This window comes from Brucella oryzae (assembly GCF_041929965.1).
GTDB lineage: Bacteria > Pseudomonadota > Alphaproteobacteria > Rhizobiales > Rhizobiaceae > Brucella > Brucella oryzae.
This window is the reverse complement of record NZ_JBHEEO010000004.1, coordinates 113322-170433: the sequence shown is the minus strand read 5'-3', so window position 1 is coordinate 170433 and position 57112 is coordinate 113322. Positions and strand designations below refer to the sequence as shown.

The window sequence follows — 57112 nt, the reverse complement described above, 5'->3', positions numbered from 1 at the left end:
AAGCGGCGCCATCTGCGCGACGATTCGATCCGCTTCTGCGAAACAGTGCGTTCTCTGCGTCCCGACATCGTCTTCGGCGCGGACATCATCGCCGGTTTCCCGACCGAAACCGAAGATATGTTCCAGAATTCGCTGAAAATCGTTGAGGAATGCGGCCTGTCGCACCTGCACGTCTTCCCCTATAGCGCACGCGAAGGCACGCCCGCCGCGCGGATGCCGCAGGTGCGGCGCGAGATCGTCAAGGAACGTGCAGCGCGTTTGCGTGCCGAAGGCGACCGTGCCTATGAAAAGCACCTCGCTTCTCTCAAGGGTACAGGCCAGCGCCTTCTGGTCGAAAAAGAAGGCATTGCGCGCACCGAAGGCTTTACGCTGGCATCGGTGGACGGCGGCGCACCGGGCGAGATCATCGAACGTATCGTGACAGGTCATGACGGTGAAAAACTGCTGACCCGTCAGGCAGAGCCGCAAGCGGCTTAAAGCTTAAGGGCATCAGATTTCATGGCAATGGGTTTCATCAAGAAAATGTTCTCCTTCGGCAAGAAGGAGGTCGAAGAAAAGCCGGTCGAACAACCGGCTCCCGACGTGATTGAAGCGCCGATCGCAGAAGAGCCTGTTGTTGTCGGCGAGCCTGAGCCGATTGAAGAGCCTGCGTCTGAAACAATTGAGGAAGAAAAGGCAGAACCGGCGCATCCGGTTGCCGAGATTGAAATCCCGATTGAACAGCCTCCGGTGATGGAACCAATCGCGGTTGAAGCGCCTGCGCCTGTTATTGAACCCGTTGTCGAGCCTGTTGTTGAGCCCGCTGTCGAGCCAGAACCAGAACCTGCTGCCGAACCTGAACAGCCTGAAGTCGCGAAAACTCCAGATGAGCCAGTGGTAGAGGAAGCGGTCGAACCCGCGCCTCAGCCAGAGCCGGTGAAGCCCAAAAAGGTCAAGGTCGCCAAGGCCGTTGAGGAACATCAGGAAGAAGCGCCGGTTGAGGCAGCGCCTGAGCCAAAGCTGTCCTGGTTCGAGCGGCTGCGTCGCGGCCTGCTCCGTTCATCGAATTCATTAAGCGAATCCATCGGCGGCATTTTCACCAAGCGCAAGCTCGATGATGACACGCTGCAGGATCTCGAAGACGTACTCATTCAGGCCGATCTCGGGCTTGAAACCGCCATGCGCGTGACCGATGCACTTGCGTCGGGTCGCTACGGCAAGGACGTGACGGGCGAGGAAGTGCGCACCATCATGGGTGCAGAAATCGAAAAGGTTTTAGGCCCTGTGGCAAAGCCGCTGGAGCTTGATCTGTCGCACAAGCCGCATGTGATCCTGGTCGTCGGCGTCAACGGCACCGGCAAGACCACCACAATCGGCAAGCTTGCCGCGAAACTCACCGCAGGCGGCCTCAAGGTCATGCTGGCGGCAGGCGACACATTCCGCGCCGCAGCCATCGAGCAGTTGCATATCTGGGGCGAGCGCACCGGCTCGCCGGTCGTCTCGTCAAAGCTCGGCGCCGATGCGGCGGGGCTTGCCTATGACGCATGGGAAAAGGCCAAGGAAGCGGGCAGCGATGTTCTCATCATCGACACGGCAGGCCGGTTGCAGAACAAGGCCGAACTGATGGACGAGCTTGCAAAGATCGTGCGCGTGCTGGGCAAGCACGACCCGGAAGCGCCGCATACGGTGCTCCAGACGCTCGACGCCACCACCGGCCAGAACGCCCTTAATCAGGTCGAAATTTTCAAGAATATTGCCGGTGTCAACGGACTGGTCATGACCAAGCTTGACGGAACTGCCCGCGGCGGCATTCTTGTCGCCATCTCGGCCAAGCATAAATTGCCGATCTATTTCATCGGCGTCGGCGAAGGTGTCGACGATCTGGAACCCTTTGCGGCCAAGGATTTTGCCCGCGCCATCGCAGGAGTTGCCTGATGGAGCATCCCGTTTTCGAACGCGATCCGTCTGAGAAAAGCGAAGCCGAACGCCGGGAAGTCCCGCCGCTGCTCAAGCTGGTGCTGGAGCTGGGGCCGCTTCTCGTCTTCTTCTTTGCCAATGCGCGCGGCGAAATGCTGATCGAGCGTTTTCCGGTGCTGGCCTCCATCGGCGCACCGATCTTTCTGGCGACAGCCCTTTTCATGGCGGCAACCGTGATCGCGCTTGCCATTTCATGGTCGATGACGCGCACGCTCCCCATCATGCCGCTTGTCTCCGGCATTGTCGTGCTGGTGTTCGGCGCGCTGACGCTCTGGCTGCACAACGACACCTTCATCAAGATGAAGCCCACCATCGTCAACACGCTGTTCGGCGCGATCCTTCTCGGTGGACTCTTCTTCGGCAAGTCCCTGCTCGGCTATGTGTTTGATTCGGCCTTTCGTCTCGATGCCGAAGGCTGGCGAAAACTGACGCTGCGCTGGGGTCTGTTTTTCATCTTCCTCGCCGTGGTCAACGAGGTTGTCTGGCGGAATTTCTCGACCGATGCATGGGTATCGTTCAAGGTGTGGGGCATTATGCCCATCACCATTGTCTTCACGCTTTTACAAATGCCGCTTATCCAGAAGCATTCACTGACGGAAGACAACAAGTCCGCATCGTAATCAAGCATTTCCAGCAAAACTGTGAAACGGTTTTGCGTCGGATAATGCGTCACGCTTTAGGAGGAAGGACGCCATGAACGGGATCGCACCACGGCTTGAAATCGAACAGTTCATCTGCCGCAGCGACAATTACGGCGTCCTCATCCACGATCCCCAAAGTGCACTGACAGCATCCGTCGATGCGCCCGATGCAGCGGCAATCGAGGCCGCGCTGAAACGGCGCGGCTGGACGCTCGATTTCATCTTCACAACGCATCACCATCTCGATCACGTCGAGGGCAATGATGCGCTGAAAGCGAAGTTTGGGGTCAGCATCATCGGCCCCAAGGCCGAAGAAGCAAAGATTCCCGGCATCGACCGCACGGTAAAGGACGGCGACGAATTCACCTTCGGTCTCTTCCGGGTGAAGGTCATCGCAACGCCCGGCCATACGGCGGGCGAAGTGTCCTATTATCTTCCCGATGCGAAAGCCGTCTTCACGGGCGATACGCTGTTCGCGCTGGGCTGCGGACGGCTTTTCGAGGGAACGCCGCTCACCATGTTCCAGTCATTGCGGAAGCTGGTTGCGCTTCCCGGCGACACGGCGGTCTATTGCGGCCATGAATATACTGAAAGCAATGCCCGCTTTGCGCTGACCATCGATCCGGCCAATTCCGCACTCAAGGAACGCGCTGCCGAGATCGCACGGCTTCGTGCCGCTGATCGCATGACATTGCCGTCAAGCATCGCGCTTGAAATGGCGACAAATCCCTTCCTGCGCTGGCATGATGCCGGCATTCGCAGCCGCCTTGGCCTGCAAGATGCACCCGACGAAGCCGTGTTTGCCGAAATCCGCAAGCGCAAGGATATGTTCTGACATATGCTATTGCTATTTGAGAGCGCGAATCGTTCCACAGTTCGAGGATAGAAGAATGACGGTGTTTTCCCGTTTCAAGATTGCAGGCTGCGCCGTTTTCCTCGGCCTTTCACTTGCCGCCCTGCCCGTTTCCACCCATGTCGCATTTGCCGACGATCTGCTCGATGTTGCCCCGAAGCAGACGCCAGCCGAAATCAACAATTTCAAGCTGAGCGAAGATTTCCTGTCACGCATGGAAAAAGTGCAGGAGCAACTGGGTGCGATGGAACTTTCCGCGACCGAAGAGGAAGGTCAGGACGCCACGCCTTCCTTTGACAAGATGGTGAAGAGCATCGAAACCCGCCCACAGGTGGTGGAAGTACTCAAGGCCCAGAACATCACGCCCAGCGATTATATTCTTGGCTATTTTGCCCTGATGAGCAGCCTTGCCGCCGCTGACGCCGAGAACGAGCCGCAGCTGGTGGACGAATTGAAGGATATCAATCCTGAACACCTCGCCTTCGGCAAGCAATATAGCGAGCGCATCCGCGTATTGATCGGCGAGTAATACCTCGCGAAGAAGGAGAGAGGCGAACCGGCGATTTCGCCGGTTCTTTTGTTTTATCGCGCCGGTTGTCTCAAAAGCCGCAACGCATTGATCGTCACAAGAACGGTTGCGCCTGTATCGGCAAGAATTGCAGGCCAGAGGCCGGTAACGCCCAGCACGGTGGTTACCAGAAAGACAGCCTTCAAGCCGAGCGCGATGGTAATGTTCTGATGGATATTGCGCATGGTCCGCTTGGAAAGGTCGACCATTTCAGCGACATCGCCAACCCGGCCATGCAGAACCGCAGCGTCGGCCGTTTCCAGCGCCACGTCGGTGCCGCCACCCATGGCGATGCCGACATCGGCAGCTGCAAGAGCGGGCGCGTCGTTGATACCGTCACCGACCTTGGCGACAATCAGCCCCTCTTTGCGCAACTCGCCGACAATACGCTGCTTGTCTTCCGGCAGAAGCTCTGCCCGCACTTCGATCCCGAGATCGCGTCCAATGGCTTGCGCAGTGCGACGATTGTCACCGGTCAGCATGACCGTGCGGATATTGGCACTTTTCAACTCCTGCAGACCAGTAATGGCATCGGCGCGCGGTTCATCACGCATGGCGATTGCACCGGCAATCTTGCCATTGGCCACGAGGACAGAAACGGTCTTGCCTTCATCGTTGCAGGCAGCAATACGACCGGCCAGCGCATCCGGAATGGCCGCAATATCATTGGCGGCCCGACGCGAACCCAGAAACAGGTCCATTTTACCAACCGTACCTGACACACCCTTCCCGCCATGGGCCTTGCCCTTTGTGATGGCAGACAGTTTCAGGCTGCGCTGCTCTGCGGCGCCGACAATCGCCAGCGCCAGCGGATGGCTTGAGCCCGCATCCAGGGACGCCGCAAGACGCAAAACTTCATCCTCGGGCAGATCGCCTGCAAGAATATCGGTCACCTTCGGCTTGCCTTCGGTCAGCGTTCCGGTCTTGTCAAAGCAGGCCGCCGTGATCTTGCCGATGGTTTCCAGCACAGCGCCCCCCTTCATCAGAAGGCCGCGTCGCGCACCCGACGAGAGAGCCGCTGCAATTGCAGCAGGCGTGGAAATGACCAGCGCACAGGGACAACCGATCAAAAGGATCGCAAGACCCTTGTAGATCCACTCATCCCAGTTAGCACCCGCAACAAGCGGCGGCAGAATGGCGACGAGTGCGGCCACGACCACAACGCCCGGCGTGTAATAAGTCGAGAAACGATTGATGAAACGTTCAGTCGGCGCCTTGGCTTCCTGTGCTTCTTCCACCAATCGCACGACGCGGGCGATGGTGTTGTCCTGCGCGGCAGCCGTGACCCGGACCCGCAGCACGCCATCGCCGTTGATCGTGCCGGCAAAAACCGTGTCGCCTTCAGCCTTCCCGACCGGTGTGCTTTCACCGGTGACCGGCGCTTCATCGACAGCGCTTTCTCCCGTCAGGATTTCACCGTCGGCAGGCATACGGTCGCCGGGACGCACGGAAATCACATCACCAACCGCCAAACTATCGGCAGCAACTTCAGTAGTTGTCCCGTTTTTCTCAAGGAATGCAGTCTTCGGCACCAGCGCGGTCAAGGATTGGATGCTGGCGCGCGCCTTACCCGCAGCAACACCTTCCAGAAGCTCACCGACCAGAAACAGGAACACGACGGCTGCCGCTTCTTCGGTCGCGCCAATGAACATCGCGCCCACAGCAGCAATCGTCATCAGCATCTCGATGGAAAATGGCGTACCGTTGATCGCCGCCATATAGGCGCGTCTGGCAATCGGCACGAGGCCGATCAGCATCGCAGCCGTGAAGGCCCATAGCTCGATTGCCGGATAGAGATGTCCGATAATATACGCGGCGACCAGTCCCCCGCCGCAGGCCAGCATCATCTGGCCTTTCTTCGAACGCCACCAGGGCAGCGGCTTTGTTGGCGCGGCTGCCTTTGGCGCAGAACCGGTACCGTTGGTGGCCGTTGCGGCAAGCGTGGTCTTGTAGCCCAGCGTTGTCACCTTGCCGGCAATTTCATCGCTTTTTGCCGATCCGTCATGATTGACGGTCATCGCACCATTGGTAACCGAGACGGATACATCCGTCACGCCCGGCACCCGCCGCACGGCAGTATCGATTTTGGCCGCGCAGGATGCGCAATCCATGCCATCGACCTGAAAGCGGAAACTGTTGGCCGTTACCGTAATGACCTTGTCATGGGCTTCATGATCATGATCATGGTGGTCATGATGGCCACCGCACGCCCCGTGATCATGGTCATGGTCATGGTCATGGTCATGGTCATGGTGAGAATGATCATGCGAATGCTCATGCTTCGCCAGCGCTTTTTCCTGGACGGGCGTTTCCGAGGCAATCGGTTCCACGCCATAGCCGAGGCTGCGTACCTTGCTTGCGACCTTGTCGAGATCACTCGTTCCATCATGGCTCACCGTCATCGTGCCCGCCGTGACAGAAACGGATACATCCTCGATACCACGCACACGCCGCACGGCAGTATCGATCTTTGCTGCGCAGGATGCGCAATCCATACCGTCGATACGAAAGCGAATCTTATTCAACGTTTCATTCATGATCTGCTCTTTTCAGGACCGCTCTTGAATTGTCTCAAGCAAGGTCTACATCCTCTAGTGACTAGAGGAGCAAGCGGAAAATGATCACAAACGTACCGATCGGTGAAGCATCGAAAGCAAGCGGCGTCAAAGTGCCGACGATCCGTTATTATGAGCAAATCGGCCTTTTGCCCTCACCGCCACGCAGTGATGGCAATCGCCGCCTTTATGACCAGAACGATGTCCAGCGGCTGCTTTTCATTCGCCATGCACGTGATCTGGGTTTCGAGGTGGATGCTATCCGCACCCTTCTCGATCTTCAGGATAATCCTGACCAATCCTGTGCGGCAGCCGATGCCATTGCCCGCGCACGCCTGAGCGATGTGGAACACCGCATCACAAAACTGCTGTCGCTTAAAACGGAATTGCAGCGCATGCTGGAATGCACCGCCCATGGCCGCATCGACCAGTGCCGCGTGATCGAGATCCTCGGCAACCATGAGGAATGCGTGCATCCGAAGCACTGATTGGGATCGACTGCCGGTCAGTTCACCTTGGAAAAACGGGTGGCTTCGATCTTGAGCGTGCCGATCCGCGTGCCGATCCGCGCCACAACAGGCGCATAAATGCCCGAATTGCCGAGCGACGCGAAGGATATCGTCATCCGGCTGCGATTGCTCAGATAATCGATAGCCTTCTTGCCCTTCTGATATCCGGAAATCGGAACGAACTTTGCAGAGCAGATGACCGATTCGCCGGTAAAGCCGTCGGTCGTAAACGATTCGGTGCCATTGAAGGAAAGCTTGATCTCCGCGCGGGTCTGTCCGTCGAACACGCTCAGCGACCGGTCGCACACCGCCCGGCCGTTCTTTGCAGGTATCATGAGCGCACTCAGCGGATCGCTGACATTGAGAAGATCTTGCGGCGACGTTTCCACCCAGGGATCGCGCTTTTTCACCGGAGGCTGGTTTTCCGCCGAGACAACATTGCCATTGGCGAAGCGGATTGTGGTGCTCTTGTTCTTGCGGCCATGCTTATAGGCCAGATCGAAGCTCTTCGGCACGACCTTGCCACTGACGGCGCTGCCGGTGACATGCACCGTTCCATCCGTATCGTCGAATACCCGCGCCAGACCGGAAGTCAGAAAACGGCCATTGAGGTTGTAATTCGCGCCATTGACCGTGGTTTCTATGGCGGACTTTGCAATCGAAAGTCCGAAAATGGAGATATCATATTCAGTCCGATAAAGATCGTTGGTTCTGGCCGGTTCGCTCGCAATCATCGATGCCGCAAAAACCAGGCCCGCAAAGGCCAGCGCGCCATAATGGGCCTGCCGGTGCCAGATGGGCTTCAACATATGCGACGGTTCGATCATGCGCGCATTCCTTCCGCTAAAGCACATCTCGGAAAAGTGGAGCCGGTTTCCGATAAAGACATGCGTAAAGACAAAAACTCAAAACAAATCCGCTTTATCCTATCTTGCGACCTGTTTTTCATCCGGCAGCTCCGTGATGGTTTTCAACCACATTGGGACGCCACAAAGTTGCGTGAGATTCTTCGATACAGTATCTGTGCAACAGGCAAAACGGGCGAAGTTATGATCGCAAGCTTTCGTGAAGACCGTGCGAAAGCCGGAAAACCGCGTCTTTGCGCGATGGATACGGAATCTCACTTGACTGCAACCGCTGCTGTCACTATAGAAACGCGACTTTCCCAATAGGCCGCCTGTCCGAGATCGCGCGCCAGCAGCATCAAACTGCGTTGATTGCTTGAATTCGGACATTCGGGTCGGGGCCTGAAAAGAACGTAATTGAAGGTGAGACCAAAATGTCCCGCGCTTGTGAATTGACCGGCAAGTCGGTCCAGTACGGCAACAATGTCAGCCACGCGAACAACAAGACGCGTCGCCGCTTTCTGCCGAACCTCTGCAATGTTACGCTGATGTCCGAAACGCTCGGCCAGAGCTATCGCCTGCGCGTTTCCGCCAACGCTCTGCGTTCGGTTGAACATCGCGGCGGTCTCGATGCGTTCCTCGTCAAGTCTGACGACAAGGAACTGTCGCAGCGCGCTCGCCTGCTGAAGCGTCAGATCGCAAAGAAGCAGGCTGAAGCAGCAGTCGCTGCCTAAGCTTACGGCCAAAAATTTCGACAAAAAAGGCCGGCTTCTGTCGGCCTTTTTTGCTGGTTCCATCACCCAGGATAAAAAAATGTCAATTGAGACACCTTCTTATTCCCGGCTTATGCCTGCCATATTGGCCATGTGCGTGGCGGTTGCTGCGTCGAACATACTTGTCCAATATCCGTTCCAGCATTTCGGCCTCGGTGAAGTGCTGACCTACGGCGCCTTTACCTATCCCATTGCCTTTCTGGTCAATGACCTGACGAATCGCCGCTACGGCCCTGCCGCCGCGCGCAAGGTCGTTTATGCCGGTTTCGTGCTTGGCGTCGTCATGTCGATCTGGCTCGCGACCCCGCGTATCGCAATTGCCTCCGGCTCGGCTTTCCTTTTCGCACAGCTCATGGACATCACCGTCTTCGATCACCTGCGGCGCAAGACCTGGTGGAAGGCTCCCTTTGCTGCCGCCATGTTCGGCTCTGTGCTCGATACGATCCTGTTCTTCTCGATTGCCTTCGCAGCCGGTTTTGCCTGGATCGACAGGCTGACCGGGATGCCCGATTCGTCACTTGCCGAACCGGCATCCTTCCTGGGCCTCGGCGTACCGCTCTGGGCGTCGCTTGCTTTCGGTGACTTCTTCGTGAAGGTTATCATGGGAACGCTGATGCTGATCCCCTATGGCGCTATTCTCGCCGTCTTCGCGCCGACGCTTTACGCGCCAAACCGGACAACGGCGGAAAAGGCATGAAAAAGGGCGCTTAGCGCATTTCCAGCAAAAGTGTGAAACGATTTTGCGTTCGGAAATGCGTAAAAAATAAACTTAGAGCGCCCTTTTCTTTGACCGATAATCTATCGCCGACCAGCGCGCCGTCTGCCTTTGCCGGAGGCCGCAGCACCCTGCTCCTCGAACAGCGAAGCAAGCTGCTCCGTCATGGCGCCAGCCAGCTCTTCCGCGTCGACGATGGTGACGGCACGCTGATAATAGCGCGTGACATCATGGCCGATACCGATTGCAATCAGTTCTACCGGAGAACGCGTTTCGATCTCTTCGATCACGGCGCGCAGGTGACGTTCGAGATAATTGCCCGGATTGACGGAAAGCGTCGAGTCGTCCACCGGCGCGCCATCCGAAATCATCATCAGGATCTTGCGCTGCTCGGGCCGACCCAGCAGACGCTGATGCGCCCAGATCAGCGCCTCGCCGTCGATATTTTCCTTGAGCAAGCCTTCGCGCATCATCAAGCCAAGATTGCGCCGTGCACGCCGCCATGGGGCGTCAGCGCTCTTGTAAACGATGTGGCGCAGATCATTGAGACGGCCCGGATTGGCAGGCTTGCCGCGTCCAAGCCACGCTTCGCGTGACTGGCCGCCCTTCCACGCCTTGGTCGTGAAGCCCAGAATTTCCACCTTCACGCCGCAACGCTCCAGCGTACGGGCCAGAATATCCGCGCAGGTCGCGGCAACCGTGATCGGACGGCCGCGCATGGAACCGGAATTGTCCAGCACCAGCGTCACCACCGTATCGCGGAAATCCGTATCGCGCTCCTGCTTGTAGGAAAGCGGCTGCGTCGGATCGATGACGATGCGCACCAGACGCGCCGAATCGAGATAGCCTTCTTCCAGATCGAAATCCCAGGAGCGGTTCTGCTGCGCCATCAGGCGGCGCTGCAGGCGGTTGGCCAGACGCCCCACCACACCCTGCAGATTGGCAAGCTGCTTGTCGAGGAAACCGCGCAGACGATCAAGTTCCGCCTCGTCGCAAAGATCGGTCGCCTCGACCTCTTCGTCGAATTCGCGCGTGAAGACCTTGTAGTCGACATGCTCGGCAAAATTGGCGAAGGGCTGGTTCGGACGGCGCGTATCGCCCGGCGTTTCCGCGTCGATATCGTCACTGTCGTCCATGTCGTCGGCGGAAGCATCGGCGGCATCCATCTCGCCCTGCTCGCCTTCATCGCTCGAACTGTCGGATTCCTCGCTTTCAGCGGAATCGGAGCCTTCCTGGCTTTCGTCGCCGCCTTCCTCGTTCTCGTCGGAATCCGGCGTCTGCTCGTCGTTCTGCTCTTCTTCGTCGCTCGGCTCTTCCTGCGACAGCTCTTCCGCCATGTCCATGGAAGCGAGCATGTCGCGCACCGTGCGCGCAAAGGCCTGCTGGTCTTCGAGATTGTCACCGAGCCGCGCAATGTCAGCGGCGGCCTTCTGCTCGATCCAGTCGCGCCACAGTTCCAGCACCTGTCCGGCTTCCGCAGGCGCGGCCCGTCCGGTCAGCTTTTCACGCAGCAGAAGCGATACGGCTTCCTCAAGCGGAGCATCTTCCTTGGCATTGATGGCGGAGAAATTGGCTTTCGAATATTTGTCGGCCAGCATGGTGGAAAGATTATCCGCCATGCCTGCCATGGCGCGGGCGCCGATGGCTTCCACACGCGCCTGCTCCACCGCATCGTAGATCGCGCGCGCCTGCTTTCCCTCCGGGGCAAGTGCGGCGTGAATGCGCGGATTGTGACGCGCCTGACGCAGTGCCATGGAATCGCCAAGGCCGCGCGTGACGGCGATATCGTGTGCGGTCGGGCGCTTCGGCAGGTCGGGAAGACGGGCGCGATTGGCGCTCAAGGCCGGGCGGTCATTGGTGAACGCCACTTCCAGCTCATGCTCGCCGGAAATGGCGCGGACGCAAGCCGTTAGAGCACGCTTGAACGGTTCGGAATCCACCGGTCCCGGTTTACGCTCGCGCGAATTATCGCCTATTCCTGACTTCTGGCCCGACATATGCCTATCCTGACTTCGCTTTCAAGCAAGGGCGAAGCTGACCGCCCCCGCATCAGACAGTGCGCTGCCGCCGGACATGATCAGGCGGCAGGCTTCTTCCGCATCAAGCGAGAACGATATTGGCTGCCGATTCCGGCAGTTCAACGCCGAAAGCGCGCTGATAGAACTCGGCCACAATCGGGCGTTCCAGCTCGTCGCACTTGTTGAGGAAGGTCAGGCGGAAGGCAAAGCCGACATCGTTGAAGATCGCGGCATTTTCGGACCATGTGATGACCGTACGCGGGCTCATGACGGTCGAAAGATCGCCATTGATGAAGGCCTGACGGGTCATGTCGGCCACGCGCACCATCTTGTTCACGATCTCGCGGCCTTCGGCATTCTGATAATGCTTGGCCTTGGCGAGAACGATGTTCACTTCATTGTCGTGCGGCAAATAGTTCAGCGTCGTCACGATGGACCAGCGGTCCATCTGCGCCTGGTTGATCTGCTGGGTGCCGTGATAGAGGCCGGTCGTGTCGCCGAGGCCGACGGTGTTGGCGGTCGCGAACAGGCGGAAAGCCGGATGCGGACGGATGACACGGCTCTGGTCGAGGAGCGTCAGGCGGCCCGAGGACTCCAGAACGCGCTGGATGACGAACATCACGTCCGGACGACCGGCATCATATTCGTCGAACACGAGCGCGACATTGTGCTGATAGGCCCAGGGCAGGATGCCGTCCTTGAATTCGGTGACCTGCACACCGTCCTTGACGACGATGGCGTCCTTGCCGACGAGATCGATACGGCTGACATGGCTGTCGAGGTTGACGCGAACGCAAGGCCAGTTGAGACGGGCTGCGACCTGCTCGATATGGGTCGACTTGCCGGTGCCGTGATAGCCGGAAACCATCACGCGACGATTATAGGCAAAGCCTGCAAGGATCGCGAGCGTCGTCTGACGGTCGAAAAGATAATCCGGATCAAGCTCCGGTACATAGGAATCGCCTGCCGCATAGGCTGGCACCGTCATGTCGGAATCGATTCCGAACACGTCACGCACCGAAACCGTTGTATCCGGCAAATTGGCTATATCCCGCTCAACCTTGTTCATCATGCCTCCAGAGCGGCAGGCAGCGACCGCCGCGAATTAATACCGGCAAGCTGCCGACCGGCAACTTTCACCCGTGGGCATGTTTTTCCGGCGAGCCGGACGGTATGCCCCTTCCGTAATTTGTTGCGGGCATCCGTGCTTGCGCCCGCGCAATCGCGCGGCAGAAGAATGTCCGTCGGAGCCATCGAGGACAGCTCCATAGTCGGCCTGTCAAGCCCAAACAGGCTTTAGCAAAAACCTGCCTGCTTGAGCAATTGATAAGCCTGAATAACATCGCGAAATCTTTCTTCCGATCCGCGATCACCACCATTCGCATCCGGATGGTGTTGCTTTACCAGCTCTTTATAGCGCGCCTTGATCTTATCGCCAGTCGAATTTGGTTCAAGACCGAGCGTCGCCAGCGCCTTGATTTCGAGCGTACGCGGTTTGCGCTGCGCTTTCTGGCCCGGCGCGTGTCCCTTGGCTTCCTTGAAAAGGTTGAAGGGATCGCGGATGCGGTTGTGATAGGAGGCCGAACCGGAACGCATCTTCGCCATATCCGGCGAGGTGCGCGCCTTGGCGGTAGAATTCGCAGCCGTCGACCATGTCGGGCGATGACCCGTGATCGCATCCTTCTGGAATTTCGCGATATCGCCATCGGAAAGACCAGAGAAGTAATTGAAATTCTTGTTATATTCCCGCACGTGATCAACACAGAAGCGGAAATATTCGCCTTCGCGCATGCGTCCGACAGGCGCGCGATGCGTGCCTGGCTTGTCGCATCCGTCCCACTGGCAGCAAGGACCCGAAGCCTTCGCTTCCGCGGTCTTCTTGGGCTTGATACGGATACTGTCGAAAAATTTTGAGTTCGTTGTCATCGAATCGAATTATGCGGATTATCAGTTGCTGAACAAGAATTGACATTTCGTCCGGTCTGGCGTTGAGCCATTTCAACTGGGCGAAATTTTGAAGCAGGTTGCTTTCCTGTGCGGATTTGCCCCACCTTTTGCCGCCGAAGCAACGTTATATGAGGCACAGCGTCTATATGGGGAGAAGTGGTCCAAATGTCCATTCAAAATAGCAAACAAAGCGCGATGGAAGCGAAACTGACCACGGCTTTCGCTCCCGAACGGCTTGAAGTCATTAATGAAAGTCACCTCCATGCCGGACATCATCACGAAGAGCGCGGCCATCATGAGGTCTATGACGGCACCGGCGAAACCCATTTCCGCATCCGCATCGTTGCTGACGCCTTTGCCGGAATGAGTCGCATCGAGCGCCATCGCGCCATCAACGCGCTGTTGAAGGAAGAACTCGATAGCGGTGTCCACGCATTGGCGCTTGAACCTTCTGCGCCCGGGGAAGCAGCGCGCCGCTAGGGGGGGGCTATCACGGCAGATCGCAAATTGAATGCGAGCACGTGCTCAGTGCATATAGCGATATTACTCGATCTATAGCGTGAAGGTGTCGATGCCGGAACAGACCACAGCGCACCGGCCTTTATGAATCAGACTGGCGCTCAAACGACTTATAACAACGTCTCTTTTAAAGCCGTTTCAGATTGCCGAGCATCAGCTTTTAGGGCGCTTTTCGATCTGATTGAATCAGATCGGCGCCCCAACATTTTTTATGAAACATAATCTTATCGGCCCTCATTTCACTCCGGTCGGATTATGCTCTATTTGGACAGCCACGCCAGCGCCTTCGGCAACCGCTCCCTCAACCAATTGTCGAGAGAATAACGACCACCGCCCGTCAAGACGTAGGTGAGGCAAATGAACGCCCATAATGCTGGATATTCCCACCCACCGCCGGGATTGGCCCAGGTGAAGCCCATTGTATCGTGATGCCCCATGAACAGGGCAATCACCAGATATAAAGCCGTTCCAACCGCCGCTACGCGGGTAAACAAGCCAAAGGTAAAACCAACAAACGCACCGAACTCACATAAACCCGCAAGCAACACCATTTCCGCAGGCGCAGAAGTAACCGTTGAGAAATAATGCAGAACCCCCTGATAGGCATCGCTGCCAAGCAGACCGAACTTTTCGGAGAAATGATGAATAAAATCAATCCCTATATAAGTACGTATGAATAAAAGATGTATATCTTTATTATTAAATAATATAATTCTGGATTCTTTCTCCGGAGTATTCGTGAAAGGTAATAAATTCTTGTTATGCAAATCATCATATGATTGAGACATAACCAAGTCTTCTCTATGAACAACAACATTAAAACCGATATTATAGAGAAAAGCAAATATTTATTGCCGAAAATCCGATATGGTTAATCGAAAATATTTAACCAATAATTATAACTACTTATAATATTACTTAATAATAAAGTATAGAATAATGGATTATTCTATACTTTAACGAGAAAGATTTACCGCAATCGGGGCCGGTTTACCATCGGCATCAAGCGGTACGATGCGCAACCGTGTCAGACGATTCTTTTCTTTCTTCAGCACGGAAAAGCGTTTCCCGTAAAATGTGAAAGCCTGCTTTACTTCCGGAATGGTCTGGGTCTCATGAATGACCAGACCGGCAATCGTCGTTGCCTCTTCATCCGGCAAAGACCAGTCGAGCGCACGGTTGATATCGCGAATCGGCAATGAGCCGTCGACGATCACCGAGCCGTCCGGCTGCAAGCGAACGCCCTGGATGTCGATATCGTGCTCGTCGGCAATATCGCCGACAATCTCTTCCAGAATATCCTCAAGTGTCACCAGGCCCTGCACGTCGCCATATTCATCGACAACGATGGCGATATGCGCCTTGCGGCGGAGAAAGGCGTCGAGCTGGTCCTGCAATGTCGTCGTATCGGGCACAAACCACGGCTTGCGGGCGACTTTCATGATGTCGATGCGCGTAAAATCATTGTCGACATCGTAAAGCGCACGCAAAAGGTCCTTGGTGTGAATAATGCCGACAATATTGTCGATATCATCGCGCCAGAGCGGCATGCGGGTATGCGGACTGGCCAGAATATCGCGCACGATCTCATCTGCCGGCGCATCGGCATTGACAGTGCCCATCGAAGTCCGGTGCACCATCACGTCGCTCACTTCCAGTTCCTTGAGGTCGAGCAAACCGCCCAGCTGATCGCGGTCTTCCTTGATCACAGAACCGTCGCGATGCAGCACTTCCACCGCGCCGCGCAATTCCTCATGCGCCGAAAGCATCGAGCGGCCCGCCGCCAGATTGACGCCGCAGAGCTTCAGAATCGCCCGCACGATCCAGTTCACCGCACTGGAAATCGGACCAAGAATCAGGACGACCAGCGACACGCCACGCGCAACCGCAAGCGAAAACCGGTCCGGACCGGAAATCGCCCAGGATTTGGGCAGCACTTCCGCGAAGATGACCAGAATGACCGTCATTGCCAGCGTGGCATAGGCAACGCCCGCATCGCCGAACAGGTTCAAAAAGATACTGGTTGCAATTGAGGACGCCAGAATATTGGCGAGGTTGTTGCCGATCAGCAGCGCACCGATCAGCCGATCCCGACGGCTGATGAGACGCTGGACCACACCTGCGCGCTCATCACCATTATGTTCAAGCGTATGCATCCGGGCGCGCGACGCCGCCGTCAGCGCCGTTTCGGACCCGGAAAAGAATGCCGAGAGAATGACGCAGAGCAGGATGATGCCGCACATAACCCAAAGCCCGAAAGCCATTCGCTTGTCCTCTTATTTGGTTTCTAGTGCATCTCATTCAGTCGGGATTCAAACGTCGAATTCAATCCACCAGACGTTCTTTCAGAAATTCCAGCACAGCTGTTGGCGGCACGTCCTTTGCAATGAACGACTGGCCGATGCCGCGCGTCAGGATGAAGGTGAGCGCGCCGCGCGCCACTTTCTTGTCCTGCGCAATATAATCCATCAATTTTTCCGCCGGTGGCAATCCGCCCGGTACATCCGACAGCCGGTAAGGCAGGCCGACGGCCTTCAGATGCGCTTCGACACGCTCCGCATCCTCGATACCGCAGAGATTCATCTTGACCGAAAACCGATGCGCCAGCGCCATGCCGATGGCAACACCTTCGCCATGCACGAGACGGCTCGAATCATAGCCGGTCGCAGTTTCCAGCGCATGGCCGAACGTATGACCGAGATTGAGAAGCGCACGGTCGCCGGTTTCGCGCTCGTCGCGCGCAACGACAGCCGCCTTGCAGCGGCAGGATTCGGCAATGGCTTGCGTCCGCGCAGCACCGCCGGAGAAAACGTCCTGCCAGTTCCGTTCCAGCCATTCAAAGAAGTCGGGGCGGTCAATCAGCCCATATTTTGCAACTTCGGCATAACCGGCCCGGAATTCACGCGGGCTCAGCGTGTCGAGAACTTCCGTATCCGCCAGAACCAGCTGCGGCTGGTAGAAGACGCCGACGAGATTCTTGCCATGGGCGGTATTGATCCCGGTCTTGCCGCCGACCGAGGAATCGACCTGCGACAGGAGCGAGGTCGGCATCTGCACGAAGTTCATCCCGCGCCGCACGATACCGGCAACAAAGCCCGAAAGATCGCCAACTACGCCGCCGCCGAATGCCACCACGGCATCGCCGCGTTCCAGACGCGCCGCCAGAACGGCATTGGTGACGGTTTCCAGCGTGGAAAAGGATTTGGATTTTTCGCCCGGCGCAACGATCACCGGCGTCGCATCGATACCGGCGCTGGCAAAGCTTGCCGTCAGGCGCTCCAGATGAGCCTTGGCGACATTTTCATCCGTCACCACCGCCACGCGCACGCCTTTCAGACGCTTCACCACTTCCTCGCCCGCGCGATCCACCAGCCCCTTGCCGATCAGAATCTCGTAGGAACGGTCGCCGAGCGACACGGGAACGGTGGTGATACCGGGAATGGAAGGCGCGTTCATGCATAGTCTCCAATATCAGGCAGCGAGAACATCAGCGGCTTTTACTGCCGGTCATGCCTCTGATCTTTCGAGGTGATCGGCCAGAACATCGATCAGTTCAGCGGCAATCACTTCCTTCTTGTCGTCACGGGACATCAATTCCAGATCGGCCAGCGCATAGACGGGATAACGCTCATTCATCAGCCGCTTCATGACGCCGCGCGGATCGCTGTTTTTCAGAAGCGGGCGGTTCTGGCGGCGCGATACGCGTTCCATCAGAATATCGATTTCCGCATTGAGCCAGATGGAAACACCTGCACGACCGATTGCCGCGCGCGTTTCGGCGTTCATATAGGCCCCACCGCCGGTTGCGAGAACCATCGGCCCATCTTCGAGCAGGCGCATGATGACGCGACGTTCGAGATCGCGGAATTCGACCTCGCCATAGGCCTCGAACAATTCGGGAATGGTCATGCGGGAAACCGCTTCAATCTCCGTATCGGCATCGCGAAACGGCAGTCCGAGCAAGGCCGCCGCCTTGCGTCCGACAGTGGATTTGCCTGCGCCCATCAACCCCACAAGCACCACGACTTTCGAGCCGAGCAGATCGCGGATCAGCGCCGCTTTCTCATGTGGATTGTTTTGTTTTGCCGTACTGCTCATTGACCTCGTCCATTTGTCCCGGTTCCACATGAAAAACGGGGCGACGTCAATTGCTTTGATTGGTTTTCGGGGCATGCAGGACCGGATCCATGGGTTTTTTATACGATTGCACACTTGCTCCCTCTTTCGCCGCCCTCCTTGCTTTCGTCCAAATGCCACAGCATAAAAGATGAATGCCTACGCTGACGCGCCTCGTCCTCTTTATCGCTCTTGTTGCCGCCATCGTTTATGGCGCGATGTATGCGCTTGCCAATTTCGTCAAACCGGACACGCGCGAGATCACCGTCGACATACCGGCTTCCAAGCTGAAACCGGTCGCGATTGCCCCTCCGCCAGCCCCTACGGTCTCGGCAGAAACTGCCGATACCGGCTCCCAATTGCCCCAATCGCCACAGGCACCGCAGGAGTGACAATGCGCGCATCACTGGCGATCGAGAACTTTCTGGAAATGATGAGCGCCGAACGCGGCGCAGCGCAAAACACGCTTGAATCCTACCGGCGCGATCTTGAGGCGGTGGCGGAGGCAATGGCGGCCCGCGGCGTCAATCTTGCCGAAGCCGGGCCGGACCATATTCGCAGCGCTATCGATGCAATGGCAGCGCAAGGTTTTGCCGCGACATCGCAGGCAAGGCGCCTGTCGGCGCTACGCCAGTTCTTTCGCTTTCTCTATTCGGAGGGCTATCGGCAGGACGATCCGACCGGCACGGTCGATGCGCCCAAAAAGCAAAAGCCGCTGCCGAAGATCATGAGTGTCGAAAACGTCACGCGGCTTCTCGACCGCGCAGCACTTGAAGCCGGTGAAGCTGCCGAACCATCTGATCGGATCAAGGCCCTGCGCCTTCACGCGCTTCTCGAAACGCTCTATGCGACAGGGCTTCGCGTCTCGGAACTTGTCGGCCTGCCTGTCACAGTCGCGCGCACCGATCACCGCTTTCTGCTGGTCCGCGGCAAAGGTTCCAAGGAACGCATGGTTCCGCTTTCACCCAAGGCACGCGACGCTTTGCAGCGCTTTCTCGCCTTGCGCGATTCCTTGGCCCACAGCGATGACAATCCCTGGCTGTTTCCGGCTTTTTCGGAAAGCGGCCATCTGGCGCGCCAGGTTTTTGCCCGCGAATTGAAGGGGCTTGCCGCGCGGGCAGGATTATCGGCAGCCGCTATTTCACCGCATGTCCTTCGTCACGCCTTTGCCAGCCATCTGCTGCAAAACGGGGCCGATCTGCGCACCGTGCAGCAATTGCTTGGCCATGCCGACATATCCACGACGCAAATCTATACGCATGTGCTGGAGGAAAGACTGCATAAACTTGTCAGCGAGCATCATCCGCTTGCCGATTAGCCTCCGTCCAGCTATGAGAAAATCGAAAATTTGCAAGATGAGCCAGTAGTGAATATGTAAGGCGCCGTAAAACAGCCTTTTTCAGGCTCGCAATAGCGCCAATCCCTTTGGAAAACGCACGAACAGTCAGGCCCGATGTACAACTATCTCGACTTTGAAAAACCCGTCGCCGACCTTGAAGGCCAGATTCTTGAGCTGAAAAAGCTCGCGCAGGAACAAGGCAGCGTCGAGATGAGCGACGAGATTCGTCGCCTCGAGAAGCGTTCGGCCGATGCACTGAAGGACATCTATCGCAAGCTGACACCGTGGCAGAAGACACAGATCGCCCGCCATCCGGACCGTCCGCACTGCCTGGAATATATCGAGCGGCTGTTCACGGAATTCACCCCGCTTGCCGGCGACCGCAAATTCGCCAATGACGAAGCCATCCAGGCCGGTTTCGGTCGCTTCAACGGTCAGGCCGTCGCCATCATCGGACAGGAAAAAGGTTCCGACACCAAAACGCGCCTGAAGCACAATTTCGGCTCGGCCCGTCCGGAAGGCTATCGCAAGGCTGTCCGCATCATGGAAATGGCCGACCGTTTCCAGCTGCCGCTCATCACCTTCGTCGATACGGCAGGCGCCTATCCGGGTGTCAGTGCCGAAGAGCGTGGCCAGGCGGAAGCCATCGCCCGCTCAACGGCAGAAAGTCTCAGACTGCGCGTTCCGGTCATCTCGATCATCATCGGTGAAGGCGGATCCGGCGGCGCCATCGCCATCGCCGTCGCCAATCGGGTCTACATGCTCGAACATTCGATCTATTCGGTCATTTCGCCAGAGGGTGCAGCCTCGATCCTCTGGCATGATTCGACCCGCGCCAAGGATGCCGCCTCAAGCATGCGTATCACCGCGCAGGACCTGTTCGATCTCAAGGTCATCGACGGTGTCATTCCTGAACCCATGGGCGGCGCACATCGCGGCAAGGAAGCCGTCATCGATGCTACCGGCGATATCATCACAGCGTCGCTGCGCTCGATGAAGGACATCGACGGCGAAACGCTGAAGCAGGAACGCCGCCAGAAGTTCCTCGCTATCGGCCGCACCCTCTGATTTTCACCACGAATTAGAGCACATCCCGAAAAGTGTAATGCGGTTTTCGGAATAAGATGCGCGCTTCAAAACAAAGAGAAACCCGTCCGGGAGGCCTCGCGCCTCCCGGATTTGCATCATGCTGCAAATTCGGCCATATTGCCGACGCGCTGGTTTTTAGCTATCTGAGCAAGGATTTATAAACGATACCGTAAGGTTTCAGTTATAGAGTCCAACCTTCAGGAAATTGGCTTTTGCTCATAAAGTCTCTGGCGTAGCTCTAACAGACTCGATGCGACATGAAGATCAGAACCGCAATTCTAGGCTCCGTAATGGCAACCGCGCTCCTCGCGGGCTGTCAGGGTTCGTCCGTATCCGATCTTGCATTGAAGGCTGAAAAGCCTCTTCCTGCAAAAATCGTTGCCAAGATGAAGGCAAAGGGTATGACCCGTACCTCGCCGATCATGGTGCGCCTTTTTAAGGAAGAAGGTGTTCTTGAGGTCTGGAAACAGAAAAATAACGGCAAGTACGACCAGATTGCATCCTACGAAATCTGCAAATGGTCAGGGAAGCTCGGCCCCAAATACATTGAAGGCGATCGCCAGGCACCAGAAGGTTTCTATAACGTCCGTCCGACGCAAATGAATCCCAATTCGAGTTATTATCTCTCTTTCGATATGGGATTCCCCAACGCTTATGATCGCGCCAATGGCCGCTCCGGCCAAAATCTGATGGTGCATGGCGCCTGTTCTTCATCGGGTTGTTATTCGATGACGGATGAAAGCGTCAGCGAAATCTATGCCTTCGGACGCGACGCTTTCAAGGGCGGACAGCGTGACTTCCAGGTTCAGGCATTTCCGTTCCGCATGACCGCCGCCAATATGGCGCGTTACAAGAACGATCAAAACTATCCCTTCTGGAAGATGCTGAAACAGGGATATGACTATTTCGAGGCCAATAAGGTGCCGCCGAAGGTCGATGTCTGCGAAAAACGCTACGTGTTCAACGTCGCGACGGCGGACGGCCAGCCGCTGTCCCCGACAGGGGCTTGCCCGCCATCGGTCGGCGGCGAGGCCATGTCCTATGCGTCTTACGAAAAGACCTTCCAGTCGGCTTTCAGCGCCAGCCAGAAGGCACCGGCACCTTCCATTCAGGGCATCGCCGAAGCCAAGCTCGTCTCCGCCTGGAGCGCAGCGCGCGCACGCGGCGAGAAAGTAACGCGCGAACCGCCGTCACTTTCGCCTTCCTCTGCCGAAAAAGCAGGCGCGCCGGATATTCGCCCGGCAATGCAGTCCCCACAGCCGACAGCCATTGCGGCGACGCCGCAACCGGCAGCCGTGCCCGCACCGCAGCCTAACCCGGTTGCGGCACAGGCTGTACCGTCCCAGATCTCGCCTATGACCACCGCCAGTACGGTGGCGCAGAATGTCGAGCAACCGGCACCTGTCGCAGCTCCCGAACCGAAAAAGCCATGGTGGAAGATCATCGGGAACTGACGACTTTGCAGGATGACGTTCCTGTCTACGACCTGAGGGGGCTTAAATGCCCCCTTCCGGTTTTAAAAACCCGCAATCGGCTTGAGAAGATGGCAAGCGGCGCGCTTCTGTGGGTCGAAGCGACCGACCCGCTGTCAGGCATCGACGTCCCGCATTTCTGCACGCAGGAAGGACACACCCTCATCGCGCAGGAGCGTCAAGAGACGTTGCATCGCTTCCTTATTCGCAGGAAATAAATATCAATTCCGGGGCGAGAAGCCCGGAATAGCTAACGGGTTTTCGGTCAGCGCGGCACGGTCGGGCCTATCCAGCGCCGGTCGCCCGAGGAATGCATCGAAAAGCTCGCGCACATAGGTTTCCGGCAAGTCCTTCACGATCATCACCAGAAGCGTCTGCCGTTTATCCTGCGGCCACTGCGGCAGGCGTGCAGGCGGATGGAAAATCTTCTGCACGCCGTGAATGACCACTGGTCGATCCGGGTCTTCGGCAATCTGCACAATGCCCTTCACGCGCAAAAGCTTCTCCCCATGCGTCGAACGCAGAAGATCGAGGAACATGTCGAAGGTCGATAGCGGGATCGGCGCATCGTGACGAAGCGAAAAGGACCGGATTGCATCGTCATGGTGGTGATGATGCGCGTGACCATGATCGTGGTCGTGGTGATGATGGTCGTGATCGCAATCCGGCCCGCATACATGGTCATGATGGGAATGACCGTGATGCTCATCCTCATAGGCTTCCGCCTTGAGCCAGCGCTGCACATCCGCCGATTTCGTTTCCGGATTATAAAGCCCGCATTCAAAAAGGGCGGCATAGCCTGTGCGCTGTTCACCGGCTTCCAGAATATTGGCACCGGGATTGAGCGCATGGAGACGCGCCTTCAGTGCCGCCAGTCCCGCCTGCGCTTCCGGCAGGTCGGTTTTGGTCAGCACGATACGATCAGCCATAGCTGCTTGCTTGACGGCTTCCTCGTGGTTGTCGAGTGTCGCCATGCCGTTCACGGCATCAACGGTCGCCAGAACCCCATCGAGCCGAAAAGCCTGCATGAGCACCGGATGCCCCATGATCGAATGCAGCACCGGCGCCGGATCGGCAAGCCCGGTGGTTTCGATGATCACGCGCTTCAGTGCCTTGATGCGCCCGGTCTGGAGCCGGTCGATCAGATCGGCCAGCGTATCCACCAGTTCGCCCCGCACCGTGCAGCACAGGCAGCCATCGGAAAGCTCGATCACGCCTTCGCTCGCCTGCTCGACCAGCAGGTGATCGATGCCGACTTCGCCGAACTCATTGATAATGACCGCTGTATCACTCAGCGCCGGATCTTTCAGAAGCCGGTTGAGAAGCGTCGTCTTACCTGAACCGAGAAAGCCGGTCAGCACGGAAACGGGAATGGGATTTCGCATATCAGTTGATGGCCGTTGTCTTCACGCCCGCCGCCCGTTGCGGACGCGGCATAGGCAGCGGAACCTGCGAAATATCGAGCTGGCTCGGGCGGGTGATCGGGCCCGGTTGGGAAACCAGTCCCACCTGCACCGCAACCGGATCGCGATCCATGGTATGGATATAAGGCGAATTGATTTTCAGCTTGCCCTCGACATCGCGCCCGTCCCAGCGGTCGGCCATGGCCTGCTGGCTGCAGATCGCCTTGCGCATGTCGACGGCCTGGTTGAGGTTGCCGCCCGCCGTCGGACGCAAGGTCGCCAGCGTCGCGCCACCACGTGGACTTGCGCGAAAAGCATCGGTCATCAGCTGCGCGGCCTGAACGGCGCGCGCTTCCTGCCGATCCGCGCCGAGAATGATCGCCAGCACGGTGCGGCCATTGCGCGTGGCCGAACTTGCAAGATTGAAACCGGACGCGCAGACGAAACCGGTCTTCATGCCGTCCGCACCGTCATAACGGCCAAGCAGAATGTTGTAATTGGCCTGGACCTTCTTGCCCGCGCCCGGATCAATCGCCTCGGTCGCGAAATAATGCGCATATTGCGGAAATTCGCGGCGAAGCTGCACGGCCAGAACCGCGAGATCGCGCGCCGTCGTATAATTGTTCGGATTATGCAGACCGTTCGGATTGGCGAAATGCGAGCCGACCATACCGATACGCTGGGCTTCCTCATTCATGCGCTGTACGAAACCGGATTCTGTCCCGCCCACGGCTTCGGCAACGGCAACCGCAACGTCATTGGCCGACTTCACCAGCATGATTTTCAGCGCCGTATCGAGCGTCATGACCGATCCCGGCTTGTAGCCCATCTTGCTCGGCGGCTCCTTGGCGGCGTTGACCGTCATGCGCACCGGCGAATCCAGCGTCATCTGACCCGACTGAAGCGCACGGAATGCCACATAGGCCGTCATCATCTTGGTCAGCGAAGCGGGATACCAGCGCTGAAAAGCTTCCTGCTGCTGATAGACCTTGCCGGTTGCGACATCCACTGCAATCGAGGGATTAGCCGCAGCCGACGCCAGCGCGGTAGCCGACAGGCCGGCAGCTGCAAACCAGATTTTCAATGATTTCGACATCATTCCATAGTTCCAATCGAAATTGCCTGCAATTTCTGCGGGTTCGAATTGTGCTCTAGAGCATTTCCAGCAAAAGTGCGAAGCGGTTTTGCGTCGGATAATGCATAAAAACATAGAGGTAGAGCCGTTCCAATGACTCTGTATCAACTGGAACCGCTCTGATGGGAGATTAACGCTTTCTTTATCTATGCCATGTGGCGATGAAAAGGCAAACAGGGATTGCCCGCTTTCATCGAAACGTCATATCCTGTTTCCTTCTAATCATGCCCAATCCGGGGAGCCCTCAGAAAATGCCAGTGTTGAATCGTGCCGTTGAAACGCAAGCGGAAATTGCTGCATGGCGGCGTAAACTGCACCAGAACCCCGAACTTCTCTATGACGTGCACGAAACTGCAAAATTTGTCGAAGACAAGCTGAAATCCTTCGGTTGCGATCTTGTGGAAACCGGCGTTGGACGCACCGGCGTCGTCGGCATCATCAAGGGACGCCACGGCGATGGCCCGGCCATCGGCCTGCGCGCCGATATGGATGCCCTGCCCATCCTTGAAACCAGCGGCGTCGAATGGGCTTCGCAAAATCCCGGCAAGGCGCATTCCTGCGGTCATGACGGCCACACATCCATGCTGCTTGGCGCGGCGCAATATCTTGCCGAGACCCGCAATTTCCGCGGCTCGGTCGCCCTCCTGTTCCAGCCCGCCGAAGAAGGCGGCGCCGGCGGCCTCGCCATGGTCGAGGACGGCGTGATGGATCGTTTCAACATTTCGGAAGTCTACGGCGTCCACAATATGCCGGGCCTGCCGGTCGGGCAGTTCGCAATGCGAAAAGGCCCGATCATGGCTGCAACCGACGAATTCGATCTTTTCATTACCGGGCGCGGCGGCCATGCGGCGCAGCCGCATCGCACCATCGATCCGATCATGGCCGGTTCCCAGCTGATGATTGCCCTTCAGGGCATCGTGTCGCGCAATAGCGATCCGCTCGATTCACTTGTAATCTCGGTGACGAAGTTCATTGCGGGCGAGGCTTATAATGTGATCCCGGAAAAGGCGACGCTGTCGGGCACTGTCCGTACACTCAAGAAGGAAACCCGCGCCTTTGCCGAACGCCGCATCCGCGAAACCGCCGCCGGTATCGCAGCCGCCACCGGTGCCGAAATCACCGTGCGCTACAAGAACAATTATCCCGTCACCTTCAACCACGATGCGCAGACGGAGTTTGCCGCCCGAGTCGCCAGCGCCGTGGCGGGTGAAGGCAAGGTGGACGAGAGCGTCGAGCCGATGATGGCAGCGGAAGATTTTTCCTACATGCTGGAAGCGCGCCCCGGCGCCTACATCTTCCTTGGCAATGGCGACACGCCCGGCCTGCACCACCCGGCCTATGATTTCAACGACGATGCCATTCCCTATGGGGTCAGCTATTTCGCATCACTGGTGGAAACGGCGCTTGCGGCCTGAAACTGAATAAAACCGCCCGCCCCGCTTTTTGCGGGGTTGGCGACAGCTATGAAAAACAGTATGTGTCTGAAAGCATTCACAATGCCGGAATCACCGGCGAATGCTCATCGGTTGGTCCCGTAGCTCAGTAGGATAGAGCGACAGATTCCTAATCTGTAGGTCACAGGTTCGATTCCTGTCGGGATCACCACCGAAAACCGCGTCTTTCTTAAAAAGTTTCAACGGATCCCAGGAAACGTTCAACCGCTACGTAAATATTAATTTTAATTTCTTGTAGATAATGACTTGACTCGACAAATCACCTATATGTTTGGGTGAGTCGTAGCGAATTTGAGAAAGGAGTGGCTATGTACAATGTTATTACAATTGCTGATGCCATCCTAAAAATCGCTAAAGAGGCGGGCAGAAGTCTTACGCCTATGCAACTCATGAAGCTGGTTTATATAGCGCACGGATGGAGCCTGGGTTTAGGCCGTGGTGACCTGTTCCAAGATCGGATTGAAGCTTGGAAGTATGGACCGGTTATTCCCGATCTGTATCATGCAACAAAGGTATGGGGCCGAGGCGGTATACCCTTTGACCGCATCGTAGGACAGATTGAGGTGGATAAGGACACCGAGAAATTTCTGCGTGAAGTGTTTGGTAAATATGGAAACATGAACGGCATAACCCTATCCAATCTGACCCACAAGTCAGATACCCCGTGGGACCAAGTTTATCGTGAGGGTGTTTTCAATATTGAAATACCAGACAGTGTGATCGAAGCACACTATAAGAAGCTTTTGCATGAACGATCGCCAAACACTCCCGCCTCCCAGCCAAACTGATATAAATCCGCCTGCTTGGGCCGATTTGAAACAGGCAAAGCTAGAAGAAAAACTCTGGCCTGATGAAGATAAGCTTCGGGGCCAGAAACTTAAGAACGACCTTCTATGGCATAAATGTTTCGGTTGGATCGTAGCGTTTATGATGGTGTTTTTTACGACTATCTTTGTAGTCTCTTTAGGTGTTTGGATTTTTCATTATGTAACTTCCTGGGGCTGGCTCAAGGATGATCAACTATCTAAAATACAGTCCGTGGTTTTCAGCGGTAGTATTGGCGCTATTGTTTCTTCCTATATGCAAAAACAATTAGCAAAATAAATTCTTCAGCGTATTATCAAGCTCAATGATTACTTTCCTTTCATGAAAACCTTAGATAACCCAACAAAAACGTAGTCTCTATACGACCTCATTTTATCCCTCATATGGCCAGTTGGCCTGCGAAAAGACACCGCCGTCGACCCAGATCGTCTGGCCGGTAACAAAACGCGCCGCATCGGAAGCAAAGAACAGGACCGGGCCGGAAATATCCTCAGCCGTGCCCACCCTGCGCAGCGGCGTGATGCGCGCCCAGGTGCCCGCATAGTCGGGTTGCTCTTCTGCCGTACGTTCATTGAGGATCGCACCGGGCGCCACGCAATTCACCCGGATGTCGTGCGGCCCAAGTTCCACTGCCGAAACCTTGGTGAACTGCTCTATGCCGCCCTTCGATGCCGTGTAGGAAACCAGTTTCGGAAAGGCGAGCTTGTTGCAGCCTGAGCCGATATTGACGATGGCGCCACCCTTGTCTGCCTCCACCATGCGCTTCGCAGCAGCCTGCGTGTTGAGGAAACAACCTTTCAGATTGGTGCGAATGACATCGTCCCAACCATCCTCGGAAAGTTCCAGCAAGGGTGCCCAGGTCTGGATGCCCGCATTGTTGACCAGCACATCGGGCGCATCGCCGAACCAGTCGCAGACCTCATCGAAGAAGGCTTCAACCTCGACGCGCCGTCCGACATCGCAGCCAAGTCCCAGCGCCTGACCACCCGCCTCCTCGATGGCCTCCACGAGCGATTGCGCAGCTTCGTCATCGTGCTTGTAGCTGAAGGCCACCGTGTAGCCCGCATCGGCAAAAGCAGAAACAAGATGTCTTCCGATGCCGGTGCTCCCACCCGTGACGACTGCAAATTCACCCATGCCAAATCCCTCCCGGAAGTATCTCCAGCCACGAATTTAATCGGTTTTCAGCGGTGGTAAACCGGCAAAAAACAAAATAGCTTCCATATAAATACAAGGAGACAAAATGAATCCCGACATCAAGGAAGCCAATGGCGCGTGTCACTGCGGGACTGTGCGTTTTCGCGTCAGATTATCCAATGGCTTGCATACAGCACGGCGCTGCACCTGCTCTTATTGCCGGATGCGCGGGGCCGTCGCTGTTTCCGCAGAACTGGACGGGCTGGAAATCCTTGAAGGTGAAGATGCGCTGACGCTCTACACCTTCAATACGGGCCTTGCGAAACACTATTTCTGCTCGAAATGCGGGATTTACACGCACCACCAGCGTCGTTCCAATCCGAACCAGTTCGGCGTGAATGCGGCTTGTCTTGAAGGCGTGTCGCCGTTTGATTTCGCTGTCGTTCCGGTGACCGATGGCGTCAATCATCCGTCAGACAATCCCGAACGGCGCGGCTCGAACATTGTGGGCTATCTGCGCTTTGAACCCGCTGACAGCCCGGATTAAATCCTTGCACGCGGCTTCTGTTCGTTTTTCTCCCACGAAAACACGACCGGCGGCAGCGGATCAAGGCCGCGAATAATGTCTGCTCCCTTTTCGCCGATCATGATGGTCGGCGCATTGGTGTTGCAGGAAGGAACGCGCGGCATGATCGAGCTGTCGCACACCCGCAAGCCTTGGAGACCGCGCACTTTCAGATCGAGATCGACAACCGCCATTGCATCAGTTCCCATCTTGCAGGTGCCGACGGGGTGGTGGTCGGTCTTGGCATTGGCGCAGGCATAGTCGAACAGATCGTCATCGGTGACCACTTTCGGTCCCGGCAGGCGCTCGGCCATGACATAGGGTTTTAATGCATCCTGCTGCATGATTTCGCGCGCGATCTTCAGCCCTTCCAATGACATTTTCAGATCGTGCGGATCGCTCCAGTAATTGGGGTCGATCAGCGGGGCCGTTGTCGGATCGTTGGAAGCAAGCCGCACTGTCCCGCGAGAGCGTGGATGCAGATAGGCAGAATTGAGTGTCACGCCTGCATTCTTGAGCTTCTCGACACCGGCTTCAATTCCAGAACCAAGCCCCAGATGGAACTGGATATCCGGTGAACGCGCATCCGGGTCCGCATACCAGAAACCGCCCGTTTCAAACAGGCTCGACGCCACCGGGCCGGAACGCAGCAGCATATATTGCAGGCCCGCGCCCAGCGTGCGGTGCAGCTTCGCCACGCCGTCATAGGTGTGATCGCCGGTGCATTCGGCAATGACAAACAGATCGAGATGGTCCTGCATGTTTTCGCCAACGCCGGGCAGATCGTGCTTGACCGCGACACTCACCTTTTTCAGATGATCGGCCGGGCCGATGCCCGATTGCAGCAGAAGTTTCGGCGAGCCGATCGCGCCCGATGAAACAATCACCTCGCGGTTGGCGCGCAGCACCTCGCCGCTCAACAGCGCAACGCCGGTTGCGCGCGTCTTTTCCAGCACGATGTTGGCTACCGCAGCATTCATGCGGATTGTCAGGTTTTTACGATCCCTGATCGGCGCGAGATAAGCAAGCGAGGCCGAGGAGCGGCGGCGGTTGCGCTGGGTGAGCTGGTAAAAGCCGACGCCCGCCTGCTCGCGCCCGTTGAAATCGGGATTATACGGAATGCCCAGCTCCTGTCCGGCGCGGATATAGGCATCGCAGATCGGCAGCGGCGCGGAAGGCATGGAAACGCCAAGCGGCCCGCCATAGGAATGATAGTCATCGTTGAAACGCTGATTGTCCTCGGCACGTTTGAAATAGGGCAGGACATGGCGATAATCCCAGCCGGTGCAGCCATCCTCACCAGCCCAGAGATCATAATCGGACGCATTGCCGCGCGTATAAATCTGCGCATTGATGGTGGAGCCGCCACCGATGACTTTCGCCTGCGTATAGCGCAGCACACGGTTTTTCATGTGCTTTTGCGGAACGGTTTCAAAACCCCAGCTGGCCACACCCTTGGTCATTTTGGCAAAGCCCGCAGGCATATGGAACAGCGGATTCCAGTCGCTGCCGCCTGCCTCCAGCAACAGCACTTTTATCGATGCATCTTCGCTCAGGCGATTGGCGAGAACGCAACCGGCAGGCCCGCCGCCAACGATGATATAGTCATAGTTCATCGCGCACTTCCCCTAAAGCTTCGCTATCGACAGGCCGCCATCGGCATTGATCACCGACCCGGTGGCGAAAATGAAATTACCGCCCGCAAGCCCGGCCACGATGGCGCCAACATCACCCACCTCGCCCCAGCGCTTCATGGGCACCAGCCCGCCGTCAATCAGCGTGTCGTAGCGCTCTGCGACCTTCGCCGTCATGTCGGTGCGTATGATGCCGGGACGCACCTCGAACACACCGATCCGCGCTTCGGCCAGACGCAACGCCAGCCCCTGCACAAAGGCGGTCAACCCGGCCTTGCTGATGCAGTAGTCGAGCCTTTCCGGCGAACTCATCACCGACGAAACCGAACTGATCGTTATAATGCTGCGCGGAAAACGCACTTCGGCTGCGGCCAGCATGGCCTTCACCACGGCCTGCGTGAAAAACACCGTGCCGCGCAGATTCACATCCATGATGGTGTCGAAGTTTTCGGGCTTCAGCCCAAGAAAATCACCGCGCTCGACCGAACCCATGCCTGCATTGTTGACGAGACAGTCGATGTTGCCGAACTCTTGCAGCACGGCGGCAACCGTCGCCTCATGGGTTTCGACGGCAGCCAGATCGCTTTCAAAGAAAGCCACTCGTCCGCCAAGCTCGCGCAATTCATGGATGACCGCATCGTCACGTTCGCGGTCGGTAATCGCCAGATCGAAACCCTTGGCGGCAAGCGTGCGGGCAATGCCAAGCCCGATCCCGCGCCGCCCGCCAGTTACCAGTGCCACAGGTCTTTGGCGATTCATGCCAGCACCTCCCGGTTCAAATGGTCTGCAACGCGCAAGGCTTGCGCAGCGATGGTCAGCGCCGGATTGACCGCCGCCGATGTCGGCAGGAATGACGCATCCACCACATGGAGATTGGGATGGTCATAGGCGCGGCACCAGGGATCAAGCGGCGCTGTCGCCGGATCATCGCCAATGCGCACCGTGCCGCATTGATGCGACGGTGTGCGCCGGTCGAAGGCCCGCGACAGAACCACCGGAAAGCCCGCTGCCCGCAGTGCGGATTTGAGCTTTTCCACCAGCATCAGATGCGCCTTCCAGTTGCTGCGCACCCAATGCAGAACAATGCGGTCGCCATCCACCGTCACGCGGCTTTCTGGCGACGGCAGGTCTTCGCTCATCGCGTAGAAATCGATTGTGTGTCCGGCAATCCGGTTCAACAGCCATTCCGGCACGCGAGGCATATTGGATTTCAGGATCGCGCCCGACACGCGCCCAAGCAATTGCACATTGCCGAGCGGCGGACCGCCTGCCCCGTCCGACAGATAGTAATCGTTGAAGCCAAAGGTCTTCTGATAGACGCTGTCATTGCGATAGCGCGGATCGAAAGCGATCACGGCACTCGAATTATGGTTCATGAAATTGCGACCGACCTGATCGGAACTGTTCGCCAGTCCTGAGCGCAGCAGAAGTGCCGCCGACTGCACCGCGCCTGCGGATAAAACGACCAGCTTCGGGCGCAGCACCAGCGCCTCGCCGTCCTTCACATAATGCACCGCCGCGATAGTCTTCCCATCCGGACCGGCTTCCAGCCGTGTCACCCGCGCCGAGGTTTCCAGCCGGACATTGGGATGCTTGAGCGCCGCCGCGAGCGGACAGGTTTCTGCATCCATCTTGCCGTCATTGCTGTTTGGATGCGCATCCCACGGCGTTTTTGCCTTGGCGAGCCAGCGGTCAATATCGACCCCCAGCGGCAGCGATGCCGGATGCAAACCCGCTTCCTTCAACCGCGCCCGCACATCGGCAATGGCCGGCTCGTCGCGGATCGCTGGATGGGAATAGGGCTTCGAATGATGCGGCTCTGTCGGGTCATCACCCAATTCACCCCGCACCTGAAAAAGCTGCTCGGCGCGGCTATACCACGGTTCCAGCTCGTCATAGGCAAAAGGCCATGCGGGCGATACACCTTCCAGATGCGCAAGCTCCTCAAAATCCTCGCGCCGATAGCGCACCAGCACTGCGCCATAGAATTTGGAATTGCCGCCGACATTGTAATAGTTGCCGGGATTGAATGGCGTACCGCTGGTCTCGTACCAGAACTCCTTCGGGCGAAAGAAGCCTTGTTGGAAAATGGCACGCGGGTCGCGGTTTTCCGGCCTGTCCGGGAGATGCTCCCCCGCCTCAAGAATGAGAATGTCGGCACCCGACGCGGCAAGACCGGCGGCCATTGTCGCGCCGCCGATACCCGATCCGATGATGACGATATCCGGCTGTCCTCCCAAAGCCGTCACTCCTTATTTTCCTTGTGGCATCCACCAGCCGGTGCGCGCGCCGATATGCATATTGAGCGTCTTGGTTTCGGTGTAATCCTCCACCGCATGACGACCCAACTCGCGGCCCAGACCCGACTGGCGATAACCGCCGAAAGGCAGTTCCGGCGTACCGTCCATGAAAGTGTTCATCCAGACCGTACCGGCGCGCACCTTGCGCCCGATGCTCATGCAGGTATCGAAATCGCGGCTCCACACACCGGCTGAAAGCCCGTAATCAACCGCGTTGGCAATGGAGATCGCCTCATCCACCGTATCGAAGGACAGGACCGACAGGACAGGACCGAACACTTCTTCACGCGCCACGGCCATATCGGCTTTCACACCCGCAATGATGGTCGGTCCCATATATTGGCCAAGGCCGAGATCCAGCACGTCGCCGCCATGGACAATTGCAGCGCCCGCCTTCTTGGCCTGATCGACATAGGCGCCAACCTTGCTCAGATGCTGCGGCGTGATGATCGCGCCAACCTGCGTGGTAACGTCCAGCGGGTCGCCAACGATCACCTTTTTCGACAGATCGGCAACGCGCCTGACAATCTCATCGACAATCGAGCGATGCACGATGAGTCGCGAACCGGCATTGCAGCACTCGCCTGCATTGAACCAAGCGCCGAACACGGCGGCATCGATAAACGCATCCATATCCGCATCCGGGAACAGGATTTGCGGGTTCTTGCCGCCAAGTTCCAGCGATACTTTTTTCAGCGTTTGCGCCGCATTGGCCATGGTGAGCTTACCCACGCCAGTTGAACCGGTAAACGACACCATGTCGACATGCGGATGCGTGCTCATATGCTGGCCGACATCGGCCCCCGTTCCGGTGACGATGTTGACGACGCCATCCGGCACGCCTGCCTCGGCCAGAATTTCACCAAGCACCAGCGTCGATCCGGAGGTGAGTTCCGAAGGCTTGACGACCGCCGTGCAACCTGCCGCCAGCGCGAAAGGCAGTTTCTGCCCGACGATCAGGAACGGAAAGTTCCACGGCGTGATGATGGAGACAACGCCAATCGCCTCACGCAACACGACACCCAAAGTACCGTCGCCCAAAGTATTGTAGCTTTCGCCATGCAGATCACGCGCAAGCGCTGCCGCATAGCGCCAGATATCCACGGAACCGGCAATCTCGCCGCGCACCTGACTGATCGGCTTTCCAGCCTCAATCGCGTCGAGATAGGCGAGCTCTTCTGCCCGTGCCTCAATCAGATCGGCAGCTTTCAGCAGAACCAGCGAGCGCTGCGATGCCGTTTTGGACGACCAGCGCCCATCATCGAAAGCCTTGCGCGCAGCTGCTACGGCGCGTTCCACATCCGCCTTGTTGCCAGCGGGATAACGGCTGACCGTGACACCATGACCGGGAGCCACGCGCTCGATGCTGCCGCCGCTCTGGCTTTGCACCCATTGGCCATCGATCAGCATGGAGAATTCGCGGACTTCCAGCCCGGTCAACGGCTGCGGTTTTACGACTACGCTCATCACCATTTTCCTTCAAAATTTGCTTCGCGCTTTTCGGTAAACGAGCGCACGCCTTCTTTCAGATCGCCGGTCTTGGCAACCAGAATGGAACCCAGCGCCTCGACGGCGGTTCCATTGTCCTCGCCATTGGCGACGGACAGCATCAGTTTGGAAATTTCCAGCGCAGCCGGTCCGCGCTTGGCCACCCGCGCCGCATAATCCTGCGCCGCCTGCAAGACTGTACCCGTTTCCACAACGGCATCGACCAGCCCATGCGACAGCGCTTCTTCGGCTGTAAACATTTCGCCGCCCAGCACCATGCGCCGCACGATCTGCGCACCGAACCGGCGCACAAGACGCTGTGTGCCCGACCAGCCGGGGATCATGCCAAGCGAGGTTTCCGGCAGGCCGATTTTTGCCTGCTTTTCCACAATGCGGATATCCGCGGCCCCTGCCAGTTCCAGACCGCCGCCCAGCGCATGACCATTCATCGCCGCAATCAGCGGCACACGCAAAGTCGCCAGACGCTCAAATACGCGATGCCCATAACGCACCCACGCATGGCCGAATTCTGCCGGTTCCATGCCGCCCCAGGCCTTGATGTCGCCGCCTGCGGAAAAGGCTTTGCCCTCGCCGGTCAGGATCGCAACCCGCACGATGCTGTCCGCTTCCACCCGATCACAGGCCACAGACAATTCCTGCAACAGCTCGATATCAAACGCATTGAGCTTTTCGGGCCGCCTGATCGTCATGACGGCGATGTGGTTCTCAATCGAGATTTCTATCCGATCAGCCATTTACGCCTCCAGCTTTCGCGCCGGTTTCTGTGGCAATTCAAGCCCAATCGGCTCTTCGCGGAACAGCGCTTCATCCATGATCTTGAGCTTGTCAGAAACGATCAGCGGAAACTCGGATTGATCGAGAATATGCGCCTGCAAATCCACACCCGGCGCGATCTCGGTGAGTACAATGCCTTGCGGCGTCAGCTTCAACACCGCACGTTCCGTGACATAGGTAATGTCCTGTCCCTGCGCGACACCGCGCGGGCCAGAGAAGGTGACATGCTCGACCTCTTTAACAAGCTTTTTCAGCTTGCCTTCCTTCTCGATCACCAGCTTGCCGTCAGCGACCGACAATTTCGCCCCTGCATTGAACATGCCGGAAAAAACGATCTTCTTGGCTCTTGCAGTAATATCGACAAAACCGCCAGCCCCTGCAGTCACATGCGGACGGAATGACAGCTTCGACACATTGACCGAGCCATCGCGCCCGATCTCAAGGAAGGAGAGCAGCGAGGCGTCGAAGCCCGCACCCTGGAAATAGGTGAACTGATAGGGCGACGGCATATAGGCGTCGGCATTGGAGGCGCAGCCAAAGGCAAAATCCAGCAGCGGCACCCCGCCGACAGCGCCCTGCTCGATCACCCATGTCACGGCGCCATGCAGGCCTTCTTCCAGCAGAATGCGCGGCACATTGGCGGAAATGCCAAAGCCGAGATTAACCGCGCTGCCCGCCTGCAATTCCTGCGCGACACGGCGCGCAATCGCCTTCTGAATATTGAATTCAGCCAACCGGAACGTATCCAGCGGACGGAAAATCTCGCCCGAAATCGCCGGATCGTACAGCGTCTGCGTCGTCTGCTTCTGATCGGGATCAACCACGATATAATCGACCAGAACGCCCGGCACGCGCACGTCATGCGGCTTCAGCGTGCCTTCCTTGGCGATGCGCTTCACCTGCGCAATGACGATGCCGCCATTGTTGCGCGCAGCCAGCGCCTGATCCAGACCGCCGAGATAAGCGCCCTCGTGCTCATAGGTGAGATTGCCCCGTTCATCCGCCGTCGTCGCGCGAATAATCGCCAATTGCGGGATGATGGAAGGGAAATAGAGCCAGTCCTCGCCCTCGAAGCTGACATGTTTCACGACCGGCGCCTCACGCGCCTTGTCATTCATCGCCGTGCCCTGACGCTTTGGGTCGACAAACGTATCGAGCCCCACCTTGGTCAGCACGCCGGGGCGCTTGGCGGCGGCCTCGCGATGCATGTCGAATAGAATGCCGGACGGAATATTATAGGCCGGGATCTCATTATTGGTGATCATCTGCCAGATCAGCGGCGGCTCGGCGCTGGATGGACCGGACGGATAGGAACCGCCGATGATCTTCTTGAGAAGCCCCTTCTTGGCGATGTAATCGACACCCTTGATTCCGCTCATATCGCCCGCTGCAATCGGATGCAGCGTGGTGATATTTTTGGGGTGGCCTGTCTCGTCAAACCGCCTGCCGATGGCTTTCAGCATCAGATCGGGACAGCCGAGACCGCTGGACGAGGAAACCGAAACGACAGCATTGTCGGGGATGAGTGCAGCCGCTTCCGCAGCAGAAATATGCTTGTTCATGGTGTTCAAAGCCCAGATTGAACGGCGGTTGCCTTGCCCGTCTTCGCGGCTTCAAGCACCGCAAGCCCGGTGGCGAGCGACCAGATGCCGTCCTCCAATGTCGCCGAAGGCTGGCCTTTTCCGGCAATCGCATCGTGGAAAGAATGCAAGGCGGTTTCATAGAGATTTTTGTGGTCGAGCGGCAGTTCGTGCTCGCCGTTTTGATCGCGTAGCAGCACCGAGCCGACCGGCTTTTGCGTCATCACATTGCGTGCAATCAGCGAACCTTCACTGCCATGCACCTCGAAGCCGGTTTCGGCATATTTCGTGGTAAAGGCATCATGAAACTGCGCAATCGCGCCGGATGGGAAGCGCAGAACACCCATCACGCCATCTTCCAGACCCGCGCCGCTTAAGCCTCCCTGCTGGCTGAAAGCGACCGCTTCGACCGGGTTTTCACCCAGCACGAAACGCAGCGTATCCGCATCATGCACGGTGATATCGAGGATCACGCCGCCGCCTGCATCAGGGCGTTCAATACGCCAGCCTTGCAGATGCGGCGGCAGGTAAACCGCATGGAAAACGCGGGCACCCAGCACCTTGCCGATCTTGCCTGCAGCAACGGCATCGCGCATGGCGCGGTGGCTGGCCGCATTGCGCAAATGATGGTTGGTGCCTGCCACAACGCCCGCCTCGCGCACGGCTTTCAGCATTTGGTGCGCGTCGCCAATCGTCAGCGCCAACGGCTTTTCACAAAGAATATGCTTGCCCGCATTTGCCGCGGCAATCGCCTGATCGCGGTGCAGTTCATTGGTGGTGGAGATATAGACAGCGTCGATTTCCGGATCGGACAACAGCGCATCAAGGCTCGTCACCGAGCGGCCAATCCCATTATCGCGAGCATAGGTTTCGCCCCGAGCTTCATTGGTGCTGTAAACGGAAACGACTTCGCCGCCGGTGGCGCGAATGGCTCCGATCACCCACTCTTTCGCAATCGTGCTTGCGCCTATAAGGCCCCACTTTGCCATTCGAATTTCTCCTCCGGTTTTCTGAACGGCGCGCCGCAACTTGCGCGCACCGCAAGGCGCACCGCCAGACGCTGCGCCTCCGCCTCCACCCGTTCCGAATTGATCTGTTTGAGCAAAAGCTGCGCCGCACGTTCTCCCAAACCTTGCGGGTCAACAGCCACAGTTGTCAGTGCCGGAACAGCGGTCTTGGCTTCGATCACATCATCGAAGCCCACCACGCCGAAATCGCGTCCTGGCTCGAGATTTGCAGCGCGTAAACCATCGCAAACGCCAAACGCCACCGCATCATTGAAACACACCGTGGCCGTTGGCTTGGCACCCAGCAGCAACATGAGCTCGACCGCTTCCACACCGCCCGCCCGCGACGGTGCTGATGGGAAAACCAGCGCCTCGTCAAACACGATGCCAGCCTGCTCCAGCCCCGTGCGATAGCCGGAAACACGCTCGGCAAACACCGCCGTATCCGCATACCCGCCCATGAAGGCGATGTTTCTGTGACCGAGGCCGACCAGATGCTCGATGGCCTTTGCCACGCCGCCGCGATTGTCGGATAAAATGGACGAAACGCCGGAACCCGGCACATCGCGCACCATCTGCACAACCGGCAGACCGCTTTTCGCCAATGGTTTCAGATCACTAGCGTCAGTTCCACGCGCCGGTGAAACAATCAGCCCGGCAATGCCATGTTCGCGCATGGAGGCGATAACTTCGCGCTGCCGATCAATGCTTTCCGCCGTATTGGCAAGAAATTGCACATAGCCCGCAGACTGCATCACGCGGTCCACGCCGACCGCCAGTTCGGCAAAGAAACTGTTGGTCAGGTCATTGACCACAAGGCCGATGATCTTTGACTTCGCCTGACGGAGATTGGCAGCCGAACGGTTATAGACATAACCGAGCTTTTCGATTGCCGCCTGCACTTTCACCCGCGTTTCGGCATGAACCAGCGGACTGCCACGCAGCACCAGCGAGACGGTCGATTTCGACACACCAGCCTCGTGCGCAATGTCGATAACGGTGACGCTGTTCTTGCTCATGGTCGGCTCCGGTTTCGATTACTGATTTAATTGGAACGTTCCAAATCTGTCAAGAGCCAAGAGGAAAGCGGCCTTTCGCCTTGTGTTCGCCACAATTGAAGCCGTTTTCAATGCGTGTTTTTTCTGAAAAACTGTTTTCTACGCCAAAACCCACTCAAATCACACTTTTGCCATAATTTATAACCGAATTGCCATTTGGAACGTTCTAAATTAAAAACGGGCATAAGGGACGGAGGAGCAATCATAGGCATGAGCGACCATCAACTGATCTTGCCGGAAGGCAACGGAAGCCTGAGTTCCTACGCGCTGAGCGGCACGCCAACCCCGCGCCCCAAAAGCCCGCCGCAGTTCAATCGCATCGCCTATGCAGCAGCGCATGTGGTTTCCGATCCGCTGAAGGATGCCCGTCCATGGAACGATCCGGCCATAGACTGGGAGGCGACGATGGCTTTCCGGCACCATCTGTGGAGCCTCGGCTTCAGGATCGCGGAAGCGATGGATACGTCGCAGCGCGGCATGGGATTGAACTGGGCGGGCGCGCAGGAACTGATCCGCCGCTCGCTGGCCGAAAGCAAGACCGTGGCAGGTGCCGATCTTGCCAGCGGGGCAGGCACCGATCATCTCGATCCGGCAGAGGCAAAAAGCCTTGACGACGTCATCAAGGCTTATGAGACGCAGGCCGCTTTCATTGAAAAACATGGCGGGCGCTTCATCCTGATGGCAAGCCGTGCACTGGCCCGCATCGCCAGATCGCCGGACGACTACATCAAGGTCTATAGCCGGATTCTTGCGCAAGCCCGCGAAAAGGTCGTGCTGCACTGGCTGGGCGATATGTTCGACCCACAGCTCAGGGGCTATTGGGGTTCGGAGAATTTCGAGGACGCGCTTAATACGGTGATCGGCATCATCGAAGCCAATCGCGACAAGGTGGAAGGCATAAAAATTTCGCTTCTGGAGGAGCGCTATGAAATCGCCTTGCGCAACCGCCTGCCGGAAGGTGTTCTCTGTTTCACGGGCGATGATTTCAACTATGCACCGCTGATCGAAGGCGACGGAAACCGGCACAGCCATGCCCTGCTCGGCATTTTCGATGCCGTGGCGCCACAGGCATCGAGCGCTCTGGCGGCGCTGGCAACCGGCGACAATGACCGCTTCCGCGCAATCATCGAGCCGACCGTGCCGCTATCGCGCAAAATCTTTGAAGCACCAACGCAATATTACAAGGCAGGCGTTGTGTTTCTTGCCTGGCTCAACGATCACCAGAACCATTTCACGATGCCAGCCGGAATGCAGTCGGCGCGTGGCATTTCGCATTACGCCGACATTTTCCGCCTAGCCGATCGGGCCAATGTGCTCGACCGGCCAGAGCTTGCCATCCGCCGGATGAAGCGGCTTTTGGCGATTCATGGCATAGAATGAAAATAGGCGGCGGTCTGTTTCACCGCCTGTATTTACGAGTGATTACCGCCAGCCAAGGCCCGGTGCAACATGCTTGAGAATCGACTCGATCACATGCGCGTTGTATTCGACACCAAGCTGGTTCGGCACGGTGAGAAGCAGCGTATCGGCTTCGGCAATCGCCTCGTCCTTGGCAAGTTCCTCAATGAGCCGGTCCGGCTCGGCGGCATAAGACCGCCCGAAAACAGCGCGCAGATCTTCCTCGATATAGCCGATGGAATCCTGCTCCTTGCCGCCATTGCCGAAATAGGCCCGGTCGCGATCATCGACCAGCGCGAAGATGCTGCGGCTCACCGAAACACGCGGTTCGCGCGTATGTCCGGCTTCCTTCCACGCTTCGCGATAGGCGCGGATCTGCTTGGCCTGCTGAATGTGCAGCGGCTCGCCTGACTCGTCCTTCTTCAAGGTAGAGCTTTGCAGATTCATGCCAAGCTTTCCGGCCCATATCGCCGTGGCATCCGAGGCAGCCCCCCACCAGATGCGATCCCGAAGACCTTCCGAATGCGGCTCGATGCGCAGCAGACCGGGAGGGTTCGGAAACATCGGGCGCGGGTTTGGCTGGGCAAAGCCTTGCCCCTTCAGCGCTTCGAAGAACACCTCGCCATGCTGGCGACCCATATCGGCATCGGTCTTGCCCTCTTCCGGCGCATAACCGAAATAACGCCAGCCATCGATCACCTGTTCCGGCGAGCCACGGCTGATACCGAGTTGCAGGCGCCCCTTGGAAATCAGGTCCGCAGCGCTGGCGTCTTCGACCATATAGAACGGATTTTCATACCGCATGTCGATGACAGCGGTGCCGATCTCGATCTTGCTCGTCTTGGCGCCAATGGCTGCGAGCAGCGGAAACGGTGAGGCAAGCTGGCGCGCAAAATGGTGCACGCGGAAATAGGCGCCGTCCGCGCCCAGTTCCTCGGCAGCAACAGCCAGATCGATCGATTGCAAAAGTGCATCGCTCGCCGAACGGGTTCCCGATTGCGGCGACGGCGACCAGTGGCCGAAAGATAGAAAGCCGATTTTCTTCATGATGATGTTCCCTGATTGCGGGCAAAAGATTGGTTCCTGTCCAATATGGCGGCGCGGCGCCGGATTGGAAGGGCGCTGAACACTGACACAGTGTTCAGCGTTCGGTGCCTGCGGCTTTCGCGCATTCCATATGGGCGCTTCCTTCGGATACGTTGACAGTCTATCCGGACCCGATTAAGCCTCAAATCTGGCGGATAAACCTTCAATCTGAGGTTATTGGAGAAAAGGTGTTTGCCGATAAGCAACGCACCAAAACAGGGGAGATTTTCATGCGTTCCATGCTTCTGGCCTTGCTGGCCGCAACGGCCATTGCCACCTCGGCACAGGCAAAAGACGTCACCGTCGCCGTAACCGCCATTGTTGAACATCCGGCGCTGGACGCCGCGCGCGACGGCGTGAAGGATGCGCTGGCCGAAGCAGGCTACAAGGAAGGCGAAAACCTCAAATTCGTCTATCAGTCCGCGCAGGGCAACCCGGCCACCGCCGCACAGATCGCCCGCCAGTTCGTCGGCGAAGGCCCCGATGTGATCGTTCCGATCTCTACGCCGTCGGCGCAGGCTGTCGTTTCGGCAACTCGTGATATTCCAATCGTCTTCACCGCCGTTTCCGATCCGGTCGGCGCACAGCTCGTCAAGGATATGGCAAAGCCCGGCGGCAACGTAACCGGCCTTTCCGACATGTCGCCGGTGGCAGAGCATATCAAGCTCATCAAGGAAGTGATGCCGAACATCAAGAAGCTCGGCTATCTCTACAATTCCGGTGAAACCAATTCCGTGTCGCTGCTGGCCGCACTGAAGGAAGCCGCTTCCGCCGAAGGCATCGAAATCGTTGAATCGGCAGCCACCAAGTCGGCTGAAGTCCAGGGGGCAGCGCGCGCCCTCGTCGGTCGTGCGGACGCCATGTATGTTCCGACCGACAACACCATCGTTTCAGCTCTGGAAAGCGCCGTCGGCGTTGCCGAGGAAAGCAAGCTGCCGCTCTTCACCGCCGATACGGATTCGGTCAAGCGCGGCGCACTGGCTGCACTTGGCTTCAATTATTACGATGTCGGCAAGCAGACCGGCGCCGTCGTGGTGAAGATCCTCAAGGGCGAAAAGCCGGGCGATATCGCTGTCGACATCGCCAAGGGCACCGATCTCGTCATCAATCTTGGCGCCGCCAAGAAGATGGGCGTCGAATTCCCGCAGGCTGTTATCGACCGCGCTACCAGCAAGATCGACTGATCGGGCCTGGAAACTGGATGAGAAAAGGCGGAGCCTCAAAAGGGCTTCGCCTTTTTGCTAATGGATTGAATTTGACGTTTGATACCCGTCCGATACAAATCTCGTCTCAAACGTCAAATTCGAAAAATCCACTAGATTCATAAAGTTATTAGTGGTCCTTTTGCTTCCGACATTGGCCCAGCGCTCATATCCAAGGGATGCAAATGTCGGAATCAGACCACTAAAGCGCATCCCGAAAAGTGGGAACCGGTTTTCGGATAAGATGCGTGTTAAGGATAGATAGAGCATTTCCAACAGCAGAAATCAGGCAGAAATGCTCTATGTTGCAATTGCCCCACAAAGTGCCGCATTTCGAGGCTTGCCGGCAATATTGCTTGCGTACTGGAACTTGTGGGTTGTATCCCCCCTGAGATATAAAGCCGCAAAAATGCGGTTTCGCATAAACAACCGGGGAATGGTCTGACGCAGCTCGATGGCTGGCAGGCGAACTCAAATCAAAACCGGTCGTGACTGAAGCTGGCCGCGTGGAATCGCCGGGACTTCCGGTTTCCACAACGCCGATGATCGATGCCGCGTTGAAGCGGCGATCTTTCATTTTGGTCGCGGCGAGAAACAAGGAATGACATTGTGAGTCAGATCGCCTTCTGGGGTGCGGTCGAATTGGGCCTCGTCTTCGCATTTGTAGCCATCGGCGTCTATCTGGCGTTCCGCGTCCTCGATTTCCCCGATCTGACGGTTGACGGTTCGTTTCCGCTGGGTGCTGCCGTTACCGGCGTATTGATTATTGCGGGCGTGAATGCCTGGCTGGCTGCTGCCATCGCCATGGTCGCGGGCGCAGCCGCGGGGCTTGTGACCGCAACATTGAACGTGCGCTTCAAGATCCTCAATCTCCTCGCCTCCATCCTGACCATGATTGCGCTGTTCTCGGTCAATCTGCGCGTGATGGGGCGCCCCAATATCGCGCTCATCAATCAGGACACCATGCTGACGCCGTTCTTCGGCCACGGCATTCCCGAATATTATGTGCGTCCGCTGTTCCTCTTCGTTCTGGTCGCCATCGCGGTGTTCGTCGTCTGGCGCTTTCTGGAAAGCGATATGGGGCTTGCCATGCGTGCGACCGGCGCCAATCCGAGAATGGCGCGCGCACAGGGCGTCCGCACCGACCGGCAGATCTATCTCGGCATGGCGCTTTCAAACGCACTGGTGGCGCTCGGCGGCTCTCTCTTCGCACAGACAAACGGCTTTGCCGACGTGACCTCGGGCGTGGGCACAATCGTGGTTGGCCTTGCGGCGGTCATCATCGGTGAAACCCTGCTGCGCAGCCGCTTCATTCTGGTGATCCTGATCGGCTGTGTGCTTGGCTCGATCATCTATCGTATCGCCATCCAGCTCGCACTTTCGAACGGCGATGTTGTCGGCCTGCAGGCGTCCGATCTCAACATTGCGACGGCCCTTCTCGTCACCTTCGCCCTGATATTGCCGCGCCTGCGCCGCGGAGGAGCATCCTCATGATCGAACTCTCCAATCTTGATGTCGTGTTCGGTCGCGGCACCCCGCTCGAAAAGCAGGTTCTCAACAAGATCAACCTGACCATGGACAAAGGCTCCTTCGTCACGGTCATCGGATCGAACGGCGCCGGCAAATCGACGATGCTGGGCGTTCTCGCAGGCGATGTGATCCCGACCGCCGGCAAGGTGGTCATCAGCGGCAAGGATGTAACCCGCAAGTCCACAGCCGACCGCGCCGGTCTCGTCGCCCGTGTGTTCCAGGACCCGCTGGCAGGCAGCTGCGGCACGCTGACAATCGAGGAAAACCTGGCACTGGCCGCTTCACGCGGCAAGAACCGCGGCCTCACCCACGCACTCAATTCGAACCGTCGCGCATGGTTTAGGGAGCGCGTGGCAAGCCTCAATCTGGGGCTGGAAAATCGCATGCACGACCGCATGGAGCTGCTTTCCGGCGGGCAGCGTCAGGCTCTGTCGCTCATCATGGCGACGCTTTCCGGTTCGGAAGTTCTGCTGCTCGACGAACATACCGCAGCGCTTGACCCCGGCATGGCCGAGTTCGTCATGGAACTGACGCGCACGCTCATTGCCGAGAACAAGCTGACCGCCCTGATGGTAACCCATTCCATGCGGCAGGCGCTCGATTATGGCGACCGCACGATCATGCTGCATGGCGGCAAAATCCTGCTCGACGTGACCGGCGACAAGCGCAAGACGCTGGGTGTCGAAGACCTTATCGAAATGTTCCGCAAGGTACGCGGCCAGACACTCGACGATGATGCGCTGCTGATCGAATAGGTTTTGCAAACAGCTTTGTTTCACAGCCGTCGTTCAGTTTTGAGCGGCGGCTGTTTCGTTTGCGGGCGAATTGCGCTAGAGCATTTCCAGCAAAAGTGTGAAACGGTTTTGCGTTTGGAAATGCGGAAAAGACAAAGAGATAGAACGGTTCCAACGATTCCGTTAAAACAGGAACCGTTCTAGTGAAATTCCATGGCGCAGAAGAAAGCAAACGAAGTCGATAGTTTTCTGGCAAGACCGACGAGCTCGTTCCCGGTCGTGCTGCTTTACGGCCCCGACAAGGGGCTGGTGAGCGAGCGTGCGCGCCGTTTTGCCGAGGCAAGCAAATTGCCGCTGGATGACCCCTTTGCCGTCATTCGCATGGAAGCGGACGAGATCGAAGCCGATCCGGCGAAACTCGCAGACGAGGCCCGCACCATCTCCATGTTCGGGGGCCAGCGCCTGATCTGGATCAAGAATGCCGCGGGCCAGAAGAAGCTGGCCGAAGCGGTCAAGCTGCTTGCAACCGAGCCGCCCCATGAAACATTCGTCCTTGTCGAAGCGGGCGATCTCAAGAAGGGTGCGGGTTTACGCAGTGCCGTCGAGAACGCTTCGGCGGGCATGGCCCTGCCCTGTTATTCGGATGATAGCCGCGGCATTGATGGCGTCATCGACGATGTTCTGGCCGAATGGAAGATGCAGATCACGCTCGATGCGCGCCAGCTTCTGCGCGCAAGTCTCGGCGGTGACCGTCTTGCCACACGCGGGGAGCTCGAAAAGCTCTGCCTCTATGCGCGCGGCAAGGAGCGGATCGATATCGATGACGTGCGCGAGGCGGTCGGTGATGTTGCCGGTCTTTCCACCGACGAGGTGATCGATGCGGTTCTTGCCGGCGATCTTCCGCGCTTTGAAGTCTCCTTCGACCGCATCGTGAAATCCGGCACCGCACCCTTTCTGCTGCTCAACACGGCGATGCGTCAGTTTCAGCAGATACAAACCTTGCGCCATATCGCTGATACCGATCGTAAAAGTGCATCCGTCGTTGTAGCGGCGGCTCGTCCACCAATCTTTTTCAACCGCAAAAAGCTCATTGAAAATGCCGTGAGTCGCTGGACGGGAGAAAGCCTCGCGCGCGTTATGGAGCGCCTGCAGCGCGCTGTTCTTGAAAGCCGCCAGAATGCGGCCCTGAGCGTCCCCATCATTCGCCAATGTTTGCTGGCAATCAGCGTTGAATCGCTGCGGAATGCCCGTCGATAATAGAAGTCACTTCAAGTAATAAAGAATAAACTCGCCGCACCTCATAGCGGCGAGTTACTATTGTCTCTATATAATTCCGAATATCAGCTCTGGAGACGACGGCAAATTTCGTCAAGTTGCTCAAGAGAACTATAGCGTATCTTGACCTCACCGCCACGATCACGGTGATTGATATCAACTTTCATGCCAGTAACATCCGAAAGCAGCTTTTCAAGCGCTTTGGTGTCAGCATCTTTCTCGATAGGCCCTGCTTTACCGGGCTTGGCTTCGACACCGCCACGGGCCTCTGCCTGCGCGAGCGCTTCCACCTGTCGTACAGACAGACCGTCCTTGACGATCCGTTCCGCGAGCGCAGTCGGATTTTCCATCGTGATGAGGCTTCGGGCGTGACCTGCGGAAAGCGCACCGTCGACAATGAAATCCTGCACGGGTTGCGGCAGTTTCAACAGGCGCAGCGTATTGGCAACATGGCTGCGGCTTTTACCGATCACCTGCGCCAGATCATTCTGCGTATAGTCATGATTATCGATAAGCTGTTGATATCCCAGCGCTTCTTCAACTGCATTCAGGTCGGCGCGCTGCACGTTTTCAATAATCGCAATCTCAAGCGCAACACGATCATCCACGTCCCGAACAATAACCGGGATCGTGTCGACACCGGCTCGCTGCGAAGCGCGCCAGCGACGTTCACCGGCAATCAGCTCGAAGCGATCCGGCTGACCTGGTGCCGGTCGCACGACGATTGGCTGCACAACGCCATGTTCCTTGATCGACTGCGCCAGATCTTCCAATTCCGCCTCGGAAAACATGCGACGCGGATTGCGCGGATTGCGTGTCACAAACTCAATCGGAAGATTCCGCTCGATAGGAACAGGTGCCTTGCGCTCTTCGACAGGGCGGTCGATTTCACCGATCAGCGCCGCTAATCCGCGGCCAAGGCGCTTTTTTGAAGGATCGTCATTCATCGTTCGGCTTATTCCTGAATTGTTTCGTCGTCGAATCGATTGGTTTAAGCGGCCTGCAATTGTCGCTCACGCTGGATAACTTCCGATGCGAGTTGCAAATAGGCCTGACTTCCGGCGCATTTCAGATCGTAGAGAATAGCCGGTTTTCCATGAGATGGTGCTTCAGATACGCGCACATTACGCGGAATGACAGTGCGATAGACTTTCTCACCCATGAAAGCACGAACATCATCCACCACTTGTGCGGCGAGATTGTTGCGGCTGTCAAACATGGTCAGCACGATGCCTTGGATCGACAGCTCGGGATTGATCGATGACCGCACCTGATCGACAGTCTGCAAAAGCTGGCTCAAACCTTCCAATGCAAAGAACTCGCATTGCAGCGGTACCAGTACGGAATCGGCTGCAGCCATTGCGTTCAACGTCAGAAGATTGAGCGATGGCGGGCAATCCACAAGCACATAGGAAAAACGCTCGGACACACCGGAATCAAACCGCAGCGCATCGCGCAAACGGCGCGTGCGATCAGCTGACTGCGCTATTTCCATTTCAATGCCAAGAAGATCCAATGTCGATGGCACGATATGGAGATTTGGAACATCGGTCGCCATCGCCGCATCGGGAACCGAAGATTCCTGCGTCAGCACATCATAGGAAGACAAGGGCCGATTGCGACGATCAATACCCAAACCGGTGCTGGCATTGCCTTGCGGATCGAGATCGACGATCAATACCGTCTCACCGATTGCGGCCAGGGCCGTAGCCAAATTGATGGCGGTGGTCGTCTTGCCCACACCGCCCTTCTGGTTTGCAATGGTTATGATTCTGGACATTTTGTTCATTACCGTCGCCTTGCTGCTGCCCGCCCCTTCGAAATTTCCAGCCATCAGACAAATTTACGCCGAAGATTGGTGATTTCGAGTATGACCGAAGCCTGATCGATAGCACTTTGATGTTGTATCAGATCGAAACTCCAACCGACACGGCTTTCATCGATCTCGCGCTGGTAATCCCGACCTTTTTGGAAGAGAGCCTTGGCGCCATTGGTCAGCCACGGCTCTGCCAGACCGAAAAGATCGTTCAGCGATGCCAATGCACGCGCCGTAACCACTTGAGGTGTTTCGATTTTTTCCCACATCGCTTCAATGCGGGCGGAATGAACACGTGCCGGTACACGCAAATGCCCGGCTGCAGTGCGCAAAAATGCTGCCTTTTTCCCGGCGCTTTCAATAAGATCGATGGCGCCACCGGGTTGGTCAGCGAGGAAACAGGCCGTCACAATGCCCGGAAACCCGCCGCCCGAGCCAATATCCAGCCAATGTCTGGCATCGCTTGCCAGGGGGAAGAGCTGGGCGCTATCCAGAATATGACGGGTCCACAACTCGTTCAGGGTCGAGGGCGACGCGAGATTAATCGCCTTCGACCATTTACGAAACAGTTCTTCAAAGGCAATCAGGCGGTCCGCTGTTTCACGTGAAACAGCGGGAACGATTGCTTTCAAACTTGCAAAGTGTCTATCGGCACTCATGCAGCGCCCTGCTCTTCAGACAATTCCGATGCAGCACGATGACGATATCCAAACTTCTTGATCTGTGCGATAAGAAGTGCCAGTGCTGCCGGTGTCATCCCGTCAACACGCTGTGCTTCGGCAATCGTTTCCGGCTTGCGTTGCTTGAGCTTGTGCTTCAACTCGTTGGAAAGACCAGATATTCCGTCAATATCCAAACCCGCCGGAATAAGCAGTTGCTCCTCACGCTCCATCACAGCGATATCGCTCTTCTGCCGATCCATATAGACCGCATATTGAGCTTCGATCTCCAATGCTTCCCGCGTTATCGGATCGATAGTTTCGAGCTCAGGCCAGATCGGCTTCAACCGATCCAGATCGATTTCCGGATAGGACAAAAGGTCATAGGCTGAACGGCGCACACCATCCTGATTAAGACGCAGATCATAGCGACCGGCCAGATTGGGTGTGATCGTCAGTGACTGCGCCAATGACCGCGCCTTAGCCAGAGCCGCCTCGCGTGCTTCAAAGCGTTCCTTGCGCGCCTGCCCCAGTATGCCGAGTTTATCGGCCAAGGGCGTCAGGCGCTGATCGGCATTATCCGCACGAAGCGACAGACGGAATTCTGCACGCGAGGTAAACATGCGATAGGGCTCGCTGACACCGCGTGATGTCAGATCATCGACCATGACACCAATATAGGCTTCCGTGCGCTGAATGATGACCGGCTCACCACCCGATGCGCGGCGCGCGGCATTGATGCCGGCGAGCAACCCCTGGGCACCCGCTTCTTCATAGCCGGTCGTACCGTTGATCTGCCCGGCCAGAAACAGACTGGTAACTTTCCGGGTTTCAAGGCTGCGCTTCAACTCGCGCGGATCGATGAAGTCATATTCAATCGCATATCCGGGCTGCAGCATGACCGCCTTTTCGAGTCCCGGTATGGTCTTCAATATGTCGAGCTGTACGTCTTCGGGAAGCGATGTCGAAATACCGTTAGGATAGACAGTATCATCATCCAGTCCCTCCGGTTCGAGGAAGATCTGGTGCCCGTCGCGATCACCGAACTTGACGATCTTGTCTTCCACTGACGGGCAGTAACGCGGACCAATCCCCTCGATAGAGCCCGAATACATCGCGGAGCGATGCAAATTGGCTCGAATGATCGCGTGGGTTTCTGGCGTCGTGCGCGTAATACCACAATCGATCTGCGGCGTGGTGATGCGATCCGTCATCAGGGAAAAAGGGATTGGTTCTTCATCAGCCGACTGCATGTCGAGGCTCTGCCAATCGATGGTGCGTCCGTCCAGCCGTGGCGGCGTGCCTGTCTTGAGACGACCAAGCGCGAAGCCAAAAGATGTCAATCGTTCGGAAAGACCGAGCGCTGGCTTTTCACCCATCCGCCCAGCCGGTATCTTCTTCTCCCCAATATGGATCAAGCCGTTGAGAAACGTGCCGGTCGTCAAAACGACAGCACCACATGTCAGGGTTCGCCCATCGGACAGAACAACCCCGCTGATGCATCCGTCTTCTTCCAGAAAATCCTGCGCACCGCCTTCCACCACAGTCAGATTATCCTGTGCGGCAATCATCTTCTGCATGGCAAGCCGATAAAGCTTGCGGTCAGCCTGGGTTCGAGGGCCCCGGACGGCGGGCCCCTTGCGGCGGTTAAGCAAACGAAACTGAATGCCTGCCTCGTCGGCCACACGCCCCATCAAGCCATCAAGTGCATCGATTTCGCGCACAAGATGGCCCTTGCCCAATCCACCGATAGCAGGGTTGCAAGACATAATGCCAATAGTATCAAAGCGATGTGTAACAAGCGCGGTCTTGGCACCGGCGCGCGCAGCTGCAGAAGCAGCCTCGCATCCCGCGTGGCCACCGCCGATTACAATAACATCAAAGACTGTGGCTTCGGTCGAACTCATTTGGTTCATCCTGACGCAACTCGAATCCGTTTCTGAAAGATGTCTCTTTGCCACGAATGGGTTTGAAACGGAAGATCAAATTGACCAGTTGCGCGATCAAATCTCGTCGACAGCTCGACTCATGAATGAGAGAGGGAGTCAATCACCCCGGCGAGATTCCACAGATGTTTCACGTGAAACAATCCTCAACACAGATCATTCCATGTTTCACGTGAATCATTTCCCGATGCAGAACTGGGAGAAGATAACGTCGAGAATCTCCTCCACATCCACATCCCCGGTGATGCGTCCGAGATACTGCGATGCCAGTCGCATGTTCTCAGCGCGGAGTTCAAGCGGAAGATTTGTCCCGTTTATAGCCTTGTCGATTTCAGCAACAGTAGATCGCAGAAGATTGATATGCCTCTGCCGTGTGGGAACAGCATCCTCAATCTGGCCGATCTGCGCTTCAGCAAAGCTCTGGAGTGCATTCAGCAATCCATTCAATCCCTGACCGGTTTTCGTCGAGATGCGATAGGACCAGTTATCAGAAGGCCCACTCTTCAGATCAGCCTTCGTCCCGATTTTCCATAACACTGCTGATGTTTCATCCGGCGTGACCTCAATGGGATCGCTCATATCCTCCAGCAGCAAAACCAGATCCGCATCCGCCATACGTGCGCGAGCGCGTTCGATTCCAATTTTCTCGACGGAACTTTGGGTTTCGCGCAAACCCGCAGTGTCCGTGACATAAACCGGGATGCCGCCCAGATCGAGTTTGACTTCCAGAAGATCGCGAGTCGTACCCGCCTCTTCCGAGATGATTGCTACTTCGCGACCGGCCAGAAAGTTCAACAGGCTGGATTTACCGGCATTCGGCGCACCAACGATCACGACATGCAGCCCGTCGCGCAGCATCGAAGCACGCTTGCCGCTCGCTATATGGTTTTCGATCTCTCTCTCCAACAGTGTCAGCGATTGCCACACCTGGTCCGACACCGAACCCGGCACGTCACTTTCATCAGCGAAGTCCAGTTCCGCTTCGATGAAGGCACGCGCGCGCAACAATCGCTGACGCCATTCCGTGTAGAGTTCGCGCTGCGCACCCGACGCGACCTGTAAAGCAAGCCGCCTCTGTCCCTCGGTTTCTGCCGCGATCAGATCTGCGAGACCTTCAGCAATGGTCAGGTCCATCTTGCCGTTGGAAAAAGCGCGTCTCGTAAACTCTCCGGCTTCCGCAATACGACAACCGGGAAGCTCTCCCATTTCAGACAAGAGCTTTTCGACAACCGCTTTACCACCGTGCAAATGAAATTCGGCACAATCCTCCCCGGTAAAACTGTTCGGCCCAGGAAAAAAGAGTACAAGTCCGCGATCGATCGGATTACCATTTCGGTCACGGAACAGCTTATAGGCTGCATATCGCGGCGGCGGCACGGTCCCAATTATTGTTTCGAGAACGAATCGAACTTTCGGACCGGAAATGCGTAAGACGGCAACACCGGACGGCAGACGCCCGCTCGATAAAGCAAAAATCGTATCTTGAAGGGAAGCGATCTCGCTCATTCCATTTCCTGACCTATAATCATAAGGGAAGCAGCTGAATATTGCTGAAGGAATGGCATATTCATTCGCGCCGTGAAAGAAAAGCTTTATGACAGAGTTAGACCGGAAAAGCCTCGCTGACAGCAACCGCCTCGCCGAAGAGCCGAGCGCCTATCTGCGCCAGCATGCCGAGAATCCCGTGCATTGGCAGCCGTGGGGCAAAGATGCACTCGATGCTGCGAAAGAGCTCGACCGGCCCATTCTGCTTTCCGTCGGTTATTCCGCCTGCCACTGGTGCCATGTCATGGCGCATGAGTCCTTTGAAAATCCAGATGTGGCGGAAGTGATGAATGCCTTGTTCGTCAATGTGAAGGTGGACCGCGAGGAACGGCCCGACATAGACCAGATCTATATGGCAGCACTCGGAGCGATGGGGCAACAGGGGGGCTGGCCGCTTACCATGTTTCTGAGGCCGGATGGCAAGCCTTTCTGGGGCGGCACCTACTTCCCCCCACACAAGCGCCACAACATGCCCGGCTTTGTCGATGTGCTGCATGCGGTCAATAATCTCTGGCATAAGGATAAAGAGAAAATTAACCATAATGCCGATGCCGTCTTCGATCATCTGGAAGGCCGTCTGGCAGCGCAGATCGCCGCGGTGACAAACGAAGTGGAGCGATTTGACGAGATCGCAACGCGCATCAACAGCCTGATTGATCCGGTCCGAGGCGGCATAGAAGGAGCGCCCAAATTCCCGAACGCGCCCTTCATGGACAATCTCTGGCTCTCCTGGCTCTACAGCCGCGATGAGACGCATCGCAACAATTTCCTCCTGTCGCTCAGGGTTATGCTCCAGGGCGGGATTTACGATCATCTGGGCGGCGGGCTTTGCCGCTACTCCACCGATGCCAACTGGCTGGTGCCGCATTTCGAGAAGATGCTCTATGACAATGCGCAATTCATTCGTCATGCGACCTATGCTTTCGCAGAAACCGGCAATGATTTGTTTCGTCTGCGAATCGAAGAGACCATCGATTGGCTGGTCCGGGAAATGCGCCTGTCTGACGGCAGTTTCGCGTCCAGTCTCGATGCCGATAGCGAAGGTGAGGAAGGACGGTTTTACGTCTGGAGCGAACCGGAAATCGATCAGGCGCTTGGCGACGATAGCAAAGCCTTCAAGGACTATTATGGCGTCACAGCAAGCGGAAACTGGGAAGGCCGGAATATTCTGAACCGCCTTCATGCGGTCAATGATGATGCGATCCTGCCCCCAATGATAGAAGCGTTACGGCAGAAGCTGCTTGCGCGTCGTGAATTGCGGGTACGGCCCGGACGCGACGAGAAAGCCCTGACCGACTGGAACGGCCTTGCTATCCGGGCATTGGCCGAAGCAGGTCGGAGCTTTGGGAGGCAGGACTGGATCGATCTTGCAATCAGTGCCTATCGCTCCACAGTAAGCAGCTTTCGGGATGGCCGCATCGCGCATTGCCGTATGGAGAACTCGCTTCTCTACCCTGCCCTTTCGACCGATTATGCTTCGATGACCAATGCAGCCATTGCTCTTTATGAAGCAACGAGCGAACAGGCTTACATCGATGACGCATTGAAGTTCAAGAAGGCGCTCGACGACAGTCACCGCGATGATGCCGGTAACTATCGTCTATCCGCGCTGGACGCCGACGACGTCATCCTGCACGCCTATGGCGACTATGATGAAGCGATACCGAGCGCGACCAGCCAGATCATTGAAGCACTGACAAGACTGTTTCTGGCGACGGGTAATATCGATCTCTATCAGAGCAATGAGAAGCTGATTGAACAGGCGCTTGGGCGAGCCTTCGCGCAGCAATATGGACAGATTGGAATATTGAATGCGGCGCGCTTCGCAGTCGAACCGCTTTCTCTTGTCGTGGCCACGGAAAACAATAACGGGGAACTTGTTTCTACAGCGAATCGAAATCCCGATCCACGACGTGTGGACAAGTTTGTGCGGTTCGAGGCTGGCAAGACGATAGAACTACCGACCGGAGGAACTACAGAGGCAGCTAATCCATCCGCCTGGTTTTGCAAGGGCCATGTGTGCCTGCCGCCCGTTGAAAGCGCCGATGCATTGCGGCTGCTCCTCGGTAAGACTTCCTGAAACAAGAAGCGCCGCAACGGTTTCCCGTGCGGCGCTTCTCAAACGGTTTGCACCGGGCAATGTTTAGGTATTCATCGAGTCGAAGAATTCCGAATTGCTCTTGGTCTGCTTGAGCTTGTCGATAAGGAATTCGATCGCATCGGTCGTGCCCATCGGCGCGAGGATGCGGCGCAGAACGAATATCTTCTGCAGATCGGCGCGCGGAACCAGCAGGTCTTCCTTACGCGTGCCGGACTTGAGAATGTCCATGGCCGGGAAGATGCGCTTGTCGGCAACCTTGCGGTCGAGCACGATTTCCGAGTTGCCGGTGCCCTTGAATTCTTCGAAGATCACTTCATCCATACGGCTGCCCGTATCGATCAGCGCGGTTGCGATGATGGTCAGCGATCCGCCTTCTTCAATGTTACGCGCGGCACCGAAGAAGCGCTTCGGGCGCTGTAATGCATTGGCGTCCACACCACCGGTCAGAACCTTGCCGGAAGACGGCACGACCGTGTTGTAGGCGCGACCGAGACGGGTGATCGAGTCGAGCAGGATCACAACGTCGCGACCATGTTCGACGAGGCGCTTGGCCTTTTCGATAACCATTTCAGCCACCTGAACGTGACGTGCTGCCGGTTCATCGAAGGTCGAGGAAATCACTTCGCCCTTCACCGAGCGCTGCATGTCGGTCACTTCTTCCGGACGTTCATCGATCAGAAGAACGATCAGATAACATTCCGGATGATTTGCGGTGATCGAATGAGCGATGTTCTGGAGAAGTACAGTCTTACCGGTACGCGGCGGCGCGACGATCAGGCCGCGCTGGCCCTTGCCGAGCGGTGCCACCAGATCGATGACGCGTGGTGACAAATCCTTGGAGGTCGGAACCTCCAGTTCCATCTTGAAGCGCTCATTCGGGTAGAGCGGCGTCAGATTGTCGAAGTGAACCTTGTGGCGAATTTTTTCCGGGTCTTCGAAATTGATCGAATTGACCTTGAGCAGTGCAAAATAACGCTCGCCTTCCTTGGGACCGCGGATCGGACCTTCGACCGTGTCACCGGTCTTGAGAGAAAAACGACGCAGCTGCGAGGGTGAAATATAAATATCGTCTGGACCCGGCAGGTAGTTGGCATCGGCAGAGCGCAGGAAGCCAAATCCATCCTGCAGCACCTCGACGACACCCTCGCCGATAATTTCGACGTCCTGGGCCGCCAGCTTCTTGAGGATCGCGAACATCAGTTCCTGCTTGCGCATGGCGCTCGCGTTTTCGACCTCAAGCGTTTCGGCAAAAGCCAGCAGCTCCACCGGTGTCTTGTTTTTTAGTTCTTGTAGTTTCATTTCCTGCATGGATGAGGAACTCTTTTTAAAATGTAAGGAGAAAATGCAGTTGTTCGGAAAGGTGGCCACCTGAACGTCGTGACCGGCATCGAAGGCCTGCTGTCTTGAAGGGAAGAGGCTTTCTACATACTGATTTGCAGCATGCAGAGCAAGTCTCATGTAGGGATAGCGCGAAATTTCTGCAACAGAAAAATGGCAGAAACCCGGCAATCGGGTTTCTTTTTTGGAGATGCTTTCAGATCAGAACGGCTTAACGATCACCAATATGACGATCAGAATCATCAGAACCGTCGGCACTTCATTGATGATTCGCCAGTGCTTGGCCGAGCGCATATTGCGATCTTCAGCAAAAAGCCGCGTGGATTTTGCCAGATAGCCGTGCAGGCCGGACATCAGCACGACCAGCAGCAGTTTTGCATGCAGCCAGCCGCCCTGGAAACCGAAGATTTCCCAGGCCATCCACAGGCCGGCAATCCAGGTCACGATCATGGCCGGATTGATGATGAAGCGCAGCAGCCGCTTTTCCATCACCTTGAAGGTCTCCGATGTTTCGGAACCGGGCTTTGCGGCACAGTGATAGACGAACAGGCGCGGCAGATAGAGCATCCCCGCCATCCATGCGATGACGGCAATGACATGCAGCGACTTGACCCAGAGATAGGCATCGGCTGGATTCACGTGAAACAATGCCCATACGCCGAGCGCCACCACAACCAACGAAACGACAGTGCGTATGGCAACTGCCGATCCGCGATTTTCCGGAGCTGTCTGGCTCATGATTTTCCTCCGCGAATACGGTCGATCATGCGATGCACATTCTCAATCGGTGCCTGTGGCGTGATTCCGTGCCCGAGATTGAAGATCAGCGGGCCCTGGCCGAGACGTTCGAGAATCGTATCCACGCCTTCATCCAGCGCATTGCCGCCTGCCACCACGCGCAGCGGATCGAGATTGCCCTGTATCGCACCTTCTTCCTGAAGGGCGGCTGCAAAGGAAAAGGGAACGGACCAGTCGAGACCAAGGGCATCCACACCGGTCTTTTCGCGATAGCCTGCATAAAGCATCCCTGCCCCTTTCGGGAAACCGATGATGCGCGCCTCCGGATAGACCGCCCTCACCTTCTGGACGATCCGGGCAACGGGCTGGATGCAGAAACGCTCAAAGCAGTTCTCGTCCAGAACGCCGGACCATGAATCGAAAATCTGCACCGCATCGGCACCGGCATCCAGCTGCTCGATGAGATATTCGGCGGAAACATCGGCAAGATCGTTCAGGAGCTTTTCAAAAGCTTCCGGGAAGCGATAAGCGAAAAGACGGGCAGGCGCCTGATCCGGCGTACCATGACCGGCGATCATATAGGTCGCAACGGTCCAGGGAGCGCCACAGAAGCCGAGCAGCGTGGTTTCGTCGGGCAACTGCTCCCGCAGCAGCCGAACCGTCTCGTAGACCGGCTCCAGCCTTTTGGCGACGCCTTCCGTCTCAAGCCAGAAAATCTCGTCGGCATCGATCGGCGTCATCAAGGGTCCCTTGCCTTCTTCAAAGCGAAGGTCTCGTCCAAGGGCGTGAGGAATGACAAGAATATCTGAAAAGAGAATGGCTGCATCAAAGCCAAAACGGCGGATCGGCTGAAGCGTTACCTCGACAGCAAGATCGGGCGAATAGCAGAGATCGAGAAAGCTCCCTGCCTTTTTTCGTGTCTCGCGATATTCGGGAAGATAACGTCCGGCCTGGCGCATCATCCAGATGGGAGGTGGAAAGACCGTTTCACCGTCAATCACTCTCAAGACTTTGCGCTTCATCTGATTTTTATCCGCCCTGTTGGTTACCTGATCCGGTTTGGTCTGAAGTTATCCAGTCCGGCTCTCATAAAGAAAGGATGATTCAGGAATCTTTTGATTCTTAGAGTCTGTTGGAATCGGGGATTAAGGTCTGTCCCGATTTTCCCCACAGTTCCGAAATTGCCATCTCATCCTGTGCAATCATTCACCGATAGTCTGACCAAATACAATGAAAACTCAATTCCCTCTTTTAATATAAAGGGTTACCAATTGACGCAGTTCATGCTGATTTGTGGAAAAGCTGGGAATTACGACGGGATTTCGTGATTTCATGAGTCTTGTCCACATTTGTTGAAGACCGGTTCGCACATGTTCGCCTGCTGTGGATGACTTGCCAAGTTTCCCACGGCCTGCCATGGCTTGTGGAAGACGTTCGGCCTTTACGCA

At 56.9% G+C, this 57112-nt stretch carries 55 protein-coding genes and 1 tRNA gene (1 of these 56 running past the window's edge); 26 read left to right on the top strand and 30 right to left on the bottom strand.

Annotated elements, in window-relative coordinates:
• The 5 genes from mtaB to JNC70_RS05690 form a co-directional block, all read left to right on the top strand.
• On the top strand, positions 1-477 hold the 3' portion of the coding sequence (gene mtaB, locus JNC70_RS05710) for a tRNA (N(6)-L-threonylcarbamoyladenosine(37)-C(2))-methylthiotransferase MtaB (RefSeq protein ID WP_104755063.1). 807 nt of this gene lie to the left of the window's left edge; 477 of the gene's 1284 nt are visible here — the last part of the coding sequence; its start codon lies beyond the left edge, outside the window; the stop codon is at positions 475-477.
• Positions 478-498: 21 nt separating this feature from the next.
• Positions 499-1914, top strand: a complete 1416-nt coding sequence (gene ftsY / locus JNC70_RS05705; protein ID WP_104755064.1) for a signal recognition particle-docking protein FtsY — start codon at positions 499-501, stop codon at positions 1912-1914.
• On the top strand, positions 1914-2576 hold the full coding sequence (locus tag JNC70_RS05700; RefSeq protein ID WP_104755065.1) for a septation protein A: 663 nt from the start codon (positions 1914-1916) through the stop codon (positions 2574-2576). Before ftsY ends, JNC70_RS05700 begins: the two co-directional genes overlap by 1 nt.
• A 73-nt stretch (positions 2577-2649) precedes the next feature.
• A complete protein-coding gene (gloB, locus tag JNC70_RS05695) occupies positions 2650-3432 on the top strand; it encodes a hydroxyacylglutathione hydrolase (RefSeq protein ID WP_104755066.1) in 783 nt (260 codons plus the stop codon).
• A 55-nt stretch (positions 3433-3487) separates the two neighbouring features.
• The gene (locus tag JNC70_RS05690) at positions 3488-3979 is read left to right on the top strand and encodes a hypothetical protein (RefSeq protein WP_104755067.1); all 492 of its coding nucleotides are present in this window, start codon (positions 3488-3490) and stop codon (positions 3977-3979) included.
• A 53-nt stretch (positions 3980-4032) separates the two neighbouring features.
• On the opposite strand, the gene JNC70_RS05685 is transcribed toward JNC70_RS05690, so the two are convergent.
• Entirely contained in the window at positions 4033-6555 is a 2523-nt protein-coding gene (locus tag JNC70_RS05685) for a heavy metal translocating P-type ATPase (RefSeq protein WP_374788554.1), read from the bottom strand.
• Positions 6556-6638: 83 nt separating this feature from the next.
• Between JNC70_RS05685 and JNC70_RS05680 the strand changes: the two genes are divergently transcribed.
• Positions 6639-7061, top strand: coding sequence for a MerR family transcriptional regulator (locus JNC70_RS05680; RefSeq protein ID WP_208623441.1), 423 nt, complete (start codon positions 6639-6641; stop codon positions 7059-7061).
• 17 nt (positions 7062-7078) lie between these two features.
• Here the strand turns inward: JNC70_RS05680 and JNC70_RS05675 are convergent, their stop codons facing one another.
• Positions 7079-7909, bottom strand: a complete 831-nt coding sequence (locus JNC70_RS05675) for a DUF3108 domain-containing protein (protein WP_104755070.1) — start codon at positions 7907-7909, stop codon at positions 7079-7081.
• Between JNC70_RS05675 and JNC70_RS05670 the strand changes: the two genes are divergently transcribed.
• The 3 genes from JNC70_RS05670 to JNC70_RS05660 all read left to right on the top strand — a co-directional run bounded on the left by JNC70_RS05670 (position 7892) and on the right by JNC70_RS05660 (position 9397).
• On the top strand, positions 7892-8254 hold the full coding sequence (locus JNC70_RS05670; RefSeq protein ID WP_146097096.1) for a hypothetical protein: 363 nt from the start codon (positions 7892-7894) through the stop codon (positions 8252-8254). The genes JNC70_RS05675 and JNC70_RS05670 overlap by 18 nt on opposite strands.
• 107 nt (positions 8255-8361) lie before the next feature.
• A complete protein-coding gene (gene rpmB, locus JNC70_RS05665) occupies positions 8362-8661 on the top strand; it encodes a 50S ribosomal protein L28 (RefSeq protein ID WP_010657607.1) in 300 nt (99 codons plus the stop codon).
• 79 nt (positions 8662-8740) lie between these two features.
• Complete coding sequence (locus JNC70_RS05660) at positions 8741-9397, top strand: queuosine precursor transporter (protein WP_104755072.1); 657 nt, start codon at positions 8741-8743, stop codon at positions 9395-9397.
• Between the two features lie 101 nt (positions 9398-9498).
• Here the strand turns inward: JNC70_RS05660 and cobT are convergent, their stop codons facing one another.
• The 4 genes from cobT to JNC70_RS05640 form a co-directional block, all read right to left on the bottom strand.
• Positions 9499-11412, bottom strand: a complete 1914-nt coding sequence (cobT, locus tag JNC70_RS05655) for a cobaltochelatase subunit CobT (protein ID WP_104755073.1) — start codon at positions 11410-11412, stop codon at positions 9499-9501.
• Positions 11413-11515: 103 nt separating this feature from the next.
• A complete protein-coding gene (cobS, locus tag JNC70_RS05650) occupies positions 11516-12502 on the bottom strand; it encodes a cobaltochelatase subunit CobS (protein ID WP_104755074.1) in 987 nt (328 codons plus the stop codon).
• A 227-nt stretch (positions 12503-12729) separates the two neighbouring features.
• The gene (locus JNC70_RS05645; RefSeq protein ID WP_104755076.1) at positions 12730-13359 is read right to left on the bottom strand and encodes a J domain-containing protein; all 630 of its coding nucleotides are present in this window, start codon (positions 13357-13359) and stop codon (positions 12730-12732) included.
• Positions 13356-13553: a hypothetical protein gene (locus JNC70_RS05640; protein WP_104755216.1), complete on the bottom strand. Its 198-nt coding sequence runs from the start codon at positions 13551-13553 to the stop codon at positions 13356-13358. The genes JNC70_RS05645 and JNC70_RS05640 overlap by 4 nt, the downstream gene beginning before the upstream one ends.
• On the opposite strand from JNC70_RS05640, the gene JNC70_RS05635 reads away from it, so the two are divergent.
• Positions 13546-13860 (top strand): BolA family protein, encoded by a 315-nt coding sequence (locus JNC70_RS05635; RefSeq protein WP_374788553.1) that lies wholly within the window; start codon positions 13546-13548, stop codon positions 13858-13860. The genes JNC70_RS05640 and JNC70_RS05635 overlap by 8 nt on opposite strands.
• Before the next feature lie 299 nt (positions 13861-14159).
• Here JNC70_RS05635 and JNC70_RS05630 read toward each other — a convergent pair whose 3' ends face one another.
• From JNC70_RS05630 to JNC70_RS05615, 4 genes are all read right to left on the bottom strand, one after another.
• Positions 14160-14687, bottom strand: a complete 528-nt coding sequence (locus JNC70_RS05630) for a DoxX family protein (protein ID WP_104755078.1) — start codon at positions 14685-14687, stop codon at positions 14160-14162.
• Positions 14688-14855: 168 nt separating this feature from the next.
• Positions 14856-16163, bottom strand: coding sequence for an HlyC/CorC family transporter (locus JNC70_RS05625; RefSeq protein ID WP_104755079.1), 1308 nt, complete (start codon positions 16161-16163; stop codon positions 14856-14858).
• Positions 16164-16224: 61 nt separating this feature from the next.
• Positions 16225-17355 carry a 3-dehydroquinate synthase gene (aroB, locus tag JNC70_RS05620; protein ID WP_104755080.1) on the bottom strand — a complete coding sequence of 377 codons (1131 nt, stop codon included), beginning with the start codon at positions 17353-17355 and terminating at the stop codon, positions 16225-16227.
• A gap of 51 nt (positions 17356-17406) precedes the next feature.
• Complete coding sequence (locus JNC70_RS05615; protein WP_104755081.1) at positions 17407-17997, bottom strand: shikimate kinase; 591 nt, start codon at positions 17995-17997, stop codon at positions 17407-17409.
• Positions 17998-18170: 173 nt separating this feature from the next.
• On the opposite strand from JNC70_RS05615, the gene JNC70_RS05610 reads away from it, so the two are divergent.
• From JNC70_RS05610 to JNC70_RS05590, 5 genes are all read left to right on the top strand, one after another.
• Entirely contained in the window at positions 18171-18407 is a 237-nt protein-coding gene (locus JNC70_RS05610) for a hypothetical protein (protein ID WP_104755082.1), read from the top strand.
• A gap of 2 nt (positions 18408-18409) precedes the next feature.
• Entirely contained in the window at positions 18410-19333 is a 924-nt protein-coding gene (gene xerD, locus JNC70_RS05605; RefSeq protein WP_104755083.1) for a site-specific tyrosine recombinase XerD, read from the top strand.
• A gap of 135 nt (positions 19334-19468) precedes the next feature.
• A complete protein-coding gene (locus tag JNC70_RS05600) occupies positions 19469-20422 on the top strand; it encodes an acetyl-CoA carboxylase carboxyltransferase subunit alpha (RefSeq protein ID WP_104755084.1) in 954 nt (317 codons plus the stop codon).
• 278 nt (positions 20423-20700) lie between these two features.
• Positions 20701-21897 carry a L,D-transpeptidase family protein gene (locus JNC70_RS05595; RefSeq protein WP_104755085.1) on the top strand — a complete coding sequence of 399 codons (1197 nt, stop codon included), beginning with the start codon at positions 20701-20703 and terminating at the stop codon, positions 21895-21897.
• Positions 21876-22133 (top strand): sulfurtransferase TusA family protein, encoded by a 258-nt coding sequence (locus JNC70_RS05590; RefSeq protein WP_245414733.1) that lies wholly within the window; start codon positions 21876-21878, stop codon positions 22131-22133. The genes JNC70_RS05595 and JNC70_RS05590 overlap by 22 nt, the downstream gene beginning before the upstream one ends.
• A gap of 3 nt (positions 22134-22136) precedes the next feature.
• On the opposite strand, the gene JNC70_RS05585 is transcribed toward JNC70_RS05590, so the two are convergent.
• On the bottom strand, positions 22137-23300 hold the full coding sequence (locus tag JNC70_RS05585; protein WP_104755087.1) for a CobW family GTP-binding protein: 1164 nt from the start codon (positions 23298-23300) through the stop codon (positions 22137-22139).
• A 1-nt stretch (position 23301) separates the two neighbouring features.
• Positions 23302-24417 carry a D-alanyl-D-alanine carboxypeptidase family protein gene (locus JNC70_RS05580; protein ID WP_104755088.1) on the bottom strand — a complete coding sequence of 372 codons (1116 nt, stop codon included), beginning with the start codon at positions 24415-24417 and terminating at the stop codon, positions 23302-23304.
• 287 nt (positions 24418-24704) lie between these two features.
• On the opposite strand from JNC70_RS05580, the gene JNC70_RS05575 reads away from it, so the two are divergent.
• From JNC70_RS05575 to JNC70_RS05560, 4 genes are all read left to right on the top strand, one after another.
• Positions 24705-25868 (top strand): M20 aminoacylase family protein, encoded by a 1164-nt coding sequence (locus JNC70_RS05575; protein WP_104755089.1) that lies wholly within the window; start codon positions 24705-24707, stop codon positions 25866-25868.
• Positions 25869-25981: 113 nt separating this feature from the next.
• Positions 25982-26058, top strand: a tRNA-Arg gene (locus JNC70_RS05570).
• A gap of 157 nt (positions 26059-26215) precedes the next feature.
• The gene (locus JNC70_RS05565) at positions 26216-26695 is read left to right on the top strand and encodes a Panacea domain-containing protein (protein WP_104755090.1); all 480 of its coding nucleotides are present in this window, start codon (positions 26216-26218) and stop codon (positions 26693-26695) included.
• Entirely contained in the window at positions 26655-27011 is a 357-nt protein-coding gene (locus JNC70_RS05560; RefSeq protein ID WP_146097097.1) for a hypothetical protein, read from the top strand. Before JNC70_RS05565 ends, JNC70_RS05560 begins: the two co-directional genes overlap by 41 nt.
• A 93-nt stretch (positions 27012-27104) precedes the next feature.
• Here the strand turns inward: JNC70_RS05560 and JNC70_RS05555 are convergent, their stop codons facing one another.
• Positions 27105-27869, bottom strand: a complete 765-nt coding sequence (locus JNC70_RS05555; protein WP_104755092.1) for an SDR family NAD(P)-dependent oxidoreductase — start codon at positions 27867-27869, stop codon at positions 27105-27107.
• A gap of 106 nt (positions 27870-27975) precedes the next feature.
• Here JNC70_RS05555 and JNC70_RS05550 point away from each other — a divergent pair, with 106 nt between their 5' ends.
• Positions 27976-28416, top strand: coding sequence for a GFA family protein (locus JNC70_RS05550; protein WP_104755093.1), 441 nt, complete (start codon positions 27976-27978; stop codon positions 28414-28416).
• Here JNC70_RS05550 and JNC70_RS05545 read toward each other — a convergent pair.
• From JNC70_RS05545 to JNC70_RS05510, 8 genes are read right to left on the bottom strand one after another with little or no spacing between them, the layout of a single operon-like run.
• Entirely contained in the window at positions 28413-30050 is a 1638-nt protein-coding gene (locus JNC70_RS05545; RefSeq protein WP_104755094.1) for a GMC family oxidoreductase, read from the bottom strand. The genes JNC70_RS05550 and JNC70_RS05545 overlap by 4 nt on opposite strands.
• 12 nt (positions 30051-30062) lie before the next feature.
• The gene (locus JNC70_RS05540; RefSeq protein WP_104755095.1) at positions 30063-30827 is read right to left on the bottom strand and encodes a 3-ketoacyl-ACP reductase; all 765 of its coding nucleotides are present in this window, start codon (positions 30825-30827) and stop codon (positions 30063-30065) included.
• Complete coding sequence (locus JNC70_RS05535; RefSeq protein ID WP_104755217.1) at positions 30824-32308, bottom strand: GMC oxidoreductase; 1485 nt, start codon at positions 32306-32308, stop codon at positions 30824-30826. Before JNC70_RS05535 ends, JNC70_RS05540 begins: the two co-directional genes overlap by 4 nt.
• A 12-nt stretch (positions 32309-32320) precedes the next feature.
• Positions 32321-33841 carry an aldehyde dehydrogenase family protein gene (locus JNC70_RS05530; RefSeq protein ID WP_104755096.1) on the bottom strand — a complete coding sequence of 507 codons (1521 nt, stop codon included), beginning with the start codon at positions 33839-33841 and terminating at the stop codon, positions 32321-32323.
• The gene (locus tag JNC70_RS05525; protein ID WP_104755097.1) at positions 33835-34611 is read right to left on the bottom strand and encodes an enoyl-CoA hydratase/isomerase family protein; all 777 of its coding nucleotides are present in this window, start codon (positions 34609-34611) and stop codon (positions 33835-33837) included. Before JNC70_RS05525 ends, JNC70_RS05530 begins: the two co-directional genes overlap by 7 nt.
• Complete coding sequence (locus JNC70_RS05520; RefSeq protein ID WP_104755098.1) at positions 34612-36213, bottom strand: acyl CoA:acetate/3-ketoacid CoA transferase; 1602 nt, start codon at positions 36211-36213, stop codon at positions 34612-34614.
• 5 nt (positions 36214-36218) lie between these two features.
• Positions 36219-37220 carry a Gfo/Idh/MocA family protein gene (locus tag JNC70_RS05515; RefSeq protein WP_104755099.1) on the bottom strand — a complete coding sequence of 334 codons (1002 nt, stop codon included), beginning with the start codon at positions 37218-37220 and terminating at the stop codon, positions 36219-36221.
• Positions 37199-38257, bottom strand: a complete 1059-nt coding sequence (locus JNC70_RS05510) for a LacI family DNA-binding transcriptional regulator (protein WP_104755100.1) — start codon at positions 38255-38257, stop codon at positions 37199-37201. The genes JNC70_RS05515 and JNC70_RS05510 overlap by 22 nt, the downstream gene beginning before the upstream one ends.
• A gap of 249 nt (positions 38258-38506) precedes the next feature.
• Between JNC70_RS05510 and JNC70_RS05505 the strand changes: the two genes are divergently transcribed.
• Positions 38507-39676, top strand: a complete 1170-nt coding sequence (locus tag JNC70_RS05505) for a dihydrodipicolinate synthase family protein (RefSeq protein WP_104755101.1) — start codon at positions 38507-38509, stop codon at positions 39674-39676.
• A 42-nt stretch (positions 39677-39718) separates the two neighbouring features.
• On the opposite strand, the gene JNC70_RS05500 is transcribed toward JNC70_RS05505, so the two are convergent.
• The gene (locus JNC70_RS05500) at positions 39719-40741 is read right to left on the bottom strand and encodes an LLM class flavin-dependent oxidoreductase (RefSeq protein ID WP_104755102.1); all 1023 of its coding nucleotides are present in this window, start codon (positions 40739-40741) and stop codon (positions 39719-39721) included.
• Positions 40742-41010: 269 nt separating this feature from the next.
• Between JNC70_RS05500 and JNC70_RS05495 the strand changes: the two genes are divergently transcribed.
• From JNC70_RS05495 to holA, 4 genes are all read left to right on the top strand, one after another.
• Positions 41011-41964 (top strand): ABC transporter substrate-binding protein, encoded by a 954-nt coding sequence (locus JNC70_RS05495; RefSeq protein WP_104755218.1) that lies wholly within the window; start codon positions 41011-41013, stop codon positions 41962-41964.
• A 627-nt stretch (positions 41965-42591) separates the two neighbouring features.
• Positions 42592-43476: an ABC transporter permease gene (locus JNC70_RS05490; protein ID WP_104755103.1), complete on the top strand. Its 885-nt coding sequence runs from the start codon at positions 42592-42594 to the stop codon at positions 43474-43476.
• Positions 43473-44267, top strand: a complete 795-nt coding sequence (locus JNC70_RS05485; RefSeq protein WP_104755104.1) for an ABC transporter ATP-binding protein — start codon at positions 43473-43475, stop codon at positions 44265-44267. Before JNC70_RS05490 ends, JNC70_RS05485 begins: the two co-directional genes overlap by 4 nt.
• 192 nt (positions 44268-44459) lie before the next feature.
• The gene (gene holA / locus JNC70_RS05480) at positions 44460-45503 is read left to right on the top strand and encodes a DNA polymerase III subunit delta (protein WP_104755105.1); all 1044 of its coding nucleotides are present in this window, start codon (positions 44460-44462) and stop codon (positions 45501-45503) included.
• An 83-nt stretch (positions 45504-45586) separates the two neighbouring features.
• On the opposite strand, the gene JNC70_RS05475 is transcribed toward holA, so the two are convergent.
• The 5 genes from JNC70_RS05475 to mnmE form a co-directional block, all read right to left on the bottom strand.
• The gene (locus JNC70_RS05475; RefSeq protein ID WP_104755106.1) at positions 45587-46468 is read right to left on the bottom strand and encodes a ParB/RepB/Spo0J family partition protein; all 882 of its coding nucleotides are present in this window, start codon (positions 46466-46468) and stop codon (positions 45587-45589) included.
• A gap of 44 nt (positions 46469-46512) precedes the next feature.
• Positions 46513-47310, bottom strand: coding sequence for a ParA family protein (locus JNC70_RS05470; protein WP_104755220.1), 798 nt, complete (start codon positions 47308-47310; stop codon positions 46513-46515).
• Positions 47311-47354: 44 nt separating this feature from the next.
• Positions 47355-47996, bottom strand: a complete 642-nt coding sequence (gene rsmG / locus JNC70_RS05465) for a 16S rRNA (guanine(527)-N(7))-methyltransferase RsmG (protein WP_104755107.1) — start codon at positions 47994-47996, stop codon at positions 47355-47357.
• Positions 47993-49903, bottom strand: coding sequence for a tRNA uridine-5-carboxymethylaminomethyl(34) synthesis enzyme MnmG (gene mnmG / locus JNC70_RS05460; protein ID WP_104755108.1), 1911 nt, complete (start codon positions 49901-49903; stop codon positions 47993-47995). Before mnmG ends, rsmG begins: the two co-directional genes overlap by 4 nt.
• Before the next feature lie 216 nt (positions 49904-50119).
• Positions 50120-51448, bottom strand: a complete 1329-nt coding sequence (gene mnmE / locus JNC70_RS05455; protein ID WP_104755109.1) for a tRNA uridine-5-carboxymethylaminomethyl(34) synthesis GTPase MnmE — start codon at positions 51446-51448, stop codon at positions 50120-50122.
• 88 nt (positions 51449-51536) lie between these two features.
• Between mnmE and JNC70_RS05450 the strand changes: the two genes are divergently transcribed.
• Positions 51537-53567, top strand: a complete 2031-nt coding sequence (locus tag JNC70_RS05450; protein ID WP_104755110.1) for a thioredoxin domain-containing protein — start codon at positions 51537-51539, stop codon at positions 53565-53567.
• Positions 53568-53630: 63 nt separating this feature from the next.
• On the opposite strand, the gene rho is transcribed toward JNC70_RS05450, so the two are convergent.
• The 3 genes from rho to hemE form a co-directional block, all read right to left on the bottom strand.
• Positions 53631-54896, bottom strand: coding sequence for a transcription termination factor Rho (rho, locus tag JNC70_RS05445; RefSeq protein ID WP_012091070.1), 1266 nt, complete (start codon positions 54894-54896; stop codon positions 53631-53633).
• A 231-nt stretch (positions 54897-55127) separates the two neighbouring features.
• Positions 55128-55664 (bottom strand): protoporphyrinogen oxidase HemJ, encoded by a 537-nt coding sequence (gene hemJ / locus JNC70_RS05440; RefSeq protein ID WP_104755111.1) that lies wholly within the window; start codon positions 55662-55664, stop codon positions 55128-55130.
• Positions 55661-56686 carry a uroporphyrinogen decarboxylase gene (hemE, locus tag JNC70_RS05435; RefSeq protein ID WP_104755112.1) on the bottom strand — a complete coding sequence of 342 codons (1026 nt, stop codon included), beginning with the start codon at positions 56684-56686 and terminating at the stop codon, positions 55661-55663. Before hemE ends, hemJ begins: the two co-directional genes overlap by 4 nt.
• Between the last annotated feature and the right edge of the window lie 426 nt (positions 56687-57112).

Bases quoted from the DNA above. Each gene is read 5' to 3' on its own strand.
- ftsY (WP_104755064.1), top strand. From the start codon at position 499: ATGGCAATGGGTTTCATCAAGAAAATGTTCTCCTTCGGCAAGAAGGAG.
- JNC70_RS05700 (WP_104755065.1), top strand. From the start codon at position 1,914: ATGGAGCATCCCGTTTTCGAACGCGATCCGTCTGAGAAAAGCGAAGCC.
- gloB (WP_104755066.1), top strand. From the start codon at position 2,650: ATGAACGGGATCGCACCACGGCTTGAAATCGAACAGTTCATCTGCCGC.
- JNC70_RS05690 (WP_104755067.1), top strand. From the start codon at position 3,488: ATGACGGTGTTTTCCCGTTTCAAGATTGCAGGCTGCGCCGTTTTCCTC.
- JNC70_RS05685 (WP_374788554.1), bottom strand. From the start codon at position 6,555: ATGAATGAAACGTTGAATAAGATTCGCTTTCGTATCGACGGTATGGAT.
- JNC70_RS05670 (WP_146097096.1), top strand. From the start codon at position 7,892: ATGCGACGGTTCGATCATGCGCGCATTCCTTCCGCTAAAGCACATCTC.
- JNC70_RS05675 (WP_104755070.1), bottom strand. From the start codon at position 7,909: ATGATCGAACCGTCGCATATGTTGAAGCCCATCTGGCACCGGCAGGCC.
- rpmB (WP_010657607.1), top strand. From the start codon at position 8,362: ATGTCCCGCGCTTGTGAATTGACCGGCAAGTCGGTCCAGTACGGCAAC.
- JNC70_RS05660 (WP_104755072.1), top strand. From the start codon at position 8,741: ATGTCAATTGAGACACCTTCTTATTCCCGGCTTATGCCTGCCATATTG.
- cobT (WP_104755073.1), bottom strand. From the start codon at position 11,412: ATGTCGGGCCAGAAGTCAGGAATAGGCGATAATTCGCGCGAGCGTAAA.
- cobS (WP_104755074.1), bottom strand. From the start codon at position 12,502: ATGAACAAGGTTGAGCGGGATATAGCCAATTTGCCGGATACAACGGTT.
- JNC70_RS05645 (WP_104755076.1), bottom strand. From the start codon at position 13,359: ATGACAACGAACTCAAAATTTTTCGACAGTATCCGTATCAAGCCCAAG.
- JNC70_RS05635 (WP_374788553.1), top strand. From the start codon at position 13,546: ATGTCCATTCAAAATAGCAAACAAAGCGCGATGGAAGCGAAACTGACC.
- JNC70_RS05640 (WP_104755216.1), bottom strand. From the start codon at position 13,553: ATGGACATTTGGACCACTTCTCCCCATATAGACGCTGTGCCTCATATA.
- JNC70_RS05630 (WP_104755078.1), bottom strand. From the start codon at position 14,687: ATGTCTCAATCATATGATGATTTGCATAACAAGAATTTATTACCTTTC.
- JNC70_RS05625 (WP_104755079.1), bottom strand. From the start codon at position 16,163: ATGGCTTTCGGGCTTTGGGTTATGTGCGGCATCATCCTGCTCTGCGTC.
- aroB (WP_104755080.1), bottom strand. From the start codon at position 17,355: ATGAACGCGCCTTCCATTCCCGGTATCACCACCGTTCCCGTGTCGCTC.
- JNC70_RS05615 (WP_104755081.1), bottom strand. From the start codon at position 17,997: ATGAGCAGTACGGCAAAACAAAACAATCCACATGAGAAAGCGGCGCTG.
- JNC70_RS05610 (WP_104755082.1), top strand. From the start codon at position 18,171: ATGCCTACGCTGACGCGCCTCGTCCTCTTTATCGCTCTTGTTGCCGCC.
- xerD (WP_104755083.1), top strand. From the start codon at position 18,410: ATGCGCGCATCACTGGCGATCGAGAACTTTCTGGAAATGATGAGCGCC.
- JNC70_RS05600 (WP_104755084.1), top strand. From the start codon at position 19,469: ATGTACAACTATCTCGACTTTGAAAAACCCGTCGCCGACCTTGAAGGC.
- JNC70_RS05595 (WP_104755085.1), top strand. From the start codon at position 20,701: ATGAAGATCAGAACCGCAATTCTAGGCTCCGTAATGGCAACCGCGCTC.
- JNC70_RS05585 (WP_104755087.1), bottom strand. From the start codon at position 23,300: ATGCGAAATCCCATTCCCGTTTCCGTGCTGACCGGCTTTCTCGGTTCA.
- JNC70_RS05580 (WP_104755088.1), bottom strand. From the start codon at position 24,417: ATGATGTCGAAATCATTGAAAATCTGGTTTGCAGCTGCCGGCCTGTCG.
- JNC70_RS05575 (WP_104755089.1), top strand. From the start codon at position 24,705: ATGCCAGTGTTGAATCGTGCCGTTGAAACGCAAGCGGAAATTGCTGCA.
- JNC70_RS05565 (WP_104755090.1), top strand. From the start codon at position 26,216: ATGTACAATGTTATTACAATTGCTGATGCCATCCTAAAAATCGCTAAA.
- JNC70_RS05560 (WP_146097097.1), top strand. From the start codon at position 26,655: ATGAACGATCGCCAAACACTCCCGCCTCCCAGCCAAACTGATATAAAT.
- JNC70_RS05555 (WP_104755092.1), bottom strand. From the start codon at position 27,869: ATGGGTGAATTTGCAGTCGTCACGGGTGGGAGCACCGGCATCGGAAGA.
- JNC70_RS05550 (WP_104755093.1), top strand. From the start codon at position 27,976: ATGAATCCCGACATCAAGGAAGCCAATGGCGCGTGTCACTGCGGGACT.
- JNC70_RS05545 (WP_104755094.1), bottom strand. From the start codon at position 30,050: ATGAACTATGACTATATCATCGTTGGCGGCGGGCCTGCCGGTTGCGTT.
- JNC70_RS05540 (WP_104755095.1), bottom strand. From the start codon at position 30,827: ATGAATCGCCAAAGACCTGTGGCACTGGTAACTGGCGGGCGGCGCGGG.
- JNC70_RS05530 (WP_104755096.1), bottom strand. From the start codon at position 33,841: ATGGTGATGAGCGTAGTCGTAAAACCGCAGCCGTTGACCGGGCTGGAA.
- JNC70_RS05525 (WP_104755097.1), bottom strand. From the start codon at position 34,611: ATGGCTGATCGGATAGAAATCTCGATTGAGAACCACATCGCCGTCATG.
- JNC70_RS05520 (WP_104755098.1), bottom strand. From the start codon at position 36,213: ATGAACAAGCATATTTCTGCTGCGGAAGCGGCTGCACTCATCCCCGAC.
- JNC70_RS05515 (WP_104755099.1), bottom strand. From the start codon at position 37,220: ATGGCAAAGTGGGGCCTTATAGGCGCAAGCACGATTGCGAAAGAGTGG.
- JNC70_RS05510 (WP_104755100.1), bottom strand. From the start codon at position 38,257: ATGAGCAAGAACAGCGTCACCGTTATCGACATTGCGCACGAGGCTGGT.
- JNC70_RS05505 (WP_104755101.1), top strand. From the start codon at position 38,507: ATGAGCGACCATCAACTGATCTTGCCGGAAGGCAACGGAAGCCTGAGT.
- JNC70_RS05500 (WP_104755102.1), bottom strand. From the start codon at position 40,741: ATGAAGAAAATCGGCTTTCTATCTTTCGGCCACTGGTCGCCGTCGCCG.
- JNC70_RS05495 (WP_104755218.1), top strand. From the start codon at position 41,011: ATGCGTTCCATGCTTCTGGCCTTGCTGGCCGCAACGGCCATTGCCACC.
- JNC70_RS05485 (WP_104755104.1), top strand. From the start codon at position 43,473: ATGATCGAACTCTCCAATCTTGATGTCGTGTTCGGTCGCGGCACCCCG.
- holA (WP_104755105.1), top strand. From the start codon at position 44,460: ATGGCGCAGAAGAAAGCAAACGAAGTCGATAGTTTTCTGGCAAGACCG.
- JNC70_RS05475 (WP_104755106.1), bottom strand. From the start codon at position 46,468: ATGAATGACGATCCTTCAAAAAAGCGCCTTGGCCGCGGATTAGCGGCG.
- JNC70_RS05470 (WP_104755220.1), bottom strand. From the start codon at position 47,310: ATGAACAAAATGTCCAGAATCATAACCATTGCAAACCAGAAGGGCGGT.
- rsmG (WP_104755107.1), bottom strand. From the start codon at position 47,996: ATGAGTGCCGATAGACACTTTGCAAGTTTGAAAGCAATCGTTCCCGCT.
- mnmG (WP_104755108.1), bottom strand. From the start codon at position 49,903: ATGAGTTCGACCGAAGCCACAGTCTTTGATGTTATTGTAATCGGCGGT.
- mnmE (WP_104755109.1), bottom strand. From the start codon at position 51,448: ATGAGCGAGATCGCTTCCCTTCAAGATACGATTTTTGCTTTATCGAGC.
- JNC70_RS05450 (WP_104755110.1), top strand. From the start codon at position 51,537: ATGACAGAGTTAGACCGGAAAAGCCTCGCTGACAGCAACCGCCTCGCC.
- rho (WP_012091070.1), bottom strand. From the start codon at position 54,896: ATGCAGGAAATGAAACTACAAGAACTAAAAAACAAGACACCGGTGGAG.
- hemJ (WP_104755111.1), bottom strand. From the start codon at position 55,664: ATGAGCCAGACAGCTCCGGAAAATCGCGGATCGGCAGTTGCCATACGC.
- hemE (WP_104755112.1), bottom strand. From the start codon at position 56,686: ATGAAGCGCAAAGTCTTGAGAGTGATTGACGGTGAAACGGTCTTTCCA.